The sequence below is a fragment of the Sinorhizobium sp. NFACC03 genome, from assembly GCF_900103435.1.
In the GTDB taxonomy this organism is placed as follows: domain Bacteria; phylum Pseudomonadota; class Alphaproteobacteria; order Rhizobiales; family Rhizobiaceae; genus Ensifer.
Window position 1 is genome coordinate 1 of the sequence record NZ_FMXF01000032.1, and the last position, 56,437, is coordinate 56,437.

Here is a 56,437-nt window from a genome sequence, read left to right on the forward strand (position 1 = left end):
AACAACAATCCGAAAACCATCGTTGAGAAAATAGGTGTAGTCTCTTGTTAAAACGTGACCGCCAAAGTCTCTTTCCGAAAGAACCCTTTCGAGTTCCTCACGAGCTCCGCCGCCCACGTTTCTCTTTCTCTATATTCAATTGTCAAAAAACCGACGAACTCACCGTCCGTCAAACCGTTTCCAACAAGCCCGAAACTCTCGCCTCAGACCCCAAAATCAGCCTCAGCCAACCAGGGAAACTCTAGAGCGAAGGTCGTCGTCGCCAGCAGCGCCGCCGCCCTCGTCAGTGATCGGGCTTATAGACCCCACACCTCCAAGACGTCAACAGCTAGTTTCATAGCTTTGATATAAATTTCATAAGTCATTGAAAATACAAATTAATTTCTATTCACAGGTATCAGCGGCAAATTTTCGCCCGGTTAAGCGGGCGAAAATCCATCGACACAGACGGATTAGCCGGCCTTTGCCTCATCGTTGCCGCGAAGCAACCGGATCAGGGCAGAAAAGTCTTCACCGCCATGGCCGAGCTTCTCGAACATCGAATAGAGCTGGGCCGCCTGCGCCCCCATCGGCGTCGTCGCACCAGCAGCGCTTGCGGCCTGCTGCGACAGCTTCAGGTCCTTCAGCATCAGGCTGGCTGCGAACCCCGGCTTGTAATCGTTGTTGGCAGGGGACGTCGGAACGGGGCCCGGCACCGGGCAATAGCTCGTCAACGACCAGCACTGGCCGGACGAGGTCGAGGCGACGTCAAACAGCGCCTGGTGAGAAAGACCCAGCCGTTCCGCCAGCACAAAGGCTTCACAGACGCCGGCCATGGAAATGCCGAGGATCATGTTGTTGCAGATCTTTGCCGCCTGACCGGCGCCGGTACCGCCGCAATGGACGATCTTCTTGCCCATCGCGTCGAGCAGCGGCCTGCCGCGGGCAAAAGCCTCGTCGCTGCCGCCGACCATGAAGGTGAGCGTGCCGGCCGCAGCACCGCCTGTGCCGCCGGAGACCGGCGCGTCGAGCGACGGGCAGCCGATCTTTTCGGCGAGCGCATGCGCCTTGCGGGCGCTGTCGACGTCGATCGTCGAGCTATCGATCAGAAGCGTTCCGGGATCGACGAAGCCGAGCAGTTCGTCCCAGACATAGAGCACGTGGGCGCCGGCCGGCAGCATGGTGACGACGCATTCGGCGCCGCGCACCGCCTGTGCGATCGAACCAGCAACCGAAACGCCGGTTTTCGCCGCAGCGTTGCGCGACGCTTCCGACAGGTCGAAGCCGCTGACCGCATGCCCCGCCTTCACCAGATTGGTGGCCATCGGCCCGCCCATATTGCCGAGCCCGATAAAGGCGATCTTCGTCATGTCATTCCTCCTCGCATTGAAACTCGGCCAAAACCGAACAGCGCCCCATCCTCAGGTGCTAAAACAGTGGCGGGTGATCCGTCCTGCCGAAACGCGACAGCAAGGCAGGTGTGACACCGGCCAGCGCCACCGACCATTTTGGATTGCGGTCCTTGTCGATCACCGCAGCACGCACACCTTCGTAGAAGTCGGGGTTACCAAGCATTCCGAGCGTCGCGGAATATTCCCGTTCGAGGCATTCGTTCAGCGACGCGCTGCGGCGCCCGGCGCGCAAGAGTTCGAGCGTCAGCTTCATGCTCAGCGCCGAACGCGAGTTGAGCAGCGCCAGCGTTTCCTTGGCGAAATCGGAACCATCAGCCTCGAGCGCCGCCACGATCTCTTCAACCGTATCAAAGGCGAAGCAGCGGTCGATCAGCGCAAAGTGGTTTCGAAGCGCCGTTGCCGGCGCTTCCGAAGCGTGCTTTGCAATCACCGCGTTGACATCGGCGCTGCGTGCCGTCGGCGGTAGCGTGGCAAGATCAGCGGCGAGTGCTTCCAGCTTATCCGAGGCGACGAAACTATCTGCAAGCCGCGCATGGATCGCATCGGCTGCGACGATGTCCCGACCGGTCAGACCGAGATAGGTGCCGAATTCGCCGGGCGCCTTAGGAAGAAGCCAGGTGGCGCCAACGTCAGGGAAGTAGCCGATCCCGGTCTCCGGCATCGCAAGCCGCGTGCGTTCGGTGACGATGCGGTGGCTGCCATGGGCGGAAATCCCGACACCGCCGCCCATGACGATACCGTCCATGATCGCAATGTACGGTTTGCGGTAGCCGGAGATGCGGCTGTTGACGACGAATTCCTCGCGCCAGAACTGCGCACCTTCCTCCGGCCGCTCGCGGCCACTCTCGTAAATCATGCGGATATCGCCACCGGCGCAAAGCCCGCGCTCGCCCTCGCCGGTCACCAACACGGCGGCGACGGCCGGATCATTTTCGAACTCGGTCAAAGCCGCAGCGATCAGCCGGATCATCGGCACGTTGAGGCTGTTCAATGCCCGCGTGCGGTTCAGCCGGATTCTGCCGATCGCTCCCCGCCGCTCGACGATGACTTCAGGCGCCTGCATTTCCATGAACGATCTTTCCTGTTTCTGGCCTATTTCCGACCGATGAGCGAACGCGCGACGATCAGGCGCATGATCTCGTTGGTGCCCTCGAGGATCTGGTGCACCCGGAGGTCCCTGACAATCTTCTCGACACCATAATCGGCGAGATAGCCGTAACCGCCGTGAAGCTGCAGCGCGTCGTTGGCGACGGCAAAGCAGCGGTCGGTGACGAAGCGCTTGGCCATGGCGCAGAGTTTTGTCGCTTCCGGGTCGCCGGCATCAAGCGCGGATGCGGCACGCCAGAGGAAGGTGCGGGCGATTTCGAGGTCGGTCGCCATGTCGGCGAGACGGAACTGCAGCGCCTGGAACTCGCCGATCGCTTTGCCGAAGGCGCGGCGCTCCTGGACATAAGCCAGCGCCTTTTCGAAGGCGGACTGGGCGCCGCCAAGAGACGCGGCGGCAATGTTCAATCGCCCGCCATCGAGCCCGCCCATGGCGATCTTGAAACCGTCGCCTTCCGCGCCGAGGCGGTTTTCCGCCGGCACGCGGACACCATCGAGCATAACGGCGCGGGTGGGCTGGACGTGCCAGCCCATCTTTTTCTCATTGGCACCGAATGTGAGGCCAGGTGCGTCCTTCTCGACCACGAAGGTGGAGATGCCCTTGGGGCCGTCCTCGCCGGTTCGCGCCATGATCACGTAAAGGCCGGACTCGCCAGCGCCCGAGATGAACTGCTTCTGGCCGGTCAGGACATAATCGTTGCCGTCTCTCACCGCCTTGGTCTTCAGCGCCGCTGCATCCGAGCCCGAGCCTGGCTCGGTCAGGCAGTAACTCGCCAGCACCTCCATGGTCAGCAGCCTCGGCAGCAGCCGCTGGCGCTGTTCGTCCGTGCCGTAGCGGTCGATCATGCCGGCGCACATGTTGTGGATCGAGACGAAGGAGGCGACGGCCGGGCAGCCGGTCGCAAGCGCCTCGATGATGATCGCAGCATCGAGGCGCGTCAGTCCCGTGCCGCCGACATCGTCGCGGACATAGATGCCGGCCATTCCGAGCGCTGCGGCACCGCGCAACGTGTCGACCGGAAAATGCTTCTGCTGATCCCAGTCGATCGCGTGAGGGGCGATCTCGTCGCGGGCGAAATCGAGCGCCATCTGACGAATGGCCTCCTGCTCCTCCGACAGGCGAAAATCCATATGCATGTCCTCCCTGACCGCATACCTCTGCAGGTTTCCTTTAATCGTAACCGATAAAAGGGCAAAAACCTGCAGCAACCAAACGTGCCACAGCGACCTTTGCGCGTTTCACAAGATGCGCGGCGCTATAGGCGATGGAGGCCTAGTTACACCAAACTTCGTCCAGGCCCAGATGCAACTTCTCACAGGGTCTGTTCAAAAATGAACAGACCGTCGCAATCAGCTCTCGCTTAGACGATACGGCAGAGCGCCGCGTAAGTCATGGTCCACGATCAGGCGGCGTTTCAATGGCGGCACCGCACGGCTGGCGCATTTCGTGCGTTCGCAGATCCGGCAGGAAATGCCGATCGGATCGAAGGCGGCGCGGTTGCCGAGGTCCATGTCGTCGGCGTAGACGAAGGCATCGGCATAGGAGACCTCGCAGCCAAGCGCCAGCGCGTAGCGCGGCTGCGCGGCGCGAAAGCCGCCACCGCCCTTAGTGATCTGGGTGGCGAGGCAGAGGTAGCGCACGCCGTCAGGCGTCTCGGCCAGTTGCCGGATGATCCGGCCCGGCATCTCGAAGGCCTGGTGCACGTTCCACAGCGGACAGGCTGCACCGAACCGGGCGAATTGCAGCTTCGCGGCGCTGTGGCGCTTGGTGATATTGCCCGCCCGGTCGATGCGGGCAAAGAAGATCGGTATGCCTTTCTGTCCCGGCCGCTGCAGGGTCGAGAGGCGGTGGCAGACCTGCTCCAGAGACGCGCCGAAGCGGGCGGCGAGCAATTCGATGTCGTGCCTTAAGTCGCGAGCGGCCTTCGAGAAGGCCTGGTAGGGCAGGATCAGCGCGCCGGCAAAATAGTTCTGCAGGCCGATGCGACAGATCTCATAGGCCTCTTCGGTGCGGAAGCCGGCACTACCGGCCACCCGATCGATCTCTTCGCGGGCATGAAGCTGGGCGATCTGCAGGGCGATCTGGAAGTCGCGCGTTGCTGCGGGCGCATAGGGATTGAGGGTCAGGATGCAGGCGCGCGGATCGAAGCGGCGGATCGCCTCGTCGCCGGCGGCTCCGCGCACGACCCGAACGCCGTGACGCTGTTCCAGATAGCTTGCCAGCGCCGCATGATTGTCGCCTTCGCCGAGCCCGAGCTCGCCCGCCAGCCGCTCGGCAAGCATGTCGATCTCGTGAATGTAGTTGTCGACGAAATGAAAGAAGTCGCGCACCTCTTCATAAGGCGTGGTTTCGACAAATGAGGCCCCGCGGCCGATGGTGTCGTCAATGCTTGCGAGCTGCTCGCTGTTGCGGCGATAGGCCTGGTGGCAGGTGATCAGCGCATGTGCCAGTCCTGGGGCATTCTGCGCGACGAGCTTCAATTCCTGCAGGCTTGCGGAATAGGTTTCAAACAAGGGATCGCTGAGGGCTTCCGAGAGGGCCGAGAGCAGACGATCGCCCTCCCCGGTCGAAAGCTCGGCGATATCGATCTGGAATTTTTCGGCGAGCGCCAAAAGCACCGCGGCTGAGACCGGCCGCTGGTTGTTCTCGATCTGGTTGAGGTAGCTGGTCGAGATGCCGATGCGTTCTGCAAATTGGCCTTGCGTCGCCTTGTTCGCCTCCCGCAGTTCCCTGACCTTGCGGCCGATGTAGAGTTTGCCGATCGCCATGTTTGCAACTTTGCAATTTACGTTTCACAAATTTCTCTATTTCACATTTGCACATGAAGAGACGTTTTTCCATGCCGTCTTCGACGCTATTGCGAAGCTCGAAGCGCCTCTGCACAATCGCTGAAAAAACAGGCACTGAAAAAACCGGGAGGGCACCATGCGCGCCATACTAGAACAGGTCGAAGCCCGCCGAGCAGAAGCAAGAGCCGGCGGCGGCCAACGACGGATCGACGCCCAGCACGGCAAGGGCAAGCTGACGGCGCGCGAACGCATCGAGGTGCTGCTCGATGAAGGCTCGTTTGAAGAATACGACATGTACGTCACGCATCGCTGCGTTGATTTCGGCATGGAGAGCCAAAAGGTCGCGGGCGATGGCGTCGTCACCGGTTGGGGCACGATCAACGGCCGGCAGGTCTATGTCTTTTCTCAGGACTTCACCGTTCTCGGCGGCTCCCTGTCGGAAACCCACGCGCAGAAGATCTGCAAGATCATGGATATGGCGGTACGCAACGGGGCACCAGTCATCGGCCTCAACGACAGTGGCGGCGCCCGCATCCAGGAAGGCGTGGCCTCGCTTGCCGGTTACGCCGAGGTCTTCCGCCGCAATGCCGAAGCCTCCGGCGTCATTCCGCAGATCTCGGTCATCATGGGTCCCTGCGCCGGCGGCGCGGTCTATTCGCCGGCCATGACCGACTTCATCTTCATGGTTCGCGATTCATCCTACATGTTCGTGACCGGGCCGGATGTCGTGAAGACAGTGACGAACGAGATCGTCACTGCGGAGGAGCTCGGCGGCGCGCGCACGCATACGTCAAAGTCTTCGGTCGCCGACGGTGCGTATGAAAACGACATCGAGGCACTGGAAGCGACCCGCCTGCTTTTCGATTTCCTGCCGCTCAACAACCGCGAGAAGCCGCCGGTCCGTCCCTTCCACGACGACCCGTCGCGGCTCGAAATGCGCCTTGACAGCCTGATCCCAGACAGCGCCGCGAAACCCTACGACATGAAGGAACTGATCCTGGCGCTTGCGGATGAAGGCGACTTCTTCGAATTGCAGCAGAACTTCGCCAGGAACATCATCACCGGCTTCATCCGCATGGAAGGCCAGACGGTCGGCGTCGTCGCCAACCAGCCGATGGTGCTTGCCGGCTGCCTCGACATCGACAGTTCGCGCAAGGCCGCCCGGTTCGTGCGCTTCTGCGATGCCTTCTCGATCCCGATCCTGACGCTGGTCGACGTGCCCGGCTTCCTGCCCGGCACCGCGCAGGAATATGGCGGCGTCATCAAGCATGGCGCCAAGCTGCTCTTTGCCTATAGCCAGGCGACCGTGCCGATGGTGACGCTGATTACCCGCAAAGCCTATGGCGGCGCCTATGACGTCATGGCCTCGAAACATATCGGCGCCGACGTCAATTATGCCTGGCCGACCGCCGAGATCGCCGTCATGGGTGCCAAGGGCGCCACCGAAATCCTCTACCGCTCGGAACTCGGCGACGTCGAGAAGATCGCCGCGCGCACGAAGGAGTACGAGGAGCGCTTCGCCAACCCGTTCGTGGCGGCAGAGCGTGGCTTCATCGACGAGGTGATCATGCCACATTCGTCGCGCCGACGCATCGCGCGTGCTTTTGCGTCTCTGCGCAACAAGCAGGTCGATGTCCGCTGGCGCAAGCACGACACGATCCCGCTCTGATGGAGGCGACGATGGAACGGGAGCCAGAGCGCATCATGACGCCGGAAGAAGCCAGGCGCGACCACCGGTCGATGCTGCGCTATATGGCCGTCAATGCGCTGATCGGCGTGGCGATTGGCGCGCTCACGGCTGGCGTGCTGATCTGGCTCAATATCGGCGCCGTCGGCACCCACATCGTCCGTTCGACGAGCCCGGTTCTCGCCACCCTCATGGTTGTCGTGCCCTTCGCATTGCTTTTCGGTGGGGCCGCCGCGGCATCGTCGATCGCGCTTCTTCCCTATCGCCGCAAGTTCAAACGCTGACGCGCCGCCCCAAGGATTTGAAAGAGAAACAAATGTTCAAGAAAATCCTCATCGCCAACCGTGGTGAAATCGCCTGCCGCGTCATCAAGACCGCAAGGAAGCTCGGCATCGCCACCGTCGCGGTCTACTCCGACGCCGACCGCGAGGCCATGCATGTGCGCATGGCGGACGAGGCGGTGCATATCGGCCCCTCGCCTTCGGCCCAGTCCTATATCGTCATCGACAAGATCATCGACGCGATCCGCAAGACCGGCGCCGATGCCGTTCATCCGGGCTATGGTTTCCTCTCGGAAAACGCCGCCTTTGCCCAAGCGCTCGAAAAAGAAGGCGTGGCCTTCATCGGCCCGCCGGTCAGGGCGATCCAGGCGATGGGCGACAAGATCACCTCCAAGAAGCTCGCGGCCGAGGCCGGCGTCTCGACGGTTCCGGGCCATATGGGCCTGATCGACGATGCAGACGAAGCGGTCCGGATCGCCGCGTCGATCGGCTATCCCGTGATGATCAAGGCGTCTGCCGGCGGCGGCGGCAAGGGCATGCGCATCGCCTGGAACGACCAGGAGGCGCGTGAAGGTTTCCAGTCCTCAAAGAACGAGGCGAAGAACGCCTTCGGCGACGATCGCATCTTCATCGAAAAATTCGTGACGGAGCCGCGTCACATCGAGATCCAGGTGCTTGGCGACAAGCACGGCAACACGCTCTATCTCGGCGAGCGCGAATGCTCGATCCAGCGCCGAAATCAGAAGGTCATCGAGGAGGCACCCTCGCCTTTCCTCGACCCCGAGACCCGCAAGGCCATGGGCGAACAGGCGGTCGCACTTGCCAAGGCCGTCGGCTACCACTCGGCCGGCACCGTCGAATTCATCGTCGATGCCAAGCGCAACTTCTACTTCCTCGAGATGAACACCCGCCTGCAGGTTGAGCATCCGGTGACCGAACTCATCACCGGGCTCGACCTCGTCGAGCAGATGATCCGAGTTGCTAGCGGCGAAAAGCTCGCCTTCGGCCAGGACGATGTGAAGCTCAATGGCTGGGCGATTGAAAGCCGGCTTTATGCGGAAGATCCCTATCGCAACTTCCTGCCGTCGATCGGCCGGCTGACGCGCTACCGTCCGCCGGTCGAGGGCACGCGCGACAACGGCACGGTGACGCGCAACGACACCGGCGTCTTCGAGGGCGGCGAGATCTCGATGTTCTACGACCCGATGATCGCCAAACTCTGCACCTGGGCACCGGACCGGCAGACGGCGGTCGAGGCTATGGCCGACGCGCTCGATCAGTTCGAAGTGGAAGGCATTGGCCATAACCTGCCGTTCCTGGCCGTGGTCATGCAACAGCAGCGCTTCCGCGACGGCCGGCTGACGACTGCCTATATCGCCGAGGAATTTGTCGACGGTTTTCACGGCGTTGCGGCCGATGAGCGGTCGCTTCGCAAGCTCGCCGCCGTCGCGGTCTCGGTCAATCAGATCCTGCAGGAACGGGCCAGCCAGATTTCCGGCACGATTGGCAATCATCGCCGCATCATCGGCCATGATTGGGTGGTCGGTCTCGGCGATCACGATATTGCGGTGACTGCCGGTTCGTCCGCTGACGGCTCCTATGTGAGCTTCGCCGATGGCTCGACGGTCACCATCGCCGACGACTGGACGCCCGGTCGTACGCTCGCCACGTTCAACATCGACAATGAGCCCTTGAGCGTCAAAGTCGATCTGGTCGGCACCGCCCTCCGGCTTCGCTGGCGCGGCATTGATGTCGTTGCCCGTGTCAGAAGCCCGCGGGTTGCGGAACTGGCACGGCTGATGCCGAAGAAGCTGCCGCCGGACACATCGCGCATGCTGCTTTGCCCGATGCCCGGGGTGATCACCTCGGTCACGGTAAAAGCCGGCGACACGGTCGAAGCAGGACAGGCGCTCGCGGTCGTCGAGGCGATGAAGATGGAAAACATCCTGCGCGCCGAGAAACGGGCCGTGGTGAAGCGCGTGGCGGTCGCCGCCGGCGCCAGCCTCGCCGTCGACGAGCTGATCATGGAATTTGAGTGATGAACCTTCACAAACGCGGCCCTCATTCCTGTGCTTGTCACAGGAATCCAGCAGCGTCGCGTCTGCGACGCGAAGAATTCACCCTTTCACGCGAAGGACTTCGCGTGGCTGGATCCCTGTGACAAGCACAGGGATGAGGCGAAGAAGGCGCCCTTTTTGGGCAAGGAGTTAGCGATGAGCCAAAAGACCGTGAAAGACTGGGAAGCGCTCGCCGAGCGAGAACTCAAGGCGGCGCCGGAAAGCCTTACCTGGCAGACGCCTGAAGGAATCGCCGTGAAACCGCTTTATACGGCGGGAGATCTCGACGGCATCGATCATCTCACGTCGTTGCCCGGCTTCGAACCTTTCGTGCGTGGCCCGCGCGCCACCATGTATGCCGGCCGTCCCTGGACGATCCGGCAATATGCCGGCTTCTCGACGGCGGAGGCCTCCAACGCCTTCTACCGGAAGAACCTGGCTGCCGGCCAGAAAGGCCTCTCGGTCGCCTTCGACCTTGCAACCCATCGCGGCTATGACAGCGATCATCCGCGCGTCGAGGGCGACGTCGGCAAGGCCGGTGTGGCGATCGACTCGGTCGAGGATATGAAGATCCTGTTCGACGGCATCCCGCTCGACGAGATGTCGGTGTCGATGACCATGAATGGCGCCGTCATCCCGATCCTCGCCTCCTTCATCGTCGCTGGCGAGGAGCAGGGTGTTTCGCGCGACAAGCTTTCAGGTACCATCCAGAACGACATCCTGAAGGAGTTCATGGTCCGCAACACCTACATCTATCCGCCTGAGCCCTCGATGCGGATCGTCGCCGATATCATCGAGTACACCGCGAAGGAGATGCCGAAGTTCAACTCGATCTCGATTTCCGGCTACCACATGCAGGAAGCCGGCGCGACGCTGGTGCAGGAGCTCGCCTTCACGCTCGCCGACGGGCGCGAATATGTGCGGGCGGCGCTCGCCAAGGGGCTCAATGTCGACGAGTTCGCCGGGCGGCTTTCGTTCTTCTTCGCGATCGGCATGAACTTCTTCATGGAAGCCGCGAAGCTTCGCGCTGCGCGCCTGCTCTGGACCCGGATCATGAAGGAGTTCGAGCCGAAGAAGCCGTCGTCGCTGATGCTGCGCACCCATTGTCAGACTTCGGGCGTCTCGCTGCAGGAACAGGATCCCTATAACAACATCATTCGCACGGCCTTCGAGGCGATGTCGGCCGCGCTCGGTGGTACCCAGTCGCTGCACACCAATTCCTTCGACGAGGCGATCGCCTTGCCGACGGAGTTTTCCGCCCGCATCGCCCGCAACACTCAACTGATCCTGCAGCACGAGACCGGCGTGACCAAGGTCGTCGATCCGCTCGCCGGGTCCTACTATGTCGAAAGCCTGACCAACGAGCTCGCAGACAAAGCCTGGCTACTGATCGAGGAGGTCGAGGCGATGGGCGGCATGACCCGTGCGGTCAATGCCGGGCTGCCGAAGCGATTGATCGAAGAGGCGGCGACCCGGCGCCAGGCGGCCGTCGACAAGGGCGAAGAGATCATCGTCGGGGTCAACAAGTACCGGCTCGACAACGAGGAGCCGATCGACATTCTGGAGATCGACAACAGCGCGGTGCGCGCCGCGCAGATCCGCCGGATCGAGGAAACGAAACGGCGGCGCGACAGCGCCGAGGTCAAGAAGACCCTTGCGGCGCTTGCTGAGATCGCGTTGACAGGCGAAGGCAATCTGCTTGTCGCCGCCGTCGAGGCGGCGCGTGCCCGCGCCACCGTCGGTGAAATTTCCGATGCGATGCGTGGCGCCTTCGGCGACCACGCCGCGACGCCCAAGGTCGTCAGCAAGATCTACGGCAAGGCCTATGAAGGTGAGCCGGAACTTGAGGTGCTCTCGGGGCGCCTCGACGAGGTCTCAGCAAAGCTCGGCCGCAAACCAAAAATCATGGTCGCAAAGCTCGGCCAGGACGGCCACGACCGCGGCGCCAAAGTCATCGCCTCGGCCTTCGGCGATATCGGTTTCGACGTGCTTGCCGGCCCTCTTTTCCAGACCCCGGAAGAGGCCGCCGACATGGCGCTGGCCAGTAAGGTCAATGTCATCGGCGTCTCCTCGCTTGCCGCCGGCCACAAGACGTTGATGCCGCAGCTTGCAGAAGCCCTGAAGAAGCGCGGCGGCGAGGATGTCATCGTCATCTGCGGCGGCGTCATTCCGCGTCAGGACTATGACTACCTGATGGACAACGGCGTGTCGGCCGTCTTCGGTCCGGGCACCAATGTGCTCGACGCCGCACGCGCCGTGCTCGACCTGATCGAAGGCAAACGCCGCAACATCTGACACGGCAAGGCGGAGGGTGTTTGGCTCTTCACCTGCCCCGTGCGGTTGTCGTCGCCGATTGGCGCAACTATGTTGTGGCCATGACGTCGATCGCCGAAGTGTTCGGACCCTTTGTCCTGATGGGGCGCCTCATCGCTCGCTTCTGGCCGCAGCTCCTCTTGATCGGGACCTGCGGCTACATCGTGCATGATCTCCTGATGCGTGCGGCAGTCTGGATCGGGCTGCAGCATCCGCTCGGTGGCATGGTGACGCTCTCCCTTGTCGTGCTGGCGAAGCTCGTCGTTATCGTTTTGATGTTCATGACGCTCCGCCCCGGTCTGCCGGCACTCGAAGCGCTCCGCCAACAACCGGCTGCGGCCAACACCACCAGCGCTGCGCCGAAACCCGACCGCAGGCTGCTCGCCGTCACCTCAGCCGCCATCCTACCGTTCTTCGCCTATTACGCCGCCTGGGGTTTCCTCGGCGAGGCGGTGCGCGAATATTCGCGTTTGGCACTCGACGCCGTCGCCTTCGGCGAGAAGGGTGACTTCTTCGATGTCCTGAAATCGCGCGGCGTCTTTATTTCGATCGCGTTGTGCTGGCTGGTACGGTGGGGCGCAAAGCGCATGAGCAAGCGCAGCGAAACACCCTTCTGGCGACTGCTGGTCGTCGCGGCGGACGCGAGCTGGATCTTCATCGGGCTTTATGGCCTGTCGGTCTGGAAAGACCAGGTCATCACCTGGCTCGGCGCCGGCAGGCTTCTCAGCATGAACGGTTTCACCTTCACCGCCGTAGCGCATGCCGCCGAGACCTTCGTGCCGGTGGAACTGAGAAAACCCGCTTGGAATACAGAGGCCGAAGGCCTGTTCTTCTACGCGCTTTTGCCGATTATCTGGCTGGTCATGGCGGCCATCATCAATGGTTACGAGCTTTCGAACCCGGCACCGCGCACGAAGCCGTCATCGCCGCGGCCACGTCGGGCCAAGACCTTTCGCAAGTGGATTGCCGATTTCCTCGACCACTTCGTCAGCGACTACCGCTCCCGCTACGCGCCGATATGGACCTGCCTGAAGCTGACGCTCGGTTTAGGGCTTGCGACGCTATTTGCCTTCATCATTGCCTACCGCGCCATCGCCTGGCTTGGTGCCTGGATCTGGTATGCGGCGACGCGAACCCTCGGCATGGGCGACCTCGCGAGTTGGCAGCTTGTCTTCGATGCACTCAGCCTTTTCATCGGCAGCCCTAGCGATCTCGACGGCGGCATCGTGCTCGACGCCGTGCGCATCACCTTGTTGGCCGCTATGCTGGAGCACGCCGTATCCCGTCAGGCTGAGAAGAGCGAAATCAGCTACGCGTCCACTTGAAGATCAGCGTCTCATCGCTGGCGCCCGGAAACTCAATCCTGAGCGAAAGATCCCGTGCCTCCGCGGGAACGATGAAGCTCTCGGCCATACGGACCGCGGCGCCAGTCTTGGCGTCGGTAAAGGCGAGCACACCGCAGCGCGGGCGTTCGGCCACCTCCGGATACATCTCCCGGACGATCGGCTCGGTCAGGGTGACGGGCTCAAAACGGCGCCCCTCGCTGTCGATCAGCCGGACGCGGCAGGCTCCCTGCGACAGAACGGCCGGATCGGTCGGCGACGCCTCGAATTCGGCGAGAATGACGCGCGCGTCATTGGTGCGCGGCAGCCGCCTCATGTCCATAAGCTTCCATTGTCCACCGGCAAAGGCCTGCCCCGCTCCATCCTCGACGACGATCTCGGCCTTTTGGGTGGCAAGCCAATGCCCCTCTCGCAGGCTCTCCCACGCGCGGACGACGAAGGCGAGCGGCAGTGCGACGACCAGCGCCAGCAGGCAGATCCAGAACGTGTGTTTCTCGCTCATGCCGGTGTCTCCTCAGCGCGCCGCCAATGTCCAGGGCGTGCCGCTGCTGCCGCGCGCAATGGTGACGGACGGCTTGATATCGGTCGGCTGCTTGTCGCCGAGCGTAATCCAAAGCTCCTCAGCAAGCGGCATCACCAGGCTGCGGGCGACGAGCAGCGTGCCTTTGTCAACGGCCGCTTCGGGAAGTTCGAAGGCAAGAAGTACCGACCTCGGCAGGCCTGGTTCGAGCCTTTCCGTCGGCAGATAGCCGGGCACGGTCGAGAACCGCTGGCTGAGTTCATAGCGCAGGCCATTGCCTGCCAGCCACTCCGCCGAGGTCAGCGTCATCGTTTCGGTTTTCGCGACGGCCGCGCCTTCGATGATGAGCCAGATGCCGGATGTCGAGTATTCCTTGATCCGCCCGAAGCTCTCGACCCTGACCTGGCGTGCCAGGTGCACATTGGCCGCGCCGAAGGCGAAGTCCCGGCTCTCGACCCGCTCGCCGACTGCACCACGAACGGCAATCGGTGCCGTGATATCGCCGTAGCCAGGTGTGCTGCTTCGCATCGCGTACAGCGCTGCGATTGCAGACACTGAGAGCAGCAGCGCGCGAAGAGCCGACATCATTGCTCCGACGATCCCGTATCTTGCGTGACTGCCAATTCGACCACTGCGGCCTCGCCATCATCGAACCAGTTGGGCGCGCCGTAGAGGTTGTCACGCGGCTTGTAGATCTGTTTGCCGATGGACAGAGAAACCTTCTCCGGCTCCGGGCGATCCGCCGGCCATTCCCAGACCGCGATGAGCTTTTCCTGCATGTTTGGGTTGATGGCACTCGCGATCCATTTGTCCCTGGCGAGATAATAGACCGGCTTCGGCGATGCTATGGCTCGCTCGTCCTTGATCGCGATCAGGTTCATAAAGGCATTGCTGGTGGCGACCGATCGGTTGTCGAGCTCGATATCCACCATCAGGAATCGCTTCGGCTCGAACGGCTTGGTTCCGGTCGGCGGCACGGAAGCCATGGTGGCGTCGTTGATCGTCACCCGCCACCGGCCGGTATCGATCGCCTCACCCTTGGCTGCGGTGACGGCAGGCACCGGATTCGCCGCATCATAGACTGCGGTCGCAAAGGAGACCGCAGCCGCAGCCATTCCGCCGATACCGGTGACCAGCATAATCAAAAGACGCTGCCTGATTTTCGATCGTTGCACGACCGGCATTTGTCCTCCGTCCGCCCTTCGGATGTTGCAACCGGAAGATAGGGAGGTTCGCACGGAAAATCAAAACACGCGTATCGGGGCAAGCGTCTTTGTCGGCCCGCGTCAGGACATCAGTACCTAGATCCGTTGCATCTCGATCGGCGCCGGCTGATGACGCCAGTTCGTAGCAGGCAGCCCTCTTTCGAAGGTCGCGCGAATGGACAATGGCCTGCCTGTTGCCTGCGAAACCACCATGAACATCTGCAATTCAGGGCCACGCCGAACGAACTGAATACCGAAATGCTTGCCGCCATAGGCGCCAGCGCCTGTGGACTTCCACTGCCCGGTCCCTGCGGCAAGCTCGAGGTCCAAAAAGTTCTCGACGTTCATGACGGCTTGCCAGCCGTTGTTGCTCGTGACCGTCAGCAGGTCGCCATGTCTTACGATGCCGATGTAGCACTGATCGCAACGGCCAGCCGTCGAAGTCAGTTGCCGCCATTGCCCCGCAAAGGCAGAACCGTCCGCCCGCGCCGCGCCTGCAAGCGAAAAAGACAACAGGCAGACAACACCGACTCCCCGGAGAAACTTCACACTTCAACTCCCTGATTGTTCCCAGCCATCAGGCCGTTTGGAGCGTTGCCGACACATTCACTGATTGCACAATATACACACAACAACCCAGAAGAAATAGTTGAGATGTCGGATGCTTTCCGACCGCTTTGCGGGCAGCTTGCCCCCGCATTGGCGCTTGCCTTCTTGCCGCGACGGACGACAATCGAGTGGAGCGGAAAAGGGTGAAACCAGATCCCGTTTCGTCCTGTGTCCTCCGCTTCACCTGGGAGGCCTTTGATGCGAAAACTGCAGTCGCAAGGGGTTCATCACATCACGCTCGTCGGCGCCGACCGACAGACGTCGATCGATTTCTGGGAGGGGCTTCTCGGCATGCCCTTCATTTTCGAGCAGCCGAATCTCGACCGGGCGAGCGAAAGCCATCTCTATTTCGACCCGGGCGATGGCCGCCTGATCACCATCTTCACCGACGAGAACCGCAAGCCCGATCCCGAGCGAACCCCGACGGACATCGGCTGTGTGCACCACATCGCCTTTGCCGTTTCGCGCGCGACCTTCACCCAGGCGGTGGAGCGGCTCGACGAGCGAAGTATCCGGCACAGCGGCGTCAAGGACCGCGGTTTCATGGACTCGATCTATTTCGAGGACCCGCTTGGGCTGCTGGTCGAGCTTGCCTCCTATCGCTTCGAGCCACCACCGGGCCACAGCCACGCCGAGGTGCTGATGGAAGCACACAAGGTCAGGGTCGCACGCGGCGACTACAATATCGCCGAGGTGCACCTGGCCGATGCGATCGAGACACTGATCGAGCGCGCACGGCCAACGCTGTCGTCCGACCGGGAGCCGAAGGATCCTTATCGGCCGCGATAAAGCGCGTCGTGGTCCACGCCTGTCGTTCAACGCACGCGACCGCGCCGGCGAGCGAGCCGGAACTGCGGGATCGCGAGCAAAGGGAGGAGTGACATGCCTGCAATCAAGCTCAACGTGATCAAACCCAGCGTCAACAACATGACGGCGCGCGTCTTCCTGAGGGCAGCCAAGCTCGACTTCAGCGAACAGGATGTCTACGGCCAGACCCGGACGGCCGAATACCTGGCGAAGGCACCGTCGCATCTGACACCGATGGTGGAGACTGCGGACCTGCCCAAGGGAGCCCTATGGGAGAGTTGCGCGATCATGCAGTATCTCTGCAACAAGCACGGGCTCGACGAATTCTATCCGAGGGATCCCGAGGCCCGCGCCATGATCGATAGCGCGATGTTCTATCTGATCGGCACCTTCTACCCCTATCTCGCCCGGGCCACCTATCCGGCACTGAACTTCCCGCTCTATCCGGGCGAAGTCGGTTGCAGCGATGCAGATGCGGAGACCAAGGAGAAGGCGCGCCGGGCAGCAGTAGAGGCGCTTGCCGAACCGCTCGACGTCTTTCGGGCATTCTATATCGGCGACAAACTCTTCATCGGTGGTTCCACCCCCTCGATCGCTGACATCAGGCTTGCGGCGACCCTCGAATTCCTGGCGGCAATCGACTACTCGCTGCCGGACTGGGCGAAGACCTACGTCGCCAACATGGAGAAGACGCTCGGCAATGCCTACACTGAACCGGCGACCGATGTGCGCGGCTACATCAGTTACGTGAAGGCCCAAAGGTAGGCGAGCCTTCCCGCGCTCCGCTGGCTCCCGCATCGCAGGCTCATTGGACGAGAAGTACGATACCCGTTGCGCCAAGCGCGACCGTCCAGAGGCGATCGAAGTTGATCCACGCCGAGCGGAGTGCCGCAAGGCCGAGCCATTCGAAGACGGCGAGCGCGACCGCGGCGACGACGGCCAGCATTGCCGCGCCATGAACCGCAACGGCGGCGAGCGCGACGGGAAGCGAACCTGCGATTGCGAGATCCCCGGGACTATCCGCCACGCAGAGGCTGAGGACCGCCGGCACCAGCATCAGGCCCGCCCCATGGCTCGTCGCCATCAGGAAGGACCAGAGGCCAAGGCCGGCCATGCGGGCGCGCATGCCAACTCTCACCCGATGGCGGTGTCCGTAAAGCGCGCCGTAGGCGGCGACGCTGAGTATGAGCAGCGCCGCGACAAGCCTGAAACTGTGCGGCTCCAGCGCCGCGCCGAATGTGACGACCACTGCCAGCGTCAGCGCGGCGGAGACGGCATGACCGGCAGCAATCGGAGCAAGTGACAACCACACGATCCGACGGTCCTGGCGGTGAAGTCCGAGCGCCACGGCAAACAGCCAGCCCATCGCCGGATTGATGCCGTGAAAGGCGCCGAGGGCGGCAATCGAAAGCCACGGCCAGAACGTCGTCATTCGCCCCGACAGGACTGCACGATCGTCCCCTCCCTACGGGTAGCAATAGGAGTCGGACGAGCAGTCACCGCCTTCGAGACGGACCTGATGCGGGCGATGGCCCTTCGGCCAGTCGACGAAGAAGTTTTCGTCGAAGGTGATGCCGCCACCGTCGGCGACGTCCAGTTTGACCATCCACCCGTCGATACCTTCGGGGTAGAACTGCGGATCGATGGCACCATAGAGCGAATTGGTGAAATAGACCCGCTTGCCGTCCCGGCTGATCTCCACCATCTGCGGCCCGCCATTCAGCGCTCCGTTCTTGGCCTTCGGATGGGATGCACGCGAAACGATGCCGCCTATGCGCACACGGCCCGTCTCCTTCGGCGCAAAGGGGTCAGAAACGTCGTACTGGATCATGTCGCCGGTGCCCCAGCAGGAAACGTAGAGGAACCGGTCGTCCATCGACAGGTCGATATCGGTGACGAGCGGCGCGACAGCGCTGAAGCCCTTGAGCACGGGGGGTAGCAAATCCGGATCGGCCGGCTCCGCCGGTATCTCGATCACCTTCTTCACCGCCCATCGGTCGCCGTCGCGATACCAGGTCCAGATCGACGCCGAGAGGTCCTTGAGGCTGATGACGCAGCCGACGAAGCCATAGGCCTTGGTCGGATCATGCGCAGGCCGCAGCTCGAAGACGAGCTGGTGCTCCTCGCCGAAATCGATCTCCTGCAGGTGCTTGCGCTTGTGTAGGTCCCAGAAGTGCAGCCGGCGGCCATATTTCGAACCGAGCAGCACCTCGGGAACCAGCCCGTTTTCGAACGTATCCGGCGTGCCCCATTCGCTGGTGATCAGCGTATCATGGCCGAGATGCCACCAGAAATCATAGGCAAGCTTCTGCGGCCCACGATCCATTTCCCATTGGCCGAGCACATCGAAACTCTGGTGGTCCAGCAGGAAGATGCCGCCGGGCGCCTTGCCGTCACGATCCGCGAGCGCGTTGACGTAAATGCCTTCGGGACCGCAATGGGTGGTGTGCAGCCGCGAATAATTTGCCTTCTCGGCAATTTCCGAAGGCTCGATCACCCGCACGATCTTCGGATTGCGCGGGTCCGGCTTGGTGTCGATGATGTGCAGACGGGAGGACCTCAACCCCGGCACTACCAGATAGCGGCGCTCGACATGCGGATGCGGCGCATTGGGGCAAAGACAGGAAGAGCAGGCATTCCAGCCGAAATGATGCAGCTCGTCGCCGACATTCGGCATGTCGACCTGGCCGACGATCTGCGCATAGGTTGATGACGCCGGATCGACGTCGACGACCGCAATCGCATCCGGTCGCTTCCGCTCGGGATCGAACGCCGCCACATAGGCGAGCGTTTCCTTTGGAGCCTTGGCCGCCATGCGCGGTGATGGATAGAAGGAAGGATCGGGTCGCCACGTCGCCATTGCCATTCTCCCCTGCGAGAACTCTAAATGCGCGGTTCCTGATGCAAGCATTGGTGATGCGGCAAAAACGCGTCGGAAATGCGGCCTATCCGCCACATTTCCCCGATGAGGTGCGAATCCTGTCGCCTTGGGCAGCCGGCGGCGTTCTATGTCTCAATCCGCAGCTTCATCCGGTCAGCGGCGAAACGGGTGCGGGAATACTCCACCGGAGAGCCGTCGAGATCGGCGTTGAGCGACTGCGCCTCGAGCACGATCGCGCCCGGCGAGAGCTTCAGCATCGCAAGCTCCTCCGCGTCCGCATGCCGGGCGACAATCTCGGTCGAGGCGCGGACATAGTCATCCAAGCCGTGGGCGGCGAAGGCCTTGGTGACGGAATGCAGCCGTTCGAATTCTTCGGCCATGCGCGGAAAACGATGCGCAGGATAATAGCTCGAGGATACCGACAGCGGTCGGCCATCGCCGCTGCTGACGGTCCTGAGCTCGATCACCGTATCGCCCGGCGCAATGCCGAGTGCCTTTGCGATCTCGCCGTTTGCCGGCAATTCGGCGTGGCCGAGCAGCCTCGTGCCGATCTCCTTCACTTGGCGACCGAGCCCTTGCGAGAACCGCGTGCGCTTCGAGATCGGGTAGCTCACCCTTTCCTTGCGCTCGATCATCGTGCCGCGTCCCTGGACCGCGCGCACCAGTCCCTCTTCGGCAAGAGCCGCAAGCGCGCTTCTAACCGTATGCCGGTTGACGCCGAATTCGCCCGCAAGCACCGTCTCAGGCGGCACCATGCCGGCCGCATCGTAGTCGCCATTGCTAATTGCCAGGCGGATCCGGTCGGCGATCTGCCGCCACAGAGCGACGCCGGTCTGGCGCTCCACCACTTTTCGCATTGCCATGTCACAAGCCTGTCATTTGCGGACGTTATGGAAAGGTATAAGATGTACAGTTGTCTAGATCAATAGACATTTGAGGTAAAAATGATGGATGCGAAGCTGAAACAGGAAAGCCCGCCGGATCCGGCGCGCAAGAAAGCCATGGGACTGCTCGCTCGCGCGACCCTCGACGAGCTGAAAGCTGCCTGGGAAGCGCTCGCCGACAAGCCGGACGTTCATCCGGTTCGCGGGCCGGAGACCGGCCTCGTCATGGTGCGTGGCCGCATCGGTGGCGGTGGAGATCCCTTCAACCTCGGCGAGGCGACGGTCTCGCGCGCGACCATCCGCCTTTCGAGCGGCGAGATCGGCCACGGGCAGCTGCTCGGTGCGGACCGGCAGCGCGCGCGGCTTGCAGCGATCTTCGACGCACTCGCCCAGCGCGAGGACGATCGCGCGAACGTCGATGCTCTGCTTCACCAAGTGGCGGACCGGCTGGCGCTGGAAGAACGCCGCAAGGCCGAAGAGACTGCAGCGACCCGCGTCGACTTTTTCACCATGGTCCGGGGAGACGACTGATGGCCAGCCAATCGCAGATTTACGCCGGCGCCTTCGCAGATCCAGTCTTTGCCGCCCAATCCGTCTTCCGCGACCTGATGGACGGTTTTGCCCGCCCAGGCGCGATCAAGCAGCTTTCGGCCAAGAGCACGCCGCCCGCGCCGCTCGGCGCCGCGGCCGGCGCCGTGGCATTGACGCTTTGTGACCATGACACGCCCGTCTGGCTGACGCCATCGCTCGGGAAATCGGGCGTTCCGCAATGGATCGCTTTCCATACGGGCGCCGCAGTGACCGCCAGCAAGACCGAAGCCCGCTTCGCCTTCGTCGAAAAGGGTGCTGCCTTCCCAGGTTTCGACCAGTTCTCGCTCGGCACCCAGGAATACCCGGATCGATCGACGACGCTCGTCATTGAAGTCGAGGCGCTGACCGGCGGCCAGGCACTCACCGCCAAGGGGCCCGGCATCAAGGACGAGACGGAAGTCGCCGTGAAGGGCCTGCCAAAAGTCTTCCTCGAATTCTGGACCGCCAACCGCGCAATCTTTCCGCGCGGCGTCGATCTCGTGCTGACGGCCGGAGAGGAACTGCTCTGCCTGCCGCGCACAACCCGTCTTTCGCTGAAGGAGGCGTGACCCATGTATGTAGCCGTCAAGGGCGGGGAAGCCGCCATTGCCAATGCGCACCGCCTTCTCGCCGACCGCCGCCGCGGTGACCGAAACCTGCCCTCAATCACCATCGAACAGGTAGTCGAGCAACTCGGGCTTGCCGTCGACCGGGTGATGGCGGAAGCCTCGCTCTACGATCGCGCGCTCGCAGCGCTTGCAGTCCGCCAGGCACGCGGCGATATGATCGAAGCGATCTTCATCCTGCGCGCCTACCGCACGACGCTGCCGCGCTTCGGTTACTCAGAACCGGTCGACACCGCCAACATGAAGGTCGAACGCCGCGTGTCGGCGACCTACAAGGATCTGCCCGGTGGACAATTGCTTGGGCCGACCTTCGACTACACCCACCGCCTGCTCGATCCTTCGCTGATGGCCGACGAGACCGTCGAAGAGCCGGCGGTCAAGGAACCCGGCGAACATGTGATGCGCGTCTCCGACATTCTCGACGGCGAGGGCCTGATCGAGGGCGACGGCCAGATGCCCGAAGGTCATGTCATGGGCGACCTTACCCGCGAGCCGATGGAGTTTCCGATGGCCCGCGACCTGCGCCTGCAGGCGCTCGCCCGCGGCGACGAAGGCTTCCTCCTGGCGCTCGCCTATTCCACGCAGCGCGGCTACGGCCGCACCCACCCCTTCGTCGGCGAAGTTCGCATCGGCGAGGTGGAGGTCGAACTCGACCTGCCCGAACTCGGCTTTGCCGTCTCGCTCGGAACGATCCGCGTCACCGAATGCCAGATGGTCAATCAGTTCATGGGCTCGGCCAAGCAGCCGCCGCAGTTCACCCGCGGCTATGGCCTCGTTTTCGGCCAGAGCGAACGCAAGGCGATGTCGATGTCGCTGGTCGACCGGGCGCTGAGGACCGACGAGTTCAGCGAAGACATCGTAGCACCCGCCCAGGATCAAGAATTCGTCATCTCGCATGCCGACAACGTCCAGGCGACCGGCTTCGTCGAGCACCTGAAGCTGCCGCACTATGTCGACTTCCAGGCCGAACTGGACCTCGTCCGGCGCATGCGTCGCGACTACGAGGCGGCCAACGCCGGCGATATGGCGAAGGAACAACGGGAGGCGGCCGAATGATCGGGCAAACCGCATGGACGCACGGTGACCGTTCAGTCGCCGCCGCCATCTCCACCGCCGCAATCGCCGCCACTGTCACCGGCAAAGACGACGCCGGCATCGCCGGAACCATCGTCCTTGCGCGCCTTGGCGTCCGGCTCGCGCCGGGCATTGCGGGCGACCCAGAACAGGGCGGCCACCACCACCGCGACGATCGCAACCACCCAGAAAACTATCTCGCTCAAATCCTGACCCCATCCGCGGTCGACACACTCAAGGGTAATCGGCGATGAACGATCTTGCTACTTATAATTTCGCCTATCTGGACGAACAGACGAAACGCATGATCCGCCGCGCCATCCTGAAGGCGATCGCGATCCCCGGCTACCAGGTCCCCTTCGCCTCACGCGAAATGCCGATGCCCTATGGCTGGGGCACCGGCGGCGTCCAGGTCACCGCCTCGATCCTCGGGCCGGAGGACGTGCTGAAGGTCATCGACCAGGGCGCCGACGACACCACCAACGCCGTCTCGATCCGCGCCTTCTTCCAGAAGGTCGCCAATGTCGCCGTCACCACCCGGACGAAGGAGGCGACGATCATCCAGACGCGCCACCGTATTCCGGAGGAAAAGCTCTCGGAAGGCCAGACGCTCGTCTACCAGGTACCGATCCCGGAGCCGTTGCGTTTCCTCGAACCGCGCGAGACCGAAACACGCAAGATGCATGCGCTCGAGGAATACGGGCTGATGCATGTGAAGCTCTACGAGGACATCGCCCGCAACGGCCACATCGCCACGACCTATGCCTATCCGGTCAAGGTCGAGGGTAGATACGTCATGGATCCCTCGCCGACGCCGAAGTTCGACAATCCGAAGATGCACATGTCGGAAGCGCTGCAACTCTTCGGCGCCGGCCGCGAAAAGCGGATCTATGCCGTACCGCCCTACACGGACGTCGTCAGCCTCGACTTCGACGATCATCCCTTCGAGATCCAGAGCTTCGACAAGCCCTGCGCACTCTGTGGTGCGGAGGACGTCTATCTGGACGAGGTCATTCTCGACGACAAGGGCGGGCGCATGTTCGTCTGCTCCGACACCGATCATTGCGAAGACCGCCGCGCCTGCGGCCATGCAGGTCACATGCTCGCCCGCCAGGAGGCCGCAGAATGAGTACCCTCCCGCTTCTGAAAGTGAACGACGTCTCGAAGTTCTACGGAAGCCGCATCGGCTGCCGCAACGTCTCCTTCGAGCTCTATGCGGGCGAAGTGCTCGCCATCGTCGGCGAATCCGGCTCCGGCAAGACGACGCTGCTCTCGTGCCTCTCGACCCGGCTGATGCCGACCTCGGGTATCGTCGAGTACCACATGCGCGACGGTCAGTACCGTGATCTTGCCCGCATGGGCGAAGCGGAACGCCGCTTCCTGATGCGCACCGACTGGGGCTTCGTTCATCAGAACCCGGCCGATGGCCTGCGCATGACGGTCTCGGCCGGCGCCAATGTCGGCGAACGACTGATGGCGGTCGGCGATCGTCACTATGGCAACATTCGCGCCACCGCCAGCGACTGGCTGGAGCGAGTGGAAATCGGCGTCGATCGCATCGACGACCAGCCGCGCGCCTTTTCCGGCGGCATGCGCCAGCGCCTGCAGATCGCCCGCAACCTCGTCACATCGCCGCGCCTCGTCTTCATGGACGAGCCGACCGGCGGCCTCGATGTCTCGGTACAGGCGCGCCTACTCGACCTCGTGCGCGGCCTCGTGCACGACCTTGGCCTCGCCGCTGTTATCGTCACGCACGACCTTGCGGTCGCTCGCCTTCTCTCCCACCGCATGATGGTGATGAAGGATGGCGCAGTCATCGAACAGGGACTGACCGACCGGGTGCTCGACGATCCGCGCGAGCCCTATACCCAGCTCCTCGTCTCCTCGATCCTGCAGGTGTGACGCATGATCCCGAAAAGTGGAGTCCGGTTTTCGGACAAGATCATGCGCAAAGGAAAGTAAGAACCATGGCAACTCCTCTCGTTGTTTCAGAAGTCGCAAAAAGCTTCACCATGCATCTGCGCGATGGTGTGCGCCGGCCCGTCGTCGCCAACGTTTCCTTCTCGGTCAAAGCGGGCGAGTGCGTCGTTCTCGGCGGCCCCTCCGGCGTCGGCAAGAGCTCTATCCTGAAAATGCTCTACGGCAATTACGGCGTGGACGAAGGCCAGATCCTGTTGGATCACGACGGCAAGCTGGTAAACCTGGCAACGGCCGAGCCACGCACTGTGCTTGAGGTCCGGCGCACGACGCTCGGCTATGTCAGCCAATTCCTGCGTGTCGTGCCCCGTGTCTCCGCTCTCGACATCGTCGCGGAACCCTTGCAGGCCCGCGGCACCCCGATCGAAGAGGCGCGTGCGCACGCGGCGGAACTCTTAAGCAAGCTCAACCTGCCGCGCGAACTCTGGAGCCTGCCACCAGCCACCTTCTCCGGCGGCGAGCAGCAGCGCGTCAACATCGCACGCGGCTTCATCACCGACCACAGGATCCTTTTGCTCGACGAGCCGACCGCATCGCTCGACGCCAAGAACAGGGCCGTCGTCGTCGAACTGATCGCGGAGAAGAAAGCCAAGGGTACGGCGCTGATCGGCATCTTCCACGACGAGGAAGTGCGCGACGCGGTCGCCGACCGCATCCTTGACGTATCGGCCTTCTCGCCGCGAAAGGCTGCCGCATGAGCCAGAAGCTTGGGCTCGAGCCCTTCATCCATCCGACGGCGAGCGTCAACAATTCGACGTTCGGCCGCTATAATGAAGTGCAGGAGCGTTCGCGGCTCGACGAGGTCGAGTTCGGCGACTATTCCTACATCATGCAGGACGGCTCGATCTGGTGCGCGACGATCGGCAAGTTCGTCAACATCGCCGCCGCCGTGCGCATCAACGCCACCAATCATCCGACCTGGCGGGCGACCCTGCACCACTTCACCTACCGCGCGCCCAACTATTGGGACGACACCGAACTCGACCACGACCTCTTCGCCTGGCGACGGTCGAACCGGGTGACAATCGGTCACGACGTCTGGATCGGCCACGGCGCCACCATCCTGCCTGGCGTCAATGTCGGCAATGGCGCGGTGATCGGCGCAGGCGCCGTCGTCTCGAAGGAGGTCGAGCCCTACACTATCGTCGGCGGCGTCCCCGCGAAGCTCATCCGCGCCCGTTTCAACGAAGGTATCGGCGAGCGGATGGACGCGCTCGCCTGGTGGGATTGGGATCATCAGCGCCTCCGCCGCGCGCTCGATGACTTCCGCGAACTGACGGCCGAGGAATTCCTTGTGCGTTATGCGTGAGCGTTTGATTGAACCCGGAGATGCCGGGTTGTTCGGCATCCTCCTCGCAAGATCCCTGGCTACGGCCCGTTCACAAGCCTCAAGATAAGCTGGTGAATATTGCCGCCGTCGGTGAGCTCAACCTGGTCGAAGTCGCGGCTGCGCTGGCGTTGTGCCTGCGAGAGCGCGCCGAGGCGCTTGGTCATTTCGGTCCTGATCTTGCGGCACTTCGGATCATCGGGGACGGTGAGGCCGAGGGTCGCAGACTCGATCGCGCGCACCATCTCCTTGATGAAATCGCCGTGCACGAGTTCATGCTTGCGCACGCCGTCGATGAAGATGTCCCAATTTTCGCGCGTGCCCGCGGGTAACGCTTTTGCCGGCTTCGGCAATGTATAGGTGATGATCAGCTTCGGCTTTGCCGTCGTCAGCACGCAGGCGCCTGCCTGTTCTTCGTACTTCCGCGTCCAGGTCAGCTTGAAATTGGTATGGGCGATCGCTCGGCCAAGTCCGGCCTTCGGCCCGCGCTCGCCGATCGAAGCATAGAGCTCCGCGCCCGTCTGCCCTTCGATGGCATAGGGCGCTTCCTTCTCGACCGCCTGCCACTCGGCAAACGCACAGCGCGGCGTGGACGCGAAGCAAAGGGCAACCACACCCAGACAAAGGCTTTTGTTCAATCCAAACCTCGACGTTCGCCCGTTACGGCGCACAACTTTACCAGCCTTCCTTAAACGGGAATCGGCGGATGGCAACAGTTCAAATGCAAAGGCACCGCAGCCCAATCTGAGCCGCGGTGCCCTTGTCGTTTATCCGATCGTGTCGAGCCAGTTGCCGGAGGGGTCAACAGGCCGACGATAACGACCTTAGTTGACGGCAGTCAGCGTCATCGATGTGCCGGTGGCCGCAAGGTTGAGGCCGATCTGCCCGGTCACGCTGACCGTCTGCAGATGGATCGAACCGGAAGTGCCGCCGACGAGGATGTTAGCGCCGATGCCGGCGCCGACCGTCGCTTCGGCAGTTGCACCCTGATAGAGGCCACCGAGCGAGCCGCGGTGGTAGCCAGCGGTCGGTGCAAACACCGCCCAGATCAGCCGGCTCTGCGTCGTGAAGCCGACATCGACACCCATCTTGCGGATGGCGCCGGCGTAGTGGTCGGAAGCCTCAGCCCCCATCGTCGAGCGGAAGACGCAATCGACTTCCTTGGCAGAACCGAGCACATAGCCGACGCCGCCGGCGATGTTGCAATCGAGGTAGCCGATCTTGACGCCGTTGCTGGTGTCCGGCTCCGGTTGGGGTTGTACTGTCGCGAGATCGGCTGCGTTTGCGGCCATCGCGCCAGCGAGAACCAGAGACGCTGCGGACACCTTCACGGCAAAACTCTTTTTCATTCTTGTCTCCTTCTCGGAACTTCAGAAATCATTGGCAGTTAACCGGCGGCACGCGAACTCAAGCACTTAGCGCACGCTGCAGGAAAGACGAGCCATAGCCCGCGATCCGGCAATTCCGTGGCAGATATTCGTTAGCCGAGAAAATTGATGGGGTTTTCCCAACAATGACCGGAGATTGTGTTGAAAAAGCCACGGCCGACGGTATCGGCACGCCCTCCCGGAAGCCAGAACCGCACCGACGGGAGCAATTCGGCGAGAAACGGGCGGTTCGCGCGCGCGAAAAGAGAGAGAGAGAGAGAGAGAGAGACCAACGGGCGGCACTGCGGCCACCCGATTGGAAGGTTGAGGGCCTCAGGCCTTCGCCGATTGCAGCAGGAATCCGCCGGCAACTCGCGCCGTCAACGCCAGCGAGACGGCGCCGGCATCGGGGTGACCGATGCTCTTTTCGGCGAGCGGACGAGCGCGGCCAAGCTTCGGCGTCAGGCTGGAGGTCGCTTCGGCCGCGCCGGTCGCGGCCTTGGCGGCAGCCTGCCACGCCTCGATCAGACGCTTGCCGACGGCAAACTCACGCTCCAGGGTTTCGACAAAGGGCACGAGAGCATCGACGAGCGTCTTGTCACCGACGCGCGCACGGCCAAGGCGCGTGACACCATCGAGCGCGCGGCGTGCGCCATCGACGATGGCGGCGTCCGAGGGCGCTGTCTCGTCGTCGAAGGCATTGCTCCACGAACGCAGCAGCAGGCCCCAGATCGCACCCGACGTGCCGCCGGCGCGATCCGCCCAGGCATCGCCCGCAGCCGCCAGGACGCTTGCAGCACCGGCGCCGGCAGCGACCGCAGTCTTTGCCGCCTCGTCGGCTGCGGCGGAACCGCGGCGCATGCCCTGACCGTGGTCGCCATCACCGGCGAAGGCGTCGATACGGCCGAGTTCGTCCTCAGCCTGCTTTAGGGCTTCAGCGATCTCGCTGATCAGCCGCGCAATACACTTGCCGCTTTCCTTCGAGGCATCCGAAGCCGGAGCGAACACGAGCACGCCGTCTTCATCCTTCAGGTCATCGGCGCAGGGCTCGGTCGCGATGATCAGGCCCTTGCGCAGGACCGGCGCATCACAGGCAGCGCGCCAGTAGGTCTCAAGCTCATCGTTCAGCCACAGCAGCGTCAGCGAGCAGCCTTGCATGTCCAGGCTGGTGACGAATTCGCCGCATTCGGCATCGACGATCTCAAGCCCGGCTGCCTTCAGTTCCTTTTCGATGGCGACCCAGAGCACGAAGAGTTCTTCGTACTTCGTCGAACCGAGACCGTTCAGAACCGGCGCAACCTTGTGAACACCGGTCGGGCGCTCAATGAGCAGCTTGCCGACCAGCAGCTTGGCGAATTCGCTCGCCGAAACCATCTTTTCTTCGCGGATGCCCGGCTCGCCGTGAATGCCGAGACCAAGGGCCATCTCCCCCTTTGGCACCGAAAAGAGCGGCGCCTTGGCTCCTGGAAGCGTGCAGCCGCCAAAGGCGACGCCGAAGGAAACAGTGCGGTTGTTGGCAAGGCGGGTGACGCGTTCGACCTGATCCAGGTTGAGACCGGCTTCGGCCGCAGCGCCCGCGATCTTGAAGACGACGAGGTCGCCGGCAATGCCGCGACGCTTGGCAGGCGTTTCAGCGGAAGCGCTGGCAACGTCGTCCGTCACCGGCACGATGCGCACATCGATGCCCTCGGCGCGCAGACGCTCAGCGGCAACGCCGAAATTGAGGACGTCGCCGGCATAGTTGCCGAAGCCGAGCAGCACGCCACCGCCTTGGTCGGCCTGCCGGCAGACGCGCGCGACGGCCGCGGTCGATGGCGAGGCGAAGACATCGCCGGCAACGGCAGCATCCGCCATGCCCGGACCGACATAGCCAGCAAAAGCGGGATAGTGCCCGGAGCCGCCGCCGATGACGACCGCAACCTTGCCCTTCGGAACCTTGGTCGAGCGAACGACACCGCCCTTCACGAGACGGACGTTGCGCGCGTAGATCGAACTGAAGCCGGCAAGCGCGGTCGCGGCGAACTCTTCCGGTGCGTCAAAGATTGTGGTCATCGCGTCTCTTCCCTTATTCGCGAGGCAGGATGCGCCTCAGATAGTCCCGGTTGGCAGCGCTGACGGAGAGGCCGTCGCCGCCGTAATGTTCGCAGAGGAACGGGCTGTTGAAGCCGTGGGCAAGCGCAATTCGGATCGCGGCGCGGTAGTTGATCACACCGAACTCCAGCGGCGCCGGATGTGTGACCACCAGACCCGATGTCTCGTCCTCGGTGCGGTAGTAATTCTTGACGTGCCAGTATTTGGCGAAGGGAGCGACCTTGGCCATCATCTGCTGCCAGTGTTCGACTGGACGGTGAAGACGAACGAGGTTTCCGAGATCGGCATTGATGCCGACATTGGCCAATCCGACATCGGTAACGAAGCGCACGGCACAGTCGGCCGAGCCGATATAGGTATCCTCATACATTTCGAGCGCCAGCTCGATGCCGAGTTCCTCGGCATGGCGGCCGAGCTCGCGGATACGCTGAACGGCCTTCTGCCAAACCGCCGGGTCGTCGGGGTTCTTGACGCCATCGACCGTCCAGAACCACAGCGCCTTCTTCTGCGCGTCAGTCAGCGGGCCAAAGAAGCCGAAAGAAACGGAGCCCGCGCCGATTGCCGCCGCCGTTTCGATGACCCTGTGACCGTAGGCGAGGTATTCGTCGCCATGCTCCGGGTCGATCACACTGCGCCGCGCAGTCGAGATCGCCGGCATGGTGAAGCCAAGGTCGCGCGTGAGCTTGACGAAGTCATCGAGCCGCGAGGTCGAAAGATCAGCAAGCCGGATCCAGCTGTCGGTTGGGTCGAGTTCGGTGAAGCCGGCATCGACGACGGCGGCCAGCGTTTCGGCCCATTGTTCGACCGATTGTTCCTGCACCGAACTGCCGTCGGCCAGCACGTTTGGATATTGGATCATGGCGGCCGCGATCGGCCAGGTTTCACGGGTCCATTTGCGCGATGTGTTCGCCATGACCTTCCTCGTCGTTTCTGGATGTTGGGGGTGCGGCGGCTCCGTCAAGCCGCCGCGCTGCCGTCACCATGCGGGGCATCCGCATCATGCTTGCGCTTGCGGACCAGGCCGATCAGTCCGAAGACAAGCGGCGACAGCAGGAGTGCAAGAGCGAGCGCCATCAGAGAGGAAACCAGCGGGTTCGACCAGAAGATATTGAGGCTGCCGCCTGAAAGCAGCATGGACTGGCGGAAGGCGTCCTCGGCTTTGTCGCCAAGCACCATGGCGAGAACCAACGGCGCCAGCGGGTACTCGAGCTTCTTGAAGACATAGCCGAGCACGCCGAAGCCGATGACCAGGAAGATGTCGGAGACCGAGTTTGCCACCTGGTAGGCGCCGGAGAAGATCACGGCGACGATAATCGGGCCGATGATCGCAAACGGCACGCGCAGGATCGAGGCGTAGAGCGGCACGGTGGCGATCACCAGGAACACGGCGACGACGTTGCCGAGATACATCGAGGCAATCAGGCCCCAGACGAAATCCGGGCGCTCGGTAAAGAGCATCGGGCCGGGCGTCAGACCCCAGATCATAAGGCCACCCATCATGACGGCGGCCGTCGCCGAGCCGGGGACGCCAAGCGCCAGCATCGGCAGCAGCGCCGAGGTACCGGCGGAGTGGTCGGCGGTTTCGGGTGCCACGACACCACGCGGATCGCCCTTGCCGAACTTCGACTTGTCGCGCGCCGAGCGGCGGGCGACGCCGTAGCTCATGAAGGAGGCCGCCGTCGGGCCGGCAGGCGTGATGCCCATCCAGATGCCGATGATCGTCGAACGCAGGATCGTGAACCAGTAGCGTGGGATCTCGATCAGCGTGCGGCCGATCTCGACGAGCTTGACGCGCGCCTTGATGCCCTCGAAGCGCAAGCCTTCTTCCGTGGTCAGCAAGAGTTCGCCGATGCCGAAGAGGCCCATGACGGCGATCAGGAAGCTGACGCCCTTGATCAGGGTCGGGATATCGAAGGTAAGCCGCAGGTCACCGGAGATCGTGTCCATGCCGACGGAGGCAAGCGCAAAGCCGAGCATCATCGAGACGAGCGTCTTGAACGGCGATTGCGCACCCATGGAAATGAAGCTGGCGAAGGCCAGGAAATAGACCGCGAAATATTCCGGCGACGAGAAGCGCAGCGCAAAGTTTGCGACCCAGCCGGAGAGCAGCGTGATCATGACGACGCCGGCGAGCGCGCCGATACCGGCAGACACGAAGGCGAGCGTCAGTGCGCGGCTTGCCTGGCCGGCTTTCGCCATCGGATAGCCGTCGAAGGTCGTCGCCACCGATGAAGGTTCGCCGGGAATGTTGAAAAGGATCGATGTGGTCGACCCGCCGAAGAGTGCGCCCCAGTACATGCAGGAGAGCAGGATGATGGCGGAGATCGGATCCATCGAGAAGGTCAGCGGCAAAAGCAGCGACACGCCGTTCGGCGCGCCAAGGCCCGGCAACACACCGACAAGAATACCGAGCGTGACGCCGACCATCATCAGCAGGATATGGTTCCAGCTGAGGATGTGGCCGAAGCCATCGATCAGAAGACCGATATTTTCCATGTCATTCCTCCCGGGAAAGGGTGGGCGGTCGGGATCAGTAGATCCCGAACCAGGCCTCGACCGGTCCCTTGAGCAGGGGAACCTTGAAGCCGATCTCGAATACGATGAAGAAGAACAGCGAAACGGCGATGCCGGACGGCAACGCGATCCACCATTTGTAGCGCCCCTGGAAGAGCATCGTGCTGGCGATGTAGAGCGCCGTGCCGACATAGAGGCCGAGCCAGGCGGAAACGCAGGCAAAGGCGATCAGCGGCAAGAGGAACGACGAGACCACCTTGGCGCGGTGACCGTCGATGAAGATCTCACCCGTGCCGCGATGCTTGACGAAAGCGTGGATCGCGTTCACGGCGCTTCCGAGAAGGATCAGAAGGCCGACATAGAAGGGAAAATAACCGGCTTCCGGCCCGAATTCGCTCCATCCCGCACCGATATCGATGGACCCATAGCAGACCGCCGCGCCAAAGGCGCCGGTCAGCGCAGCAACGCCAAGCTCAACCGCGAAGCGGGAGACCCCATTCGCACCGTTCTCGCTCATGATCGTGACCTTTCAAAGCGGATGACGGGTACCCGAAGGCACCCGCCTCAATGTCTCGCCCTTAGTTGGCGAGCCAACCTTCGCGCTTCAGCACTTCGCCGACAGCAGCACCATCCATTTCGATGGCGGCCTTGAAGTCGTCGCCGGCGATGTAGGACGGAGACTGCGAGGTGTCGGCGAGGTACTTCGCCCATTCCGGCGTTTCCGAAACCTTGCGCATCAGGTCCGCATAGAACTCGACCACATCCTGGTCAACGCCGGCCGGTAGCCAGACGGTGCGCGGCATCGAGTAGTTGTCGATGGCGATGCCCGATTCCTTGCAGGTCGGAATATCGCTCCAGCCCTTGTCACCGGCGACCTTGGCGTCGTTCGAAAGCTTGACGCTCTTGAAGACGCAGAGCGGCTTGACCATGCCGGCCTGCCACTGGCCGAGGTTTTCGCTCGGGTTGTTGACGTTGGCGTCGAGGTGTTCGCCGGCAAGCTGGACGGCGGCTTCACCGCCGCTCTTGAACGGGATGTAGTTGATCGTAGCACCAGTCGCCTCGTTTATCATCGAGGTGAGGATCTGGTCGACGTCCTTGGACTGACTGCCGCCGATCTTCAGGCCGCCTTCCTTCGCCTTGGCCGCAAAGTCAGCCGCCGTGTTGTAGGTGGCCTTACCGTTGACCCAGAGAACGAATTCATCGGAAGCAAGCGCGGCGACCGGGGTCAGGTCTTCAGCCTTGTACGGCACCTTGGCGCGAACCGGCAGCAGGTAGGCATTGTTCGTGCCGAAAGCGAGTTTGAAAGCGTCGCCCTTGTTGGTCGCCGTGTAGACGAAACCTTCGGCGCCGCCGGCGCTGCCCTTGTTGGTAACGACGACCGGAGCCTTCATCAGCTCGTACTTGCCGATGATCGCCTGGATCGTGCGGGCGAAGATGTCGGTGCCGCCACCGGGACCTGCCGTGACGACGAATTCAACCGGGCGATCGGGTTCGAAGGCTGCGGCCGGAGCAGCAACGCCGAAGACGGCTGCCATGATGCATGCGATGGAGACGGTATTCTTCAAGTCGGGTCCTCCCGTTTTTGTGGCTCTGTGGCGCAAGACCTCCTCTTGCGCCGTTATTGCGTGAAAGCGTGCGAAATCAGGCGGCGGCCTTGAGCGCGGCCTTTTTCTTTGCCATGCGCACAGCGAGCAGCAGCGCTTCGCGGCTGGCGCCGACGTCGGCAATGCCCTTGCCGGCGATGTCATAGGCCGTGCCGTGGGCCGGCGTGCAGAGCGCGAAAGGCAGACCGCCCATCATGGTCACGCCCTTGTCGAAGCCCATCAGCTTCATGGCGATCTGGCCCTGGTCGTGATACATCGTGAGGACGGCGTTGTAGCCTTCCTTGAGAGCGCGACCGAAAACGGTATCGGCCGGGAACGGCCCCTCGACGTTGAAGCCGAGTGCTTTCGCCTTTTCGACCGCCGGTTCGATGATGTCGATCTCTTCCATGCCGAAGCTGCCGCCGTCGCCGGCGTGCGGGTTGAGACCGGCAACCGCGATCTTCGCCTCTTCATAACCCGCCTCCTTGAGGCAGGCCCGGGTCAGTTCCAGTTCGGCGATGATACCGTCGACCGAGAGGTTGTCAGCCACGTCCTTGAGTGGAATGTGCGAGGTGACGCGCGCGTTCCAGACCTTCTCGAGGACGTTGAACTCGCGAACCTTGCCGGTGAAGCCGAGAACATCGGCAACGAAACGGATTTCGTCGTCATAGCCCGGATAGGCGAAGCGCATGGCCTTCTTGTTGAACGGCGTGAAGCAGACGGCGTCGGCCTTGCCCGCATGCGCCAGTTCGAGCGCGGTGCGGAAGTTGCGGGTCGCAAAAGTGCCGCCGGCGAGCGTCGCCTCGCCACGAACCACGTCAGCCGGATCGAGGTGTGCGAGATCGACGAAAACGTGCCGCGACGTGCCTGATTTGTCGAGGTCTTCGAGGCTCGACGGCTTGAGGTCGAGCGTCACGCCTGCAGCCTTTGCGCCCTCATCCAGAATCCGGCGATCGCCGATGGTGATGATGTGCGCGGCTTCGCGGATATCGGAAAGCGCCAACAGCTTGGCCGTGAGCTCGGGGCTGATGCCCGCCGGGTCGCCCATCGCGAGCGCAATGACAGGACGCGCGCCGTTACCGGCAACACCGTTGGTCGTCATGAGAGATGTCCTCCGCTTCATACTTCGATCGCTGTCATACGTTATTCAAAATTTTGCATCAAGTCTTTTGTATTCTGTATGCAGCATTTTCTGTTGACGATCAGAGAGCCCATCTCCATGCTTTAATGAGACAGCGCTGATTCAATTGGCGCGAACGGGAACAGACGGCGGACGTCCAGTCGCCAGGCGCAGAAGCAGAACAATGAACGAAATCACATCTCTGGAGAGACGGCCGGATGGCGGTCCTGCTCCGATCAGGCGCACGGCCCTGCACGACACGCTGGTCAGCCACCTGCGCGACATGATCATCGAGGGCGATCTATCGCCCGGCACCCGCCTGCACGAAGGTCAGCTCGGCGAACAGCTCGGCGTGTCCCGCACGCCGCTACGCGAAGCCATCAAGTATCTGGCAAGCGAAGGGCTGGTGGAGCTCGTTCCGAGCCGCGGCGCCGTCGTCAAGCGCTTCAGCGCCAAGGACGTGCATGATATGTTGACGGTCCTGCAGACGCTGGAAGAGCTCGCCGGCAAGCTCGCCTGCGAGGCGGCCAGCGATGCCGGCATTGCCGAAGTGCGTGCGCTCCACGACGAGATGGTCCAGCGCTATAAGGCCGGCGACCGGCTGCAGTATTACAAGCTCAACCAGCAGATCCATTCGGCGATCGTTCAGCTCGCAGCAAACGCCGCCTTGGCCGATATGCACGCGGTGCTGCAGACGCGGCTGAAGCGCATTCGTTTCATCGGCCACGAGGGGCCGGAAAAATGGGCCGCGGCCGTTGCCGAGCATGAAGAGATGATCGTCGCGCTCGAAGCGCGTGACAAGGCAAAGCTGTCCGAGGTTCTTGGCCGTCACCTGATGAATGCTTGGGAGCGCGTGAAGGGTTCTGTTTGATTTTTCCGGGGCGGGCAGGAATCGCTCGCCACGCGCGGCAATTCGAAGGGCGCCCGATGGGCGCCCTTCGTTATTCAGCGCCCGGATGTTGCAGCAACGCGATTGGCCTTGCGGAAGCTGTTTCCCGAATAAGACACATTGCTTGGAAAACAACTTAGAATATTCGAACACTATTGACTTTGACCTGGTCGAAATTCACTGAATCCACGGTGGGGTGGAGACGGGAACCAAGATGGGGCGGCAAAGACTTCGGGTACTGCTTGCTACGGCAGCTGTACTCTGTCCAAGCATAGTATTCGCGGAACCGGTTCAGCGAACGCCGCCTGTTGCCGGATCGGTGATCGCTCGCAAGTCTGGCGAGGAAGTTCGCTTCGTCGACGTCTCCAATTGGCGCTTCGTTGATCTCGCCCAGGATTTGCTGTCCGGTGACGTGCTGCGCACCAACGCAACCGGCGCGCTTGCGGTCCTCTTTTCCGACCACACGCAGATCCGGCTCGGCCGCAACACGGCACTGCGCGTCAAGCGCATGGGCGCAAGCGGCGACACCAATCTCGAGCTGCAGTCGGGCACGATCTGGGCACGTGCGGAGCGCGGCGGCCAGGGCCTCACAATCGACACGCCGGCGGCAACAGCCGCCATTCGCGGCACCGACTGGACGCTGTCGGTTGCCGGTGACACGACCTCGCTGACCGTTCTTGAAGGCGTGGTCGAACTGAGCAACGAACTCGGCAGCGTCACGGTTGCCCAAGGCGAAGGCGCGGTCGCGGCGATCGGCAAGGCGCCGTCCAAGGTGGTGGTCGTCAATCCGAAGGATCGCGAGCAGATGCTTTTCCATCTGTCGCTGCGCGATTCCTTCGTCTGGATGCCGGCGACGCCGCTTCGCGTGCCCGACATGCGTGGGGAACGCGAACGCATCGAGGGAAAGCGCCCCGAGTCGCGCTCGGTCGAAGACTGGCTGACGCTCTCTGAAATCTACCTGACACTCGACGGCCGCCAGAAGGCCCAGGCAGCTCTGGCCGAGGCGCGCCGCGGACGGCTCGGCGCAACACAGCAGGCGCGCGCCGATCTCATCGATGCCCTGATCGCCGGCTCGGAAAAGCGTTATGACGATGCGGCAAAGCTTTTTGCACGCTCGGCCCGCGGACTTGATGCCAAGCGGCGTTCCATCGCTGCCTATGGTGGCTATTTCGCCCGGGCGCTTGCCAATCCGGATCGGGTCGAGGCACCGCCGCAGGGTACGACCGGTGCCTATAGCGCGATGGCCAAGGCCTGGACCAACGGTTTCCGCGACGATATCCGCGCCGCCATCGAAACGCTCAAGCAGGCCGAGCGCCAATATCCCGACGATCCTACCCTGCCGGCCGCCCGTGCGCGCTTTGCGCTGCTGCTCGACGACCGGGAACAGGTCCGCGATGGCATTGAGAAGGCGCTTGCCATCGACCCTGCGGATCCGACTGCGCTCGAAGCCCGCTCCGACTACCGCTACCATTACGAAAACGACCTTGATGGTGCGCTGGCAGACCTGGAGGCTGGGCTGAAGACGGCTCCGGGCTCCTCTTCTCTCTGGAACTCGCTTGGCCTGGTTCAGGGACAAAGGGGCGACAACCGCGCGGCAGAAATGGCCTTCAAGCAGGCGATCGCGCTTGATCCCAGCGACCCAGTCTCCCACGCCAATCTCTCGATCCTCTATCTCGACGAAAATCGGATGAAGGAAGCGAAGGCTGAGATCGACGCGGCCCTGGCTGCCGACCCGTCCTTCGACATCACTCTGGTCGCCCGCGGGCGCTACCACATGCAGACGGGCGAACTGGACAAGGCCCTGAACGACCTGCTCGCCGGCTCGACCGCCAATCCCGCCTACTCCAACGCCCAATTGCTGCTGGCGGGCGCGTATTACGAAAAGGGCGACCGCATCCCCGCCGCGCAAGCGCTCGACAATGCCGATCGACTCGATCCGAACGATCCGGTCATTGCGCAGATGCGCACCGCCATTGCGATCGACGAATATGATTCCGACGCGGCGATCCGATATGCCCAGGAATTGATGCGCCGAACCCGGGCGCGCGGCGGCGAAAGTGCAGCCCTCGGCGCCAACCAGGACGCCGGCTCGACGCTCAACGACGCCTTTCGTCTGCAGGGGCTGAACGTCTGGGGGCAATATTACGGCGATGTGGTCTTCGATCCGTTCACGGGATCGAGCTATGTCGACCAGGCGATCCACGGCAGCGTCAATCCGCTGTTCAACGACTATGATTTCGACGGCAGCCCGGTCGTCAACACCGCCAACCCGCAGAGCTTCTCCGCCTTCTTCCAGGGTCTGCTGATCGAACCGCATATGCTGGCAAGCCGCGAACGCACGGCCAATATCGTCCAGCGGCCATTCTTTGAAGCAGCACTTGGCGGCGGCATCATTGCCGACAACGATCACACCGGCTGGATCGGCGAGGCGGAACTACGCGGGCTCACTTTCTCGCCCTTCCCGATCAGCGTCTACGGCAACCTCCATTGGGAGGAGCCGCGCGATACCATCGACTTCGGGCAGGGTCTGGCGATCGAGCGTGAAACGCGCCTGCTCGGCGGCAACGGCTATCTGACCGCCTCGCCGACACCGGACGACCGGATCGTCGCCTATGCCAATTACGGCAAGTTCGATGACGACAAGAGTGTCCTCGACTATCCGACCACGAGCCTCGACAACCTCCTCGATGACAAGGCCGATAGACTTTTGTCCGGCGTCGCCTGGAGCCACACCTTCGGCTACCGCAACATCGCCAATGCCGCCCTTTTCTTTTCTGATCGGGATGTCGTGGAAAACGAGAAGGTCAGCGCCTCCCGCGTCGGGCTTCCGGACCTTGCCACGAGCCGCAGCGAGGAGAAGCAGAGAACCTACATTGCCGCCGTCAACCACCTCTACGGAGACGGCGACTTCACCTGGCGCTACGGGATCGAAGGCGGCGTCGTTCGCTCCAGCAGTTCGTTCGATATCTTCGATCCTTTTGCGATGCGGGTCGGCAGCAGCAACATCCCATTCATCGGATCCGGCTCGACATCTGCAACACAGACCATCGCCAAGGCCTATGTCGATACGATCTACGAAATCACGCCGGACCTGAAGGCAGAAGGCGCGCTGTTTGCCCGCTACATCGAGGATGCCAACGACGGCAATATCCGGCTCGAACCGAAGCTCGGCATCGCCTGGGCGCCCGCGGAGGGTCATTGGTTGAGGGCCGCCGCCATGCGCGATGGCTTGAACTTGGATGTCGCCACCCTCGCTCCGATCGGCATCGTCGCCCTGCAGCCCAACCAACTTCGCTTCGGTGCAGAAGGTTACGCCGACACTCTGGCATTCCGCTGGGACGCGGAGTGGAACAACTGGCTTTTCACCGCGCTCGACTACCAGCACCAGGAGGTGCGCGAACTGTCGCTCAATGTCCCGCTGTCCCCCATCAATCTGGACTACGCCAAAGTGGGGCTGGACCGGATCGCGGCGACCGCGAACTTTGCAATCGGCCACGGTTTCGGCCTTTCCCTGGCGGCCGCCCACACGGAGGCCGACGTCAGGGAAAACACCGTCAATCAGTTGGACGAGCTATTGTTCGTACCCGATAACACCGGCCAGGTAGCGCTGACCTGGGTCAATACCGCAAACGTGAGGGCAACGATCGCCGCAAATTACATCGGCTCACGGCCGGCCGGCGGGGTGACGCTCGATGACTTCTGGACGCTCGACGCATCGCTGCAATGGGAGCCCTTCGACAAGCAGATCGAAGTCGATCTGGCCGCCTTCAATCTGCTTGACGAGGACTTCGAGCTCAGAAGCGGTCTCCCCGGTTGGGGACCGACGTTCAAGGGCACGGTCAAGGTGCGGTTCTGATCAAGGAGCACGTCGTCGTGCAGGCATCGGGCGGCCGATACGGAGAGTTGGACACCCGCCGCCTCGCGCTGCGGCGGCTGAAGCTTCTAGGGCTTGCCGCCTTCGTCAGCATCGCGCTTTCGCTTGCGACCTTGTCCAATGCCTGGCTGCTCAACGAATTGCGCAGTTTCGACTATCTGTCGACTATCGGCACACCGCCACTGCCCGAAAACAGCCCCGTCGTCGTCGCCATCGACGAACCCTCGATGGCCGAGATCGGCCGGCAGTGGCCGTGGCCACGCGCGCTGCACGCCCGTCTCATCGAAGCGCTGCGCAAGGCCGGCGCCCGCGCGATCGGCATGGACGTCATTTTCGCCGAGCCGTCGGCCGATCCGGTGAACGATGACGCGCTGGAGAGCGCGCTTGGTGCCGACGTCGTCCTCGCCGGCGACCAGACGCTGGTGGAGGCGCCGCAGGCCGACCAGTTCGTGCGCACCGAGCCCCTTGCCCGCTTCACCGCCAAGGGAGCAAGAACCGGGATTGCCTCGGTCAACCTTGGTGGCGACGGCACGCTACGCTCCATCCCGGACTATCCCGACGGCTTTGCCGCCGTTCTGGCCGGGATCGCCGGCACGCGGACGCAACCTCCCCCGACCGATGCCCTCATCCAGGTCTTCGGACCGGCGCGAACCTATCCGACCGTCTCCTATTACCAGGCGCTCGATCCCACCAATTTCCTGCCGGAAGGTACCTTTCGCGATCGGGTGGTCCTCGTCGGGCTCAGCTTGCAGAACGCTCCGTCGATTGCCGATGGCGGTGCGGACGCATTTGCGACGTCCGATACCGTCCATTCGAACAAGCTCGTTTCCGGCGTCGAGATGCAGGCGACGATCTACGACAACCTTGCGCACGAACTCTACATCCAGCGCGCTCCACGGCCCGTTGTGATCGCGGCGATCGCGTTTGCGGCGATCCTGGCCGCCTTCGCGGTGCTTAGAACAACGGGGTGGCGCACGCTCGGATACACCATCGTCGCGCTGAGCCTTATTGTGCTGGCAAGTTATGTGACCATGCGCCTCGGCCATGTGTTCCTCTCGCCGCTCGGTCCGGGGCTCGCCTTCTTGAGCGTGGCCGCCGGCCAGGCAGGGCTTGACTATGCCGACGAGCGCCGACGGCGCCATGAAATCACCCGCGCCTTTCAGCAGTACTTGTCCCCCGCCCTTGTCGAACGACTGGCGAAAGACCCGTCGCATCTGAAGCTCGGCGGCGAACGACGCACGCTTTCGATCCTCTTCTGCGACATCCGCGGCTTCACCACCATCGCTGAGGAGATGAAGGACGATCCTGAGCGGTTGACGACACTCGTCAACCGCCTGCTGACGCCGCTGTCGGATGCGGTGCTGAAACAGGGCGGAACCATCGACAAATATATCGGCGACTGCCTCATGGCCTTCTGGAATGCGCCGCTTGACGACCCCGACCATGCGGTTCACGCGGTGCGCGCAGCGCTCGACATGCTTGCGGCGCTCGCGCGGGTCAACGAGGAATTGGAGGCTGAGGCGCAGCGGGAGCGGCGGCCCGCGCAAACGCTGCGGATCGGCATCGGCATCAACACCGGCGAGTGCGTCGTCGGCAACATGGGTTCGCACCAGCGCTTCGACTATTCCGCCCTCGGCGATGCGGTCAATCTCGCCTCGCGTCTCGAAGGGGTGTCCAAGGACTATGGCATTTCCCTGCTCCTCGGTGAGGAGACCGCGCGTCTCGTGGAAAAAACCTTCCCTATCGCCGAACTGGATCGGATTACCGTCAAGGGACGCAGCACCGTATCGCCCGTCTTCACCGTCACTGTCGGCGCTAAGAAGGAAGCGCTTGAGCGGCACCGGTCCTTCGTGCAAGCCAAGTATGATGGCGCGCTTCTGGTGGATGATGCGGTCTTCGACCAACTGAAGAATGCCCTGCCGCCGCTCGCACGCTACTACGAGCGCGAGCGCAGCCGTCTCGTTGTCCGTTAACGACCGAAGTGAGCCGTTTCCGGTTCAGTGGAGGCCGCCCACTCCCAGCAGCCGCTCGACGGCATCGTGGTCTCTGGCGAGCGCTTCCGGCGTTCCACTCCAGGCGATGCGCCCGCGCTCGAGCACGATCACCTGATCGGCAAAGTCGAGGGCGCTCTGGATGCGTTGTTCGACCAGCAGGATGGTCATGTCGCCGGTCTTCGCCAGTTCGGCAAAGGCCTTCATCAGTTCCTCGCAGATGACGGGTGCCAGCCCCTCCAGCGGCTCATCGAGAAGCAGGATCGAGGGCCGCCCGAGGATCGAGCGCGCCGTCGACAGCATCTGTTGCTCGCCGCCGGAAAGCTGGCTGCCGAGGTTTCTTCGCCGCTCGTGAAGCCGCGGAAACATGTCGTAGGCTTCCTGGATGGCGCTCTTCGGACGGTTCTTGAGCCCGACGAACAGGTTCTCCTCGACGGTCAGCGTCGGGAAGACGCAGCGCGCCTGCGGCACGAAACCAAGACCCTGCATGGCGCGCGAGGCGCTCGGCAGCGCGGTCACATCGGTACCGCCCATGCGGATGCGTCCGTCATAGCGCCGCGTCTGGCCGGCAAGGGTCGCAAGCAGGGTCGTCTTGCCCATGCCATTGCGGCCAAGAACGGCAAGGCGGGCGCCCGCCGGAACGGCAAAGGACACGCCTTCGAGCACGCGCGTCGGGCCGTAGCCCGCGGACAGGTTTTCCACCTCAAGCGGCGTGGCTGGCATTGGCATAGCTCCCCAGATAGGCTTCCCGGACGCGCGGGTCCTTGGTGACCTCCGACGGCGAACCGTCGAAGATGATCGCGCCCGCAGCCAGAACAATCACGCGCTTGGCAAAGCGGAAGACGAGATCCATGTCGTGCTCGATCATCAGCACGGCGAGGTCGGCTGGCAGATCGGCCAGGGCCTGCTCGATGCGGCCGGTGTCACTCTGCGGCACGCCGGCGGCGGGCTCATCGAGCAGCAACACCCTCGGTTTCAGCGCCAGGGCGACGGCGATCTCCAGCAGTCGCTGCTGGCCATAGGCGATCTCGCTCACCTTGCGGTGCATCAGTTCCTTGAGGCCGAGCTTGCCGAGAAGTTCCTGAACCTCGGCCATGACATCGGACATGCCGAGAAAATTGCCGAAGAGACGACCGGAGCGGCCGCTCCGCTGAAGCACGGCAAGCGCAACATGCTCGGCCGGCGTCATGTCGGCAAAAAGCCGCGTCACCTGGAACGAGCGCACAAGCCCGCGCCGAACGCGGCCAATCGCGTCGACGCCGGTCACGGGCTCGCCGGCGATGCGCACTTCGCCTGAGTCAGGCCGAAGGTTGCCGGTAACGAGATTGACGAACGTCGTCTTGCCGGCACCGTTCGGGCCGATCAGCGCCACCCGGTCTCCCGGCGCCATACTGAGGCTGACATCGTTGGTGACCGCAAGGCCACCGAAGGCGCGCTTCAAATTGCGGACTTCGAAGATCGGCTGCATCACTTGGCCTCCCGGCGGCGGGCAATGAAGGCGGCCGCGGTGCCGTAGAGGCCCTTCGGCGCGAACAAGACGACGGCGATCAGCAGCGCACCCACCATCGTCAGCCAATGGAAGGGGTTGGCGGCCGAGACCACATCCTCGAAGAACATGAAGACGACCGTGCCCGTCAGCGCGCCGAAGAGGGAGCCGGTGCCGCCGAGCACCAGCATGACAAGGCTCTCGGCCGACATCGTAAAGGAGAGGCTGTCGAGGCCGACGACCTGGGTTGAGATCGCGTTCAGCGCCCCGCCGACGCCGGCAACGGCACCGGATATCACGTACATTTTCGTCAGCGCGATCTTCGGCGACGCGCCCATGGAGCGGATGCGGACTGGATCTTCCTTGATGCCACGACACAGCATGCCGAAGGGCGAACGCACGATCAGCCGCAACAGCACGAAGACGATGGCGAGCAACACGACGCCGAAGACGTAGGCCGTGCGGCCCCAGAGGTCGAACTCATAGAGTCCGAGGAGCGCAGTCGGCGCGATCCCGGAAAGGCCGTCGCTACCGCCGGTCCAGGACGATGCCTTGTTGGCGAACTCGTGGAAAAGGTGGATGAGCGCGATCGACAAAACCAATTGCGGAAGACCGTGGGCGCGCAGGATCACGACGCCGCAGATAAGCCCCGCAACCGCACCGGCCACGATGCCGAACGCCAGCATGGCAAGCGGATCGTTGATGCCGTAATGCGCCGAGGCAATGCCCGCTGCATAGGCGCCGGCGCCGAAGAGGGCAGCGTGCCCGAGTGTCGCGACGCCGCAATAGCCGGTGACGAGATCCAGCGACAGCACCAGAAGTGCCGCGGCGATGATCCGGGTCAGAAGCGCCAGATTGTTGGGAAAGAGGAAATAGCCGATCACCGCGACCAGCAGGATGATCGCCAGGCCGATGACGTCTCCACCGCCGAAACGCCGGCGCGCTGGGGATGCCGAAATCATGTCGTTCGTCGTCGTCATGGTCATCCCTTGGCCCTCCCGGCGAGCCCGCGCGGAAAGACGCAGATGATCGCGATCACGGCCAGATAGAAGAAGAACTCGCCGAATTCCGGCATGAGATAGCGGCCGGTCGTATCAATCGCGCCGAGCAGCAGGCAGGCGACGAGCGCACCCGGGATCGACCCTGCACCGCCGACGGAGACGACGACGAGGAAAGTCACCATGTAGCGCAGCGCATAATAGGGCTCGACCGGAAGCAACTCGGCGCCGACGACGCCGCCGAAGGCGGCGAGCCCGACGGCAACCGCAAAGCTCACGGCATAGACGATCTCCGTGCGCACCCCGAGGGCGGCAGCCATCGCTGCATTGTCGACCGAGGCACGCAGCTTCACGCCAAAGGCGGTCTTTTCGATCGCGTACCAGAGGCCGGCGGCAACCGCGAGGCCGCAGACGATTGCGAAGATACGGTGCGTGGCGATCGCTCGGAAACCGAGATCCACCGATCCCTGCAATTCGCTCGGCAATGGCACCGTCTTCAACGTCGGGCCGAAGACGTAGTTGGCGATTCCGATGATGCAGAAGGTGATGCCGATGGTCATCAGCACCTGGGTCAGTTCCGGCGCGCCATAGATGCGCCGGTAGAGCAGTCGTTCGATGGGCACGGCAATGACGATGGTGCCGAAGATCGCAAGCAGCACGGCAAAGCCATAGGCAAGGCCAAGATCGCGCGCCGCATAGGAGGCGATGTAGCCACCGATCATGGCAAAGGCGCCGTGCGCAAGATTGACCACGCGCATCAGGCCCATGGTCACCGAAAGGCCGATGGAGATGACGAAGAGCACCATGCCATAGGCAAGGGCATCGATCGCAATGCTGAGGACGGTTTGCATGGGGCTATCCGTGCCCTTTCTTCCAGTTTTTGCTGCGCCGGATTCGGGGCGCATTATATGCGCGGAGCGCTACTCCTGCGCCAGCACTGTGACGTCGCGTGGCGGGCACATGGCTTCGTTCATGGGCGCCGCCGATCAGCGCATCATCGGTGTCGGCGGGCGCTGTGCGCCCGCCCCAACCTGCCTACTTCAGCGCAGCGAGACCGGGGTCGCCCTGCTTCTCGAAGGTCTGGATTTCCTTGTTGTAATAGGTGCCGTCATCAGCCTTGGCGACTTCGCGCAGGTAGATGTTTTGCGTGATGTGGCGTGATTCCGGATCGATCGTCACGGGGCCGCGCGGGCTTGTCCAGGAGAGACCCTTTACGGCCTCCACTGCCTTGGCCGCATCCTGCTCGCCACCGGTCGCCTCGATCATCTTGTAGATGACGTGCATGCCGTCATAGGCACCGACCGAAGGGAACGAGAGTTCGGCCGGGTTGCCGATCGCCTTGCCGGCTGCTTCGACGAAGGCCTTGTTCTCAGGCGAGTCATGCGAAACCGCGTAGTGGAAGGTCGTCTGGATGCCGAGCGCCGCTTCGCCGAGTGCCGGCAGGTCGGATTCCTGCGTCAGGTCGCCGGGGGCGAAGAACTTGATGCCGCCGTCCTTCAGGCCGTTCTCCTTGAAGGCCTTGACGAAACCGAGCGTCGTCGGACCGGACGGCAGGAAGGCGAACACGCCCTCGGCGCCCGAATCCTTGATGCGCTGCATGATCGGCGAGAAATCATTGGTCGCGAGCGGCATGCGGATCGCCTCGACCACCTGACCGCCGGCCGCTTCGAAACCCGCCTTGAAGGCGTTCTCGGCATCGACGCCCGGGCCGTAGTCACTGACGACGGAGATCACCTTGGAAACGCCTGCGTCCTTGGCAACCTTGGCGATCGGCGTCGAGGTCTGCCAGGTCGTGAACGAGGTGCGAACCACAAGCGGGCTCTTGGTGACGATCGCCGAGGTTGCCGCATTCATGATGACGAGCGGCACATTCGCCTGGGTGAGCAGCGGCGTTACCGCCATCGCATCCGGGGTGAAGTAGAAGCCGGCGAGATATTGCACGCCTTCCTTGACCACCAGTTCCTGTGCCAGCGCCTTCGCCTGGGCCGGATCGGCCTGCGGCACGTCGCGATAGATGATCTCGATATCGTCGTCGCCGACCTTGCTGCCGTGCAGCGCCATATAGGCATCGATGCCGGCCTTGAAGTTCTTGCCCTGAAGCGCGAACGGACCGGAGAATGGCCCGACAACACCGATCTTGATCGTGTCGGCATAGGCCGCGCCGCTCATTGCCAAAGCCGCGATCGCAGCCAGAATCATCCGTTTCATGTTTCCTCCCTGCGACGCCGATCGCTCCCGAACCCGCATCGTCCTCACAAACCCCGTTGATTTGATAGGCGTCAACTTGCCATGCCAAACGGTGATGTAAAAATGAAATATGGGGCCAAAATCATAATCGGAGAGTTATGTTTCCTGCGAGATCGAGGCCAGCCGCCAGGCGCGTATTTAATGGCGATGCGCGCCACGTCGACGAAAACAGAATGACGACGCCGCCCCTATCGGCTGCAAGGTCGCGTCCATGATGGCTTTGGCGCTATGCTTCAACCTGCCAACGGGACAGGCCAACCCGCATCAGGTTTCCGATGCGGGTTGGCGGTATCTTGGGATGAAACGAAAATCTGCACGCGAGCGCGTTCAGCCGGCACGCATGGCCGCGTCGATAGAAGCCGACAGGATCTCCAGTCCGAGATCGATCTCTCCGTCCGAAACGGTCAGTGGCGGAGCGATGCGAAAGACGCCGCCCATCCCGGGAAGCTTGACGATGTTCATGCTGAGACCGCGCCGCATCGCCTCCTCCATGACCCTGGCACCCAGCTCGAAGCCCGGAGCCTTCGTCTGCCGATCAGCGACAACTTCGAGCCCAAGGAGAAGGCCACGGCCCCTGATATCGCCGACGCATTCGAACCTTTGTTGAAGCGACAGGAGACCCCTGCGCAGTCGCTCGCCGCGCGCGATCGCCTGTTCGACCAAGCCATCACGTTCGACCACGTCGAGCACCGTGACGCCGACCGCCGCGGGCAGCGGATCCGAGACATGAGTGGTGTAGAAGAGGAAGCCCCTCTCATGGGCCTTTTGCTCGATCTCCGCCGTCGTCATGACGGCGGCAAGCGGCAGCCCGGCGCCCAATGTCTTCGACAAGGTGAGAATGTCGGGCGTCACGCCGTCACGCTGGAAGGCGAACATATGCCCGGTCCGGCCGATGCCCGTCTGGGCCTCATCGAGGATCAGCAGCATGCCCCGTTCCTCGCACTTGCGCTTGAGCGCGGCTAGGTAGCCCGGCGGAAGTTCGAGGATGCCTCCGCTCGAAAGGATCGGTTCTGCGATGAACGCCGCGAGGCTGCCCGTCGACTGCCGGTCGATCAACGAGAAGGCATCGTCGAGTTCGGTCTGCCAATCATTGCTCCCATCGGGGTGGGTGAACCGCGGCCGGTAGGCGTTCGGCGCCGGGATCACGAACGAGCCGGCGGCGGCAGGACCGTATCCCTTTCGGCCGGCGCTGTAGGTCGCCGAGGCGGCGGCCCCCGTCATTCCGTGCCAGCTCTGCGCGAAGGCGACGACCTCGTGGCCGCCGGTCACCAGCTTCGCCATGCGAATGGCCGCCTCGTTCGACTCAGCGCCCGTTGTCAGAAGCTGAACCCGGTCGAGCCCCGGCGCAAGCGCGGCAAGGCGCGTGGCGAGCTCGACGACAGGCCTCGACAGCATGCCGCTGAAGAGATGGGCAACCGTCCGCATTTGCCGGTCGACGGTCGCAACGATGTCAGGGTGGGTGTGGCCGAGAACACCGCTCATCTGTCCGGAGGTGAAATCCAGAACGGCGCGACCGTCCGCATCATAGACGAAGCTTCCCTCCGCGCGCTCCACGATGATCGCCTCGAAACCGGGCCCATAGCGCGTGAGGTGTTTGTTGGCGGAGGCCCAGAAGGCAGGGTCGGAGTTCAGCGACATCAGATTGCTCCTCGTTGGCTTTTCTCAATGGCTAGCGGGCATTTCTGCCTCAGGCAAATTGATAGTATTCCGCTCCGATATTGGATATTTTGATATCATGAGAAATCTCGATCTTGCCTTGCTTCGAAATTTCGCCGTCATCGCGCGGGCGGGCTCAATCAGCCTTGCCTCCCTTCAGGTCGGGCGAACGCAATCGACGCTCAGCATGCAGATGCAGCGTCTGGAGGACTTTCTCGAACAGGCGCTCTTCCATCGCACCGGATCCGGCGTACGGCTGACCGCGGCCGGTGAAAAGCTGCTGGCCCATGCCGAACATCTTCTCGCCGGGCACGATGAGATCCTGGCGGAGATGGAAGGCAAGGGCCTTAAAGGCTCCGTGACCCTGGGTTGCCCGGAAGATTATTCAATCGCCTTTCTCCCAGGGATCATCGAGCGCTTTCTCGATCAGCACCCGGAGGTCGAATTGCGCATGGTCTGCGCACCGACCACGGAACTGCGCCCAATGTTGCTGCGGCGGCAAATCGATCTGGCGCTCGTTTCAATTGCCGATGTTTCAAACGGCGAGGCCATTCGCACCGAAGACTTCGTGTGGGTCGGCAAGGCTGCAGAACCGGAGATCCTCGACCGTGTCTCCCTGCCCTTAGCCTTGTCAGCCCCGACGACGCTCGACTACCGGGCAGCCTGCGACGCGATGGAGGCGGTCAATCGTCGGTACCGCGTCGCCTTTGCGAGCAACAGCCTTGCCGGTCTCATCGCATTTGCCCGATCCGGCCATGCGATCAGTGTTCTAACGAGAACCGCTGTCCCCTCCGACCTGCACGTCATTTCGGCCGGATTGCCGAAGCTCCCGACGATCGGCATTGCGCTCGAATTTGCCGAACTTCGCCCGTCATCCGCGGTGAAGGCACTCGCGGACCACGTAAGAGCCGTGTTGCCCACCATTTGAAGGTGTCGCGTGGGGCGGTCACCACCGAGAGCCCTCGGCCAGCTTGAGCGCGGTGGTTCCCAGGCGCGTGGCTGCCGCCCGCAGCGCACCGGTTTCATATCCTGAGAACCCGAGGATGAGGCCTTCGGCGTCGCGTCGCTCCATGAAGGTTTCGGACAGAAGCACCGCGTCGATTTTCGCTTCCGCCCGGATCAATTGCGACAGGCCCGGCGCGAGCCCGTCGCGCGGCCGGACGATCATGTGAAGGCCCTGTTCCGGGACATCCAGGCACAGTGTCCCCCTTGATGTGGCGCTGACAATTTCAGCCAGTTGATCGCGGGCGACGCGATAGCGCCTCTGGCTCTTGCGCAAATGGGACGCGACCGATCCATCCGCCAGGAGATCGGCCACGGCGTTCTGCAGGAAAACCGGCATGAACCGGTCGAAGGCGGCGCGCCGCTTGAGGACCCGCTCCAATGCTTCTGGAGGCAGCACCACGTAACCCAGCCGCAACCCCGGAAACAGCGTCTTGGCGAAGGTTCCGAGATAGACGACACGGTCCGGCGCAAGCCCCGCCAGCGCCGTCAGTGGTGGACCCGAATAGCGGAACTCGCTGTCGTAGTCGTCCTCGAAGATCCAGGCGCCGGCCGCCTCCGCCCATTCGATCAGCGCCACACGTCGGGCCATCGCCATTTTCACGCCGGTCGGAAACTGGTGCGAAGGGGTGACATAGGCAGCCCTGGCGCCAGGGTTTCGTGCAAGACCCGCTGCAACATCGATCCCTGCCCCGTCGACCGGCACCGGCACAGGCCGCACACCTGCTGCCATGAGTGTCGAGCGCGACACGCCATAGCCGGGCTCCTCGACCCAAGCCCAATCTCCCGGCGCAAGCAGCGCATCCACGCACAGCCTCAGCCCGTGCTGGGTGCCGCTGACGATCACCACACAGCCTGGATCGCAACGGATGCCTCGGTTGACGGCCAGGAAATCTGCGATCTGTCGGCGCAAATGCAAGCTGCCGCGCGGGTCGCCATAGGCAAGGTCGTCGACGCTCGCCTCCGCGATATGGCGCCGGGTGGCCGCAGCCAGCCGTGCAAGAAAAGCCGGCTCCACATGGGTCTGGCCGAGAGCGAAGGGCGGCCGGCCGCCAAAGGCCAGCGGGATATCCGGCGCCGCGGCAATGGATGGCGGTGTCGGCAGGCTGGACGAGACATAGGTGCCCGAGCCGTGGCGGGCCTCGATCAGCCCGTCGCTCGCAAGATGCTCATAGGCCGCAACGATCATATTGCGGCCTATGCCAAGTTGGGCGGAAAGCTCGCGGCTCGACGGCAGACGGGAGCCGGGCGCCAGCAAACCGTCGACGATGGCGGCACGCAATCCACTGTGGACCCGAAGCGCCTGATTGCGGATCGAGCGATCGAGTTCGATCGGTGGGAAGGCCGATCCCTGTCTTGGAAGAGAAGTGGTTGGCATGAAGATTACAAAAGTGGACCTATTTCGAACCAGTCTGCTCATGCGAACCTTCAGGATGCAAGCCTGAAAGGAACCAGCCGTGACCGAACATTCCACGCCCGCCTATCCCGTCGATACGGTCAACCGCGTCAAGCGCCGCCATGATCGTGGTTTCTACGACCACGAGACGGTGCACAGGCTGCTCGACGCGGCGGCACTCGCCCACGTCGCCTATGTCGTCGACGGCCAACCCTTCTGCACGCCGACGCTCTTCTGGCGTGAAGGGCGGCACCTCTACTGGCACGGCAGCAGCGTCAGCCGCATGCTGCGCAACCTGTCGGCGGGCGAGCCGGCCTGCCTGACCGTCACACACCTCGACAGCCTCGTGCTTGCTCGCTCCGGCTTCAACCATTCGGCCGATTACCGCTCGGTCATGGCTTTCGGAACCGCCCGTCTGGTCGAGGACCAGGAGGAGAAACTGCGTGCCCTGACGATGATGGTGGACCGGCTCTTTCCGGACCGCACCGCGACGCTGCGCCCGAGCACTGCTCAAGAGATCAAGGCGACCGCTGTCATCGTCATGGAAATCGAACGGGCCTCAGCAAAGATCAGGACCAAGGGTATCGCCGACGATGAGGAGGACTACGATCTGCCTGTTTATGCGGAGCGCCTTCCCGTGCACACCGTTCTGGGCGCACCCGAACCCTGCTCGCGCTTGCCGCACGGCGTCTTGCGGCCCGAGACGCTTTCTCCCTATCGATTGGGTCGCCCGCTGGAAGAGGCGCTAACGGAAGCCTACATCGCCGCCTATGCCAACGAAGCAGACGACTAACGACGCTCTGTCCTTGTTTCCCGAAAGTGTTGCGCGCTCTATCGCTTTTCCTGCGCGGCCCGGGCGGGCCAACCGGAGGTGGTTTCGCGCACCACCAAAGGCCCGTCGACCTTTATGGTCATCGGACGCATGTGTTTTCCGTGGATCGCCATGTCGATCAGGATCTCGGCGGCCCTCTGTCCCATCTCGTAGTTCGGCAGCACCAGCGTCGAGAGCGGCGGATGGGTGTAGCGCGCCAGTTCCTGGTCGTCGTAGCCCATGACCGAAAGATCGGCGGGCACACAAAGCCCCTTCTCCTGCCCGACATGAGCATCCGCGAGAACATGACGCTGGCTCTGCTGCCGAAGCTCAAGAAGGCAGGCATCGTCGACCGCGCGCGGCAAGACGAGATCGTCAGCCGCTATATCCGCGTGCTCGGCGTCAAGTGCGCCTCCCCCGATCAGCCGATCAAGGAGCTTTCCGGCGGCAACCAGCAAAGGGTACTGCTCGCCCGCTGGCTCGCGACCGACCCACGGGTGCTGGTCGTCGACGAACCGACGCGCGGCATCGATATCGGCGCCAAGTCGGAAATCCTGAAACTCTTGCGCAGTCTCGCTGACGAGGGGTTGAGCGTACTGATGATCTCCTCCGAACTCGAGGAACTTCTCGCCGCCGCCGACCGGGTGACGGTGCTCAGCGACGGTTTGTATGTCCGTGGCGACCTTGCCGCGCAAGGATTTGAGCGAGACGGCGCTGCTTGCCGCCATGGCCCAGGCCAAGCTGATGGCACGGCACTGGAGTGCCTAGACCAGCTGATCCGCACAGCTCGGCACCGACGAGAACCTGTTCGACAACGTGGCTCGACTGCCTCCGCCCAGCTTGCCCCGGCCCAGGAAGGAGCGAAGGGTTTGGACGTCCCGATCGCCGGGACGGTTGACTATCGCGCGTCCAGCCTTTCTGAATGCCTCTCGTCAAAGTGGAAATGACTGCATCGGACCACCTGCATGAATGAGATACGTCACCCGAATGAAACGACCGCGACGGCGCCCTCTCTTTCGGAGCCGGAGAAGAACGTCATCATCGGGGGAGTCCTTCTCGCGATGCTTCTGGCCGCACTCGACCAGACGATCGTGGCACCCGCCATGCCTACGATCGGCAAGGCCCTCGGACACAGCGACTATCTGCCCTGGGTCGTGACGGCCTATCTCCTGACCGCGACGGCCATGGCTCCCCTTTATGGCAAGATCTCCGATATTCACGGACGGCGTCCGACGATCTTCGCCGCCGTCATCATCTTCCTTGCGGGATCGCTGATAAGCGCGCTGGCGCCGAACATGCTGACGCTGATCATCGGCCGCGCGGTCCAGGGCCTGGGTGGCGGCGGTCTCTTCGCCCTCTCGCAAACGGTGATCGGCGACCTCGTCCCACCACGCGAGCGCGCACGCTATGCCGCTTGGATTTCCGGAACATGGGCCGTGGCAAGCATCGCCGGGCCGCTGCTGGGTGGCACCTTCGCCGAGCATCTCCACTGGTCATTGATTTTCTGGATCAACATCCCGCTCGGCCTTGCGGCCCTGGCAATCATCAGCAATCCGTTGAAGAAACTGCCTGTTATAACCAGGGCGCACCGGATCGATGGAGCGGGCGCCACATTGCTCGTCGCCGCGACCGCGCTTCTGCTGCTGGCGCTGAATTGGGGCGGCAGCCGCTATGAATGGCTTTCGCCGGCGATTGCGGGTTTGCTCGGCTGTTCGGCGCTTCTTTGGGGCGCGTTCGCCTTGCGCCTTCGGCGCGTGACCGAGCCTCTGATTTCGCTCGAAGTGCTCAGCAATCCGATCGTGCGCTATGGAACCCTGGCGATGTTTCTGGCGCAGGGCGCCAATGTCGGCCTTTCGGTCTACCTCCCGGTCTACGCGCAATCGTTCCATGGCCTCTCCGCCGGTGGCTCGGGGCTGATCATGCTCGGCCTGTTGCTTGGCACCGTGTTCGGAGCAACGACCAGCGCGCGGACGATACCGCGCCTCGTCCACTACAAGCGAATGGCACTCGTCGGCAGCATCCTCAGCTTTCTCTGCCTGGCGGCGCTCGCCGCTCTCGCCGGGCGAACAACCCTATCGGTGCTGGTGCTATTGACCTCGGGCGCGGGCTTCGGCTCCGGCATGACGTTTCCGGTCGCGACCATTTCCGTGCAAAACGCCGTCGACCAGGCGCATCTCGGCGTGGCGACCGGCGTCCTGACCTTCCTGCGATCGCTCGGCGGCGCCCTTGGTGTCGCGATCCTCGGCGCGATCGCGCTCGGCAATGGCCTACCGCTGGGTGGTGAAGCCATTCAGGCGATCAGTGCCACGACCGCCTCGGCACTGCCATTCGCCTATATTTTCGCCGCTTGCACCGCGGCGATGGTGCTATCGCTCGCGATGTTCCATCTGATGCCGGAAAAGCCGCTGCGCGGCCGCGTCGAAACGGAGATACCCGCCGCCATCGATTGATGGCGGCGCAGAAAGCGCGCGGGCGTTTACCAATCGGTGAGACAGGCCCTGTTTTCAGATCGCGCGATGACAGAGCGAAGGCGCCGCGGAGTTGCCGCGGCGTCTTCGTCGTTTGATCGTTCGGCTGGCTCTTCCTCTCAAGCAAGAGCATTCTGGAAAGGCTAACGCAGCGGGAAGGCGACAGGACGGATCGGTGCGGCATCGGCCCCGCGGAACTTGAGGGATGCGCCGACGAAGGCGAACTCGTAGATCCGGTCCTTCGACAACTCTTCGAGATTGATGAGCTCGATGATCGGCGCGCCCTGTTGGGCCAGCAGATAGGTGTGAACCGGGATGTAGTTGTTTTCGGTTTCTGCCGGAAACGCTTCGAAGCTCAGGTTGTCGGCACCGACGGCCATGGCGCCGCCATCTTCGACCAGGAACTTCGCCGCATCGATGCTCAGCCCGGGCGGGTTGCTCATATAAGCGGACTTGTCTTCGTAGTGCTGCATGCGCCCCGTGCGGATCAGCGCCACGTCGCCTTCCTGGAGCTTGACGCCCTGGCTGTCGAGCGCCTCCTGCAGGTCCTTGCGGGTGATGCGGTAGTTCTCCGGCAGCATCTGCATGCCCTTCGCCGCCGCGACATCGATCAGGACGCCGCGCGCAACGATCGGCGGAAGTTTCTCCGCGCCGGTGACGGTCCAGCCCTGGTCTCCGAGGTGATCGACTGCCGCATAACCGTTCCATATCTTGCCGTTCAGGCCGAAGTGGTTCAGCGCATCGATATGCGTGCCCATATGCGCGTACATCGAAACGGCCGAACCGGTGTAACTGACGTGCTGGTTCATCTCCTTGCCGACCTTCATCGGGTCAGAAACCGTTGTGCCGTGCGGCGTGTGGGTCATCCACATCTGGTATGGCGGGTCGCCGGCCGCCTCCCAGCTTGGCATGCCGATGAAATACTCCACCGCGAGGTCGTAGGACTTGGCACCCTCGATGCGCGACAGGATCGCAGCCCGCGAAGCGGGCGTAATCAGGTTGAGGCGCCCGATCTCGTCCTTCGGCCCCCAGGGGCTCTTGCCGACGTCCTGCGCGAAGGCCGCGCTCCCCAGCAATACGGCCACGAGAGAGACCGCCACTGTGCGGCTGAACGTTGCGGTGTTGAACATGGTGAACTCCTTTTCTGCATTTGCCTGAACATCAGGAAGCTGAGCTCACCGTATTGCTGGCGGCATCGCGAATAATCAGCGATAAGGAGAATAGATATTTTACTCTGGAGAAATTATGGATCTGCTGGCGGCCATGCGGGCGTTTCGGCGCGTCGTCGAGCTTCAAAGCTTCAACAGGGCGGCCGAAGAGCTCAGACAATCGAATGCGTCGATCAGCAAGCAGATCCGGCAGCTCGAGCAACGCCTCGGCACCGTGCTCATTCTGCGCACCACCCGGCGCATGAGCCTCTCAGAGACCGGGCGTGGTTACTTCGCCGAGTGCTGCAGGCTCCTCGACGAACTCGACCAGTTGGAGCGTTCGACATCGGGCGAGGCCGGAGAGATCAATGGCCGGCTGCGGATCAACGCCCCCCTCTCCTTCGGGCTCACGGTCCTTGCGCCGATGCTCGCCCGCTTCATGGCGCTGCATCCGCAGTTGAAGGTCGACATGACGCTCGACGATCATGTGCTCGACGTCGTCTCGGAGGGGTTCGACGTCTCGATCCGCGTGCGCACAGCACTTGCGGATTCATCGCTGATTGCCAAGCGGCTCGGCGAGGTCGAACAAATCATCTGCGCCGCGCCCACCTATCTGTCGGCCAGGGGTACGCCGGCAAGCGTGAGCGAGCTCAAGAACCACGATTGCCTCAGCTACCGGCTCGCCGACCAGCCGGGAAGCTGGATCATGGAAGGTCCCGACGGCACGGCGAGCATCGAACTGCCGGCACGCTTCGTCGTCGACAACAGCCTGATGCTGTGCGAGATGATCCAGGCCGGCATCGGTATCGGCGCCCTGCCATCCTTCATCGCCAACCCGCTCCTGGCCCAAGGCAAGCTCGTGCGGATCCTGCCGCAACACAAACTTGCTGAGCGCGGCATCTATATCGTCTATCCAACCAATCGATTGCTGCTGCCGAAGGTAAGGGCCTTTGCCGATTTCTTCGCCGGCGAGATCCGGCTGGCCGGGCTCTAGGACGGAAAGGTCGCCGGCCCACACGCCCCCATCGCGCCGCCCGAATGAATACCGTCACAGTTGTTACTCCCGCCATTTGATCCACGGTGCCAAACTACTCTCGATGACGGCGCGATGACCTGCATCCCGGCGCTCTCGGCCGTGCGACGCAGGCTTCGTCTAAAACGAGGAGATTGAAAGCCATGACCAAGACAGTCGAGAATGCAACCGACCAGCCCACCATGCAGAAGCCGCAGGTGGTCTCACAACAGGCCTGGGAAGAAGCGCGACAGAACCTGCTCGTCAGGGAAAAGGCACACACGCATGCTCGCGATGCGCTTGCTGCAGAGCGCCGGCGCATGCCGTGGATGGCGGTCACGAAGGAATATGTCTTCGAGGGCCCCGAGGGCAAGGAAAGCTTGCTTGACCTCTTTGCCGGCCGGCATCAGTTGATCGTCTACCGCGCCTTCTACGAGCCGGGCGTCTATGGCTGGCCCGAGCACGCCTGCCGCGGCTGCTCCATGGTCGCCGACCAGGTTGCCCACCTTGCCCATCTCAACGCCCGTGACACCACTCTGGTCTTCGCTTCGCGGGCGCCGCAGGCCGATATTGCCAGGCTGAAGGCGCGCATGGGCTGGACGATGCCGTGGTACACCATCACCGACAGCTTCGACCTCGATTTCGGCGTCGACGAGTGGCACGGCCACAACGTGTTCTTCCGCGACGGCGATCGGCTGTTCCGTACCTACTTCATCAACAACCGCGGTGATGAGCAGATGGGCGGCACCTGGAACTATCTCGACATCACGCCGCTCGGCCGACAGGAGGTCTGGGAAGACTCCCCCGAAGGCTATCCCCAGACGCCGACCTACAAGTGGTGGAACTGGAACGACAGCTATGTCGAAGGCGCCGCTCCCGATCGGCGCTGGGTCGAGGTCTCGGACGCCGGCGAGGCAGCGATGCGAAACCAGGACGCGAGCTCTGTGTGATGAGCGCGAGCCTCTCTACGGGCGCGCGGGAGCTTCACCGGACGGCAGCACGGAGGGCGGCCGATGGGCTCGCCCTCGCAGCGTCGCCGACCTTCGCGCTCATGGCGATTTCGACCGGCGCATGGGGCGCCGACGTCGGGCAGATGTTATGTGCCGGCGAGCAGGGACTGCAAATCGGCGGGATGACCGTGATGTACATCTTGATGAGCGTCTTCCACCTGACCCCATGGCTGCGGCTCCTCCAAACCGGCAAGCGCGAAGCAGCCTAGAGGCGGCGGGTCGATATCCCCTAGTCTAGGCAAGGCACCGTATCGGCCCTACTTGAAGGCGAAGTGGGGCCGATATTGCAGACACTCAAAAGGTGTGGAAACGACCAGGACCATATGTC

53 protein-coding genes are annotated in these 56,437 nt (G+C 62.9%); 24 read left to right on the top strand and 29 right to left on the bottom strand.

Annotated features, from left to right (window positions below; genetic code table 11):
• Positions 1-452 precede the first annotated feature (452 nt).
• The 4 genes from mmsB to BLU35_RS28315 form a co-directional block, all read right to left on the bottom strand.
• Positions 453-1,349, bottom strand: a complete 897-nt coding sequence (gene mmsB, locus BLU35_RS28300) for a 3-hydroxyisobutyrate dehydrogenase (RefSeq protein WP_093235462.1) — start codon at positions 1,347-1,349, stop codon at positions 453-455.
• 58 nt (positions 1,350-1,407) lie between these two features.
• Positions 1,408-2,460 (bottom strand): enoyl-CoA hydratase/isomerase family protein, encoded by a 1,053-nt coding sequence (locus BLU35_RS28305; protein WP_093235463.1) that lies wholly within the window; start codon positions 2,458-2,460, stop codon positions 1,408-1,410.
• 23 nt (positions 2,461-2,483) lie between these two features.
• Entirely contained in the window at positions 2,484-3,626 is a 1,143-nt protein-coding gene (locus BLU35_RS28310; RefSeq protein ID WP_058328381.1) for an isobutyryl-CoA dehydrogenase, read from the bottom strand.
• Positions 3,627-3,845: 219 nt separating this feature from the next.
• Positions 3,846-5,264: a helix-turn-helix domain-containing protein gene (locus BLU35_RS28315; protein WP_093235465.1), complete on the bottom strand. Its 1,419-nt coding sequence runs from the start codon at positions 5,262-5,264 to the stop codon at positions 3,846-3,848.
• Positions 5,265-5,421: 157 nt separating this feature from the next.
• On the opposite strand from BLU35_RS28315, the gene BLU35_RS28320 reads away from it, so the two are divergent.
• The 5 genes from BLU35_RS28320 (at position 5,422) to BLU35_RS28345 (ending at position 12,948) form a co-directional block, all read left to right on the top strand.
• Positions 5,422-6,954, top strand: a complete 1,533-nt coding sequence (locus BLU35_RS28320; protein ID WP_058323265.1) for an acyl-CoA carboxylase subunit beta — start codon at positions 5,422-5,424, stop codon at positions 6,952-6,954.
• 11 nt (positions 6,955-6,965) lie between these two features.
• Positions 6,966-7,256, top strand: coding sequence for a hypothetical protein (locus BLU35_RS28325; RefSeq protein ID WP_286161655.1), 291 nt, complete (start codon positions 6,966-6,968; stop codon positions 7,254-7,256).
• Between the two features lie 32 nt (positions 7,257-7,288).
• Entirely contained in the window at positions 7,289-9,292 is a 2,004-nt protein-coding gene (locus BLU35_RS28330; RefSeq protein ID WP_093235467.1) for an acetyl-CoA carboxylase biotin carboxylase subunit, read from the top strand.
• A 174-nt stretch (positions 9,293-9,466) separates the two neighbouring features.
• Positions 9,467-11,605 carry a methylmalonyl-CoA mutase gene (scpA, locus tag BLU35_RS28340; RefSeq protein ID WP_093235469.1) on the top strand — a complete coding sequence of 713 codons (2,139 nt, stop codon included), beginning with the start codon at positions 9,467-9,469 and terminating at the stop codon, positions 11,603-11,605.
• Between the two features lie 20 nt (positions 11,606-11,625).
• Positions 11,626-12,948, top strand: coding sequence for a hypothetical protein (locus BLU35_RS28345; protein WP_286161656.1), 1,323 nt, complete (start codon positions 11,626-11,628; stop codon positions 12,946-12,948).
• Here BLU35_RS28345 and BLU35_RS28350 read toward each other — a convergent pair.
• The 4 genes from BLU35_RS28350 to BLU35_RS28365 form a co-directional block, all read right to left on the bottom strand.
• Positions 12,929-13,468, bottom strand: a complete 540-nt coding sequence (locus BLU35_RS28350) for a hypothetical protein (protein WP_093235471.1) — start codon at positions 13,466-13,468, stop codon at positions 12,929-12,931. The genes BLU35_RS28345 and BLU35_RS28350 overlap by 20 nt on opposite strands.
• Before the next feature lie 12 nt (positions 13,469-13,480).
• Entirely contained in the window at positions 13,481-14,071 is a 591-nt protein-coding gene (locus tag BLU35_RS28355) for a hypothetical protein (RefSeq protein WP_093235472.1), read from the bottom strand.
• Positions 14,071-14,670, bottom strand: coding sequence for a hypothetical protein (locus BLU35_RS28360; RefSeq protein WP_093235474.1), 600 nt, complete (start codon positions 14,668-14,670; stop codon positions 14,071-14,073). The genes BLU35_RS28355 and BLU35_RS28360 overlap by 1 nt, the downstream gene beginning before the upstream one ends.
• Positions 14,671-14,787: 117 nt before the next feature.
• The gene (locus tag BLU35_RS28365; protein WP_143033012.1) at positions 14,788-15,240 is read right to left on the bottom strand and encodes a hypothetical protein; all 453 of its coding nucleotides are present in this window, start codon (positions 15,238-15,240) and stop codon (positions 14,788-14,790) included.
• A gap of 258 nt (positions 15,241-15,498) precedes the next feature.
• Between BLU35_RS28365 and BLU35_RS28370 the strand changes: the two genes are divergently transcribed.
• Together BLU35_RS28370 and BLU35_RS28375 are read left to right on the top strand one after the other, a co-directional pair.
• Positions 15,499-16,089, top strand: coding sequence for a VOC family protein (locus BLU35_RS28370; RefSeq protein ID WP_057251644.1), 591 nt, complete (start codon positions 15,499-15,501; stop codon positions 16,087-16,089).
• A gap of 93 nt (positions 16,090-16,182) precedes the next feature.
• Positions 16,183-16,872, top strand: coding sequence for a glutathione S-transferase family protein (locus BLU35_RS28375; RefSeq protein ID WP_093235477.1), 690 nt, complete (start codon positions 16,183-16,185; stop codon positions 16,870-16,872).
• Between the two features lie 40 nt (positions 16,873-16,912).
• On the opposite strand, the gene BLU35_RS28380 is transcribed toward BLU35_RS28375, so the two are convergent.
• The 3 genes from BLU35_RS28380 to phnF form a co-directional block, all read right to left on the bottom strand.
• Positions 16,913-17,539, bottom strand: coding sequence for a hypothetical protein (locus BLU35_RS28380; protein WP_093235478.1), 627 nt, complete (start codon positions 17,537-17,539; stop codon positions 16,913-16,915).
• Between the two features lie 33 nt (positions 17,540-17,572).
• Positions 17,573-18,967 (bottom strand): selenium-binding family protein, encoded by a 1,395-nt coding sequence (locus tag BLU35_RS28385; protein ID WP_093235479.1) that lies wholly within the window; start codon positions 18,965-18,967, stop codon positions 17,573-17,575.
• Between the two features lie 146 nt (positions 18,968-19,113).
• On the bottom strand, positions 19,114-19,851 hold the full coding sequence (gene phnF, locus BLU35_RS28390) for a phosphonate metabolism transcriptional regulator PhnF (protein ID WP_502688184.1): 738 nt from the start codon (positions 19,849-19,851) through the stop codon (positions 19,114-19,116).
• A gap of 84 nt (positions 19,852-19,935) precedes the next feature.
• Here phnF and phnG point away from each other — a divergent pair, with 84 nt between their 5' ends.
• Genes phnG through BLU35_RS28405 form a run of 3 tightly spaced genes read left to right on the top strand, consistent with a single transcriptional unit; the run spans position 19,936 to position 22,124 of the window.
• Positions 19,936-20,403, top strand: a complete 468-nt coding sequence (gene phnG / locus BLU35_RS28395; RefSeq protein WP_093235524.1) for a phosphonate C-P lyase system protein PhnG — start codon at positions 19,936-19,938, stop codon at positions 20,401-20,403.
• Positions 20,403-21,011, top strand: a complete 609-nt coding sequence (gene phnH, locus BLU35_RS28400; RefSeq protein ID WP_093235481.1) for a phosphonate C-P lyase system protein PhnH — start codon at positions 20,403-20,405, stop codon at positions 21,009-21,011. Before phnG ends, phnH begins: the two co-directional genes overlap by 1 nt.
• A gap of 3 nt (positions 21,012-21,014) precedes the next feature.
• Complete coding sequence (locus BLU35_RS28405) at positions 21,015-22,124, top strand: carbon-phosphorus lyase complex subunit (protein ID WP_093235482.1); 1,110 nt, start codon at positions 21,015-21,017, stop codon at positions 22,122-22,124.
• A gap of 32 nt (positions 22,125-22,156) precedes the next feature.
• Here the strand turns inward: BLU35_RS28405 and BLU35_RS35300 are convergent, their stop codons facing one another.
• Entirely contained in the window at positions 22,157-22,348 is a 192-nt protein-coding gene (locus BLU35_RS35300; protein WP_210185169.1) for a hypothetical protein, read from the bottom strand.
• A gap of 44 nt (positions 22,349-22,392) precedes the next feature.
• Here BLU35_RS35300 and BLU35_RS28410 point away from each other — a divergent pair, with 44 nt between their 5' ends.
• The 4 genes from BLU35_RS28410 (at position 22,393) to BLU35_RS28425 (ending at position 25,428) form a co-directional block, all read left to right on the top strand.
• A complete protein-coding gene (locus BLU35_RS28410) occupies positions 22,393-23,271 on the top strand; it encodes an alpha-D-ribose 1-methylphosphonate 5-phosphate C-P-lyase PhnJ (RefSeq protein WP_058323252.1) in 879 nt (292 codons plus the stop codon).
• Positions 23,268-24,044, top strand: a complete 777-nt coding sequence (gene phnK / locus BLU35_RS28415) for a phosphonate C-P lyase system protein PhnK (protein WP_093235484.1) — start codon at positions 23,268-23,270, stop codon at positions 24,042-24,044. The genes BLU35_RS28410 and phnK overlap by 4 nt, the downstream gene beginning before the upstream one ends.
• A gap of 65 nt (positions 24,045-24,109) precedes the next feature.
• The gene (phnL, locus tag BLU35_RS28420) at positions 24,110-24,817 is read left to right on the top strand and encodes a phosphonate C-P lyase system protein PhnL (protein WP_093235485.1); all 708 of its coding nucleotides are present in this window, start codon (positions 24,110-24,112) and stop codon (positions 24,815-24,817) included.
• Positions 24,814-25,428: a DapH/DapD/GlmU-related protein gene (locus BLU35_RS28425; protein WP_093235487.1), complete on the top strand. Its 615-nt coding sequence runs from the start codon at positions 24,814-24,816 to the stop codon at positions 25,426-25,428. The genes phnL and BLU35_RS28425 overlap by 4 nt, the downstream gene beginning before the upstream one ends.
• A 59-nt stretch (positions 25,429-25,487) precedes the next feature.
• Here the strand turns inward: BLU35_RS28425 and BLU35_RS28430 are convergent, their stop codons facing one another.
• From BLU35_RS28430 to BLU35_RS28465, 8 genes are all read right to left on the bottom strand, one after another.
• Complete coding sequence (locus BLU35_RS28430; RefSeq protein WP_093235488.1) at positions 25,488-26,084, bottom strand: DUF922 domain-containing Zn-dependent protease; 597 nt, start codon at positions 26,082-26,084, stop codon at positions 25,488-25,490.
• A 186-nt stretch (positions 26,085-26,270) separates the two neighbouring features.
• Positions 26,271-26,795 carry a DUF992 domain-containing protein gene (locus BLU35_RS28435; RefSeq protein ID WP_057251657.1) on the bottom strand — a complete coding sequence of 175 codons (525 nt, stop codon included), beginning with the start codon at positions 26,793-26,795 and terminating at the stop codon, positions 26,271-26,273.
• Positions 26,796-27,146: 351 nt separating this feature from the next.
• The gene (locus BLU35_RS28440) at positions 27,147-28,865 is read right to left on the bottom strand and encodes a dihydroxyacetone kinase family protein (RefSeq protein ID WP_093235490.1); all 1,719 of its coding nucleotides are present in this window, start codon (positions 28,863-28,865) and stop codon (positions 27,147-27,149) included.
• A 13-nt stretch (positions 28,866-28,878) separates the two neighbouring features.
• On the bottom strand, positions 28,879-29,817 hold the full coding sequence (locus BLU35_RS28445; protein ID WP_093235491.1) for a sugar phosphate isomerase/epimerase family protein: 939 nt from the start codon (positions 29,815-29,817) through the stop codon (positions 28,879-28,881).
• Between the two features lie 44 nt (positions 29,818-29,861).
• Positions 29,862-31,400: a tripartite tricarboxylate transporter permease gene (locus BLU35_RS28450; RefSeq protein ID WP_093235492.1), complete on the bottom strand. Its 1,539-nt coding sequence runs from the start codon at positions 31,398-31,400 to the stop codon at positions 29,862-29,864.
• Between the two features lie 34 nt (positions 31,401-31,434).
• Entirely contained in the window at positions 31,435-31,935 is a 501-nt protein-coding gene (locus tag BLU35_RS28455; RefSeq protein ID WP_093235494.1) for a tripartite tricarboxylate transporter TctB family protein, read from the bottom strand.
• 61 nt (positions 31,936-31,996) lie between these two features.
• Positions 31,997-32,983, bottom strand: coding sequence for a Bug family tripartite tricarboxylate transporter substrate binding protein (locus BLU35_RS28460; RefSeq protein WP_093235495.1), 987 nt, complete (start codon positions 32,981-32,983; stop codon positions 31,997-31,999).
• 76 nt (positions 32,984-33,059) lie between these two features.
• Positions 33,060-34,103, bottom strand: a complete 1,044-nt coding sequence (locus BLU35_RS28465) for a 4-hydroxythreonine-4-phosphate dehydrogenase PdxA (protein ID WP_093235496.1) — start codon at positions 34,101-34,103, stop codon at positions 33,060-33,062.
• Between the two features lie 202 nt (positions 34,104-34,305).
• Between BLU35_RS28465 and BLU35_RS28470 the strand changes: the two genes are divergently transcribed.
• The 3 genes from BLU35_RS28470 to BLU35_RS28480 all read left to right on the top strand — a co-directional run bounded on the left by BLU35_RS28470 (position 34,306) and on the right by BLU35_RS28480 (position 40,857).
• Positions 34,306-34,992, top strand: coding sequence for a GntR family transcriptional regulator (locus tag BLU35_RS28470; RefSeq protein ID WP_093235497.1), 687 nt, complete (start codon positions 34,306-34,308; stop codon positions 34,990-34,992).
• Positions 34,993-35,224: 232 nt separating this feature from the next.
• Positions 35,225-38,866, top strand: a complete 3,642-nt coding sequence (locus BLU35_RS28475; RefSeq protein ID WP_093235498.1) for a FecR domain-containing protein — start codon at positions 35,225-35,227, stop codon at positions 38,864-38,866.
• Positions 38,867-38,913: 47 nt separating this feature from the next.
• Positions 38,914-40,857 carry a CHASE2 domain-containing protein gene (locus tag BLU35_RS28480; RefSeq protein WP_093235526.1) on the top strand — a complete coding sequence of 648 codons (1,944 nt, stop codon included), beginning with the start codon at positions 38,914-38,916 and terminating at the stop codon, positions 40,855-40,857.
• Positions 40,858-40,881: 24 nt separating this feature from the next.
• Here the strand turns inward: BLU35_RS28480 and BLU35_RS28485 are convergent, their stop codons facing one another.
• The 6 genes from BLU35_RS28485 to BLU35_RS28510 form a co-directional block, all read right to left on the bottom strand.
• Positions 40,882-41,598, bottom strand: a complete 717-nt coding sequence (locus BLU35_RS28485; RefSeq protein WP_058323239.1) for an ABC transporter ATP-binding protein — start codon at positions 41,596-41,598, stop codon at positions 40,882-40,884.
• Positions 41,579-42,343 (bottom strand): ABC transporter ATP-binding protein, encoded by a 765-nt coding sequence (locus BLU35_RS28490; protein WP_093235500.1) that lies wholly within the window; start codon positions 42,341-42,343, stop codon positions 41,579-41,581. Before BLU35_RS28490 ends, BLU35_RS28485 begins: the two co-directional genes overlap by 20 nt.
• Entirely contained in the window at positions 42,343-43,347 is a 1,005-nt protein-coding gene (locus BLU35_RS28495) for a branched-chain amino acid ABC transporter permease (RefSeq protein ID WP_502688185.1), read from the bottom strand. The genes BLU35_RS28490 and BLU35_RS28495 overlap by 1 nt, the downstream gene beginning before the upstream one ends.
• Positions 43,344-44,210, bottom strand: a complete 867-nt coding sequence (locus tag BLU35_RS28500) for a branched-chain amino acid ABC transporter permease (RefSeq protein WP_057251667.1) — start codon at positions 44,208-44,210, stop codon at positions 43,344-43,346. The genes BLU35_RS28495 and BLU35_RS28500 overlap by 4 nt, the downstream gene beginning before the upstream one ends.
• A 184-nt stretch (positions 44,211-44,394) precedes the next feature.
• Positions 44,395-45,567, bottom strand: a complete 1,173-nt coding sequence (locus BLU35_RS28505; RefSeq protein ID WP_093235501.1) for an ABC transporter substrate-binding protein — start codon at positions 45,565-45,567, stop codon at positions 44,395-44,397.
• Positions 45,568-45,933: 366 nt separating this feature from the next.
• Complete coding sequence (locus BLU35_RS28510; protein WP_093235502.1) at positions 45,934-47,244, bottom strand: aspartate aminotransferase family protein; 1,311 nt, start codon at positions 47,242-47,244, stop codon at positions 45,934-45,936.
• A 97-nt stretch (positions 47,245-47,341) separates the two neighbouring features.
• On the opposite strand from BLU35_RS28510, the gene BLU35_RS28515 reads away from it, so the two are divergent.
• Positions 47,342-48,190, top strand: a complete 849-nt coding sequence (locus BLU35_RS28515; protein ID WP_093235504.1) for a LysR family transcriptional regulator — start codon at positions 47,342-47,344, stop codon at positions 48,188-48,190.
• An 18-nt stretch (positions 48,191-48,208) separates the two neighbouring features.
• On the opposite strand, the gene pdxR is transcribed toward BLU35_RS28515, so the two are convergent.
• A complete protein-coding gene (gene pdxR, locus BLU35_RS28520; RefSeq protein WP_093235505.1) occupies positions 48,209-49,642 on the bottom strand; it encodes a MocR-like pyridoxine biosynthesis transcription factor PdxR in 1,434 nt (477 codons plus the stop codon).
• A 79-nt stretch (positions 49,643-49,721) separates the two neighbouring features.
• On the opposite strand from pdxR, the gene BLU35_RS28525 reads away from it, so the two are divergent.
• Entirely contained in the window at positions 49,722-50,453 is a 732-nt protein-coding gene (locus BLU35_RS28525; protein ID WP_093235507.1) for a pyridoxamine 5'-phosphate oxidase family protein, read from the top strand.
• Positions 50,454-50,491: 38 nt separating this feature from the next.
• On the opposite strand, the gene BLU35_RS28530 is transcribed toward BLU35_RS28525, so the two are convergent.
• Positions 50,492-50,692: a substrate-binding domain-containing protein gene (locus tag BLU35_RS28530; RefSeq protein ID WP_502688186.1), complete on the bottom strand. Its 201-nt coding sequence runs from the start codon at positions 50,690-50,692 to the stop codon at positions 50,492-50,494.
• 84 nt (positions 50,693-50,776) lie between these two features.
• On the opposite strand from BLU35_RS28530, the gene BLU35_RS28535 reads away from it, so the two are divergent.
• Both BLU35_RS28535 and BLU35_RS28540 read left to right on the top strand, forming a co-directional pair.
• Complete coding sequence (locus BLU35_RS28535) at positions 50,777-51,418, top strand: ATP-binding cassette domain-containing protein (RefSeq protein WP_502688187.1); 642 nt, start codon at positions 50,777-50,779, stop codon at positions 51,416-51,418.
• A gap of 18 nt (positions 51,419-51,436) precedes the next feature.
• Positions 51,437-52,921, top strand: coding sequence for an MDR family MFS transporter (locus tag BLU35_RS28540; RefSeq protein WP_093235508.1), 1,485 nt, complete (start codon positions 51,437-51,439; stop codon positions 52,919-52,921).
• Positions 52,922-53,082: 161 nt separating this feature from the next.
• Here BLU35_RS28540 and BLU35_RS28545 read toward each other — a convergent pair whose 3' ends face one another.
• Positions 53,083-54,069, bottom strand: coding sequence for a cyclase family protein (locus tag BLU35_RS28545; protein ID WP_093235510.1), 987 nt, complete (start codon positions 54,067-54,069; stop codon positions 53,083-53,085).
• Between the two features lie 115 nt (positions 54,070-54,184).
• Between BLU35_RS28545 and BLU35_RS28550 the strand changes: the two genes are divergently transcribed.
• The 3 genes from BLU35_RS28550 (at position 54,185) to BLU35_RS28560 (ending at position 56,318) form a co-directional block, all read left to right on the top strand.
• Positions 54,185-55,081 (top strand): LysR family transcriptional regulator, encoded by an 897-nt coding sequence (locus BLU35_RS28550; protein WP_093235511.1) that lies wholly within the window; start codon positions 54,185-54,187, stop codon positions 55,079-55,081.
• A 182-nt stretch (positions 55,082-55,263) separates the two neighbouring features.
• Positions 55,264-56,049, top strand: coding sequence for a DUF899 domain-containing protein (locus BLU35_RS28555; protein WP_093235512.1), 786 nt, complete (start codon positions 55,264-55,266; stop codon positions 56,047-56,049).
• Entirely contained in the window at positions 56,049-56,318 is a 270-nt protein-coding gene (locus BLU35_RS28560; RefSeq protein WP_093235513.1) for a hypothetical protein, read from the top strand. The genes BLU35_RS28555 and BLU35_RS28560 overlap by 1 nt, the downstream gene beginning before the upstream one ends.
• Positions 56,319-56,437 lie beyond the last annotated feature (119 nt).

Excerpts from the sequence above, each read along its gene's own strand:
- BLU35_RS28545 (WP_093235510.1), bottom strand. The coding sequence starts at position 54,069 with ATGTTCAACACCGCAACGTTCAGCCGCACAGTGGCGGTCTCTCTCGTG.
- BLU35_RS28450 (WP_093235492.1), bottom strand. The coding sequence starts at position 31,400 with ATGGAAAATATCGGTCTTCTGATCGATGGCTTCGGCCACATCCTCAGC.
- scpA (WP_093235469.1), top strand. The coding sequence starts at position 9,467 with ATGAGCCAAAAGACCGTGAAAGACTGGGAAGCGCTCGCCGAGCGAGAA.
- BLU35_RS28550 (WP_093235511.1), top strand. The coding sequence starts at position 54,185 with ATGGATCTGCTGGCGGCCATGCGGGCGTTTCGGCGCGTCGTCGAGCTT.
- BLU35_RS28540 (WP_093235508.1), top strand. The coding sequence starts at position 51,437 with ATGAATGAGATACGTCACCCGAATGAAACGACCGCGACGGCGCCCTCT.
- BLU35_RS28515 (WP_093235504.1), top strand. The coding sequence starts at position 47,342 with ATGAGAAATCTCGATCTTGCCTTGCTTCGAAATTTCGCCGTCATCGCG.
- BLU35_RS28355 (WP_093235472.1), bottom strand. The coding sequence starts at position 14,071 with ATGTCGGCTCTTCGCGCGCTGCTGCTCTCAGTGTCTGCAATCGCAGCG.
- BLU35_RS28440 (WP_093235490.1), bottom strand. The coding sequence starts at position 28,865 with ATGACCACAATCTTTGACGCACCGGAAGAGTTCGCCGCGACCGCGCTT.
- phnH (WP_093235481.1), top strand. The coding sequence starts at position 20,403 with ATGGCCAGCCAATCGCAGATTTACGCCGGCGCCTTCGCAGATCCAGTC.
- BLU35_RS28475 (WP_093235498.1), top strand. The coding sequence starts at position 35,225 with ATGGGGCGGCAAAGACTTCGGGTACTGCTTGCTACGGCAGCTGTACTC.
- BLU35_RS28555 (WP_093235512.1), top strand. The coding sequence starts at position 55,264 with ATGACCAAGACAGTCGAGAATGCAACCGACCAGCCCACCATGCAGAAG.
- phnF (WP_502688184.1), bottom strand. The coding sequence starts at position 19,851 with ATGGCAATGCGAAAAGTGGTGGAGCGCCAGACCGGCGTCGCTCTGTGG.
- BLU35_RS28360 (WP_093235474.1), bottom strand. The coding sequence starts at position 14,670 with ATGCCGGTCGTGCAACGATCGAAAATCAGGCAGCGTCTTTTGATTATG.
- BLU35_RS28490 (WP_093235500.1), bottom strand. The coding sequence starts at position 42,343 with ATGCAGCCGATCTTCGAAGTCCGCAATTTGAAGCGCGCCTTCGGTGGC.
- BLU35_RS28560 (WP_093235513.1), top strand. The coding sequence starts at position 56,049 with ATGAGCGCGAGCCTCTCTACGGGCGCGCGGGAGCTTCACCGGACGGCA.
- BLU35_RS28535 (WP_502688187.1), top strand. The coding sequence starts at position 50,777 with ATGACGCTGGCTCTGCTGCCGAAGCTCAAGAAGGCAGGCATCGTCGAC.
- BLU35_RS28470 (WP_093235497.1), top strand. The coding sequence starts at position 34,306 with ATGAACGAAATCACATCTCTGGAGAGACGGCCGGATGGCGGTCCTGCT.
- BLU35_RS28405 (WP_093235482.1), top strand. The coding sequence starts at position 21,015 with ATGTATGTAGCCGTCAAGGGCGGGGAAGCCGCCATTGCCAATGCGCAC.
- BLU35_RS28445 (WP_093235491.1), bottom strand. The coding sequence starts at position 29,817 with ATGGCGAACACATCGCGCAAATGGACCCGTGAAACCTGGCCGATCGCG.
- BLU35_RS28485 (WP_058323239.1), bottom strand. The coding sequence starts at position 41,598 with ATGCCAGCCACGCCGCTTGAGGTGGAAAACCTGTCCGCGGGCTACGGC.
- BLU35_RS28425 (WP_093235487.1), top strand. The coding sequence starts at position 24,814 with ATGAGCCAGAAGCTTGGGCTCGAGCCCTTCATCCATCCGACGGCGAGC.
- BLU35_RS28505 (WP_093235501.1), bottom strand. The coding sequence starts at position 45,567 with ATGAAACGGATGATTCTGGCTGCGATCGCGGCTTTGGCAATGAGCGGC.
- BLU35_RS28510 (WP_093235502.1), bottom strand. The coding sequence starts at position 47,244 with ATGTCGCTGAACTCCGACCCTGCCTTCTGGGCCTCCGCCAACAAACAC.
- BLU35_RS28495 (WP_502688185.1), bottom strand. The coding sequence starts at position 43,347 with ATGACCATGACGACGACGAACGACATGATTTCGGCATCCCCAGCGCGC.
- pdxR (WP_093235505.1), bottom strand. The coding sequence starts at position 49,642 with ATGCCAACCACTTCTCTTCCAAGACAGGGATCGGCCTTCCCACCGATC.
- phnL (WP_093235485.1), top strand. The coding sequence starts at position 24,110 with ATGGCAACTCCTCTCGTTGTTTCAGAAGTCGCAAAAAGCTTCACCATG.
- BLU35_RS28455 (WP_093235494.1), bottom strand. The coding sequence starts at position 31,935 with ATGAGCGAGAACGGTGCGAATGGGGTCTCCCGCTTCGCGGTTGAGCTT.
- BLU35_RS28310 (WP_058328381.1), bottom strand. The coding sequence starts at position 3,626 with ATGGATTTTCGCCTGTCGGAGGAGCAGGAGGCCATTCGTCAGATGGCG.
- BLU35_RS28350 (WP_093235471.1), bottom strand. The coding sequence starts at position 13,468 with ATGAGCGAGAAACACACGTTCTGGATCTGCCTGCTGGCGCTGGTCGTC.
- BLU35_RS28435 (WP_057251657.1), bottom strand. The coding sequence starts at position 26,795 with ATGAAAAAGAGTTTTGCCGTGAAGGTGTCCGCAGCGTCTCTGGTTCTC.
- BLU35_RS28305 (WP_093235463.1), bottom strand. The coding sequence starts at position 2,460 with ATGGAAATGCAGGCGCCTGAAGTCATCGTCGAGCGGCGGGGAGCGATC.
- phnG (WP_093235524.1), top strand. The coding sequence starts at position 19,936 with ATGGATGCGAAGCTGAAACAGGAAAGCCCGCCGGATCCGGCGCGCAAG.
- phnK (WP_093235484.1), top strand. The coding sequence starts at position 23,268 with ATGAGTACCCTCCCGCTTCTGAAAGTGAACGACGTCTCGAAGTTCTAC.
- BLU35_RS28315 (WP_093235465.1), bottom strand. The coding sequence starts at position 5,264 with ATGGCGATCGGCAAACTCTACATCGGCCGCAAGGTCAGGGAACTGCGG.
- BLU35_RS28465 (WP_093235496.1), bottom strand. The coding sequence starts at position 34,103 with ATGACGACCAACGGTGTTGCCGGTAACGGCGCGCGTCCTGTCATTGCG.
- BLU35_RS28500 (WP_057251667.1), bottom strand. The coding sequence starts at position 44,210 with ATGCAAACCGTCCTCAGCATTGCGATCGATGCCCTTGCCTATGGCATG.
- BLU35_RS28320 (WP_058323265.1), top strand. The coding sequence starts at position 5,422 with ATGCGCGCCATACTAGAACAGGTCGAAGCCCGCCGAGCAGAAGCAAGA.
- mmsB (WP_093235462.1), bottom strand. The coding sequence starts at position 1,349 with ATGACGAAGATCGCCTTTATCGGGCTCGGCAATATGGGCGGGCCGATG.
- BLU35_RS28375 (WP_093235477.1), top strand. The coding sequence starts at position 16,183 with ATGCCTGCAATCAAGCTCAACGTGATCAAACCCAGCGTCAACAACATG.
- BLU35_RS28380 (WP_093235478.1), bottom strand. The coding sequence starts at position 17,539 with ATGACGACGTTCTGGCCGTGGCTTTCGATTGCCGCCCTCGGCGCCTTT.
- BLU35_RS28370 (WP_057251644.1), top strand. The coding sequence starts at position 15,499 with ATGCGAAAACTGCAGTCGCAAGGGGTTCATCACATCACGCTCGTCGGC.
- BLU35_RS28410 (WP_058323252.1), top strand. The coding sequence starts at position 22,393 with ATGAACGATCTTGCTACTTATAATTTCGCCTATCTGGACGAACAGACG.
- BLU35_RS28325 (WP_286161655.1), top strand. The coding sequence starts at position 6,966 with ATGGAACGGGAGCCAGAGCGCATCATGACGCCGGAAGAAGCCAGGCGC.
- BLU35_RS28330 (WP_093235467.1), top strand. The coding sequence starts at position 7,289 with ATGTTCAAGAAAATCCTCATCGCCAACCGTGGTGAAATCGCCTGCCGC.
- BLU35_RS28385 (WP_093235479.1), bottom strand. The coding sequence starts at position 18,967 with ATGGCGACGTGGCGACCCGATCCTTCCTTCTATCCATCACCGCGCATG.